Here is a 57,671-nt window from a genome sequence, read left to right as displayed (position 1 = left end):
TTTTGCTTTAATCATCTCATCGGTTAACTCACTACTATAACGAAAATTAAATTGCACTGACAAATCACCAGGAACTACATTTTCAGCGCCGGTTCCACCATTAATATTGGCTATTTGCATTGTCGTTTGTGGAAAATATTCATTACCATTATCCCAAACCGTCGTTACCAGTTCATTCAAAGCGGGCGCAAATTTATGCACCGGATTATCAGCAAGATGAGGATAAGCAACATGTCCCTGAATACCATGTACCACTAAATTGGCTGTCAAAGAGCCACGACGCCCATTCTTAATCTGATCGCCAAGCACACTATCACTTGAAGGCTCACCAACAATACAGTAATCGATCTGTTCTTGACGTTTAATCAGCAAATCAACCACTTTTACCGTGCCATCGGTTGCATCTGCTTCCTCATCGGAAGTCAGCAAAAACGCGATCCGACCAGTATGGTCAGGATATTTTTTAACAAACGTCTCAGCGGCACAAACCATAGCCGCTACGCCACTTTTCATATCGGCTGCGCCACGACCATACAAAACACCGTTTTCATCAATAGTTGGCTCAAAAGGCGGGTAACACCACTTACTCTCATCACCAGCTGGCACCACATCAGTATGACCGGCAAACATCAAGGTTTTACCACTGCCATGGTAGGCCCAAAGGTTTTTCGTCTTACCAATATTTACCTCTTCAATCACAAAGCCTAACGGCTTTAGACGATCGATAATCATCTGCTGGCAGTTTTTATCATCGGGGCTTATTGATCTTTCAGCAATCAATGCTTTGGTTAGTGCAATAACAGGTTCAGTCATGGTGATCTCGATCTTATGATTTAGGTTTAACAAATTGCGAATAGCTCTCGTTAGAAAATCCCAACAAAGCTCGCTTACCATCAACAAGTAGTGGACGCTTTAAAATAGAAGGATTAGCTAACATAATCTTGATAGCGGCATCTTGATTATCAACTTGATTACGTACTGTCTCGTCAAGCTTACGCCAAGTCGTACCACGAGTATTTAACAAACTCTGCCAATCAACAAGTTTTAATAAATCACTTAACAACTCAGCCGACAAGCCATCGGTTTTGTAATTATGAAATTGGTAACTAACTTGATGATCATTGAGCCAAGTAAACGCTTTTTTCATGGTATCACAATTCTTAATCCCATAAATAATATACATAACTATTTGCCCTAAAAAGAAAAGATAAATTGATTATAACAGCTAAAAAACAGCAAACAAAGGGAAAGCGGGTTTTATAAAATGGATGATTTTTTGATAAAAAAGTTGAGGAGCGGGGTTTTTGAGGTTCCAAATTTCGATTAAAAATTATCAAATTATCAAAATTACTCATCACTCAGGTAAATTTTTTTAGGATCTTAATTATAGTTTTTTAAAGGTTTGTAAGGAAGATGATTTTAATTAAAACAATAGATAGTCGATCCTTTCAAGACCTTTCTTGCGATCTTCTTTACGAAAATTAACGATCCAAAATAAAAAAAGTATTGCATCGTGTTTTTCCAGTAACTATACTCTTTTAGCGTTTTAGCTGGATGGCTAAAATTCAAACAAAACAGTAAATAAATCAAAAATATACTTGACAGGATTGTCGCAGATGTTCTATAATTCTCAACAGGCAACAGGCAACAGGCAACTTGGCCAACCTCTAATTTAAATTCGTCAAAGTTAAGCTCCCAGCGTTTATTTTTCACCAAAGTTTATTTTTTCACGCAATTATGCGAAATTTTGCAAATTTTCGCGCGATCTTTTTTTCGATCCTACTTTAGATCCTTCTTGCGATCCTCTTTTCGATCTAATTTATTCCGGCAGATTTTTTTAGGTATGGCTGTTTTACTTTCTTTTACCAGCCATGCATTAACCTCTAAAACCTCAAATGTGATTCACGGTAATGCGCCGTATTTGACTTTCGATGGTGGTCGCACGCGAGCGGTTGATACTGATAGTCTGCTTAGTATTACTTTATCAAATGGTGTGCAATACACGCCTTCAACTAATACTTCATCTCCTGAAAATCCAATCGTGTTGCCTGTTGCTGGTCAAAGTTTTTCTGATATAGGCATGTTCTTTCCTACTGATACTAAATCCCCCGATTTAGTCGATTTAAGTGCTCTTATCGGTCCTCCTTATAATTATTTGGGGGATGATGATGGAGATACTGAAGCTACTGCTACAGGTTATTTAATTTTATATATCAGAGATTCAGGGCGCCGTTATAGTAGAAGATATTCACGTAGTACTGTGCCAGAGATTTGTAGAGCACCTTATGAGATTGAATTATACAACACTAATAATACATTATCGACACGTTATGGGGTTCCTCGTAGTAGTACTTTCAATGCAAAGCGTGTGTTTTATTATGTTACTCCTAACCCTAATAATACTAAGCCAAAGGTTTGTTTTGCTGAACCAGAAAATATGAAGGGTTTTTTATATTATCCTCCTTATACTTCGACGTGGGACGCTAACTATGGTTTTCTTGCTCATTCAACTGAATCATATGATAAGAACTTTCCGACTACAGGTGCTAACAACATGTCCTTTAATTTACGCCTTGCTGGTAATAAACAAGCATTGTCTTGGTCTCCTGTCTCGCGAGGTGGTATCACGGCGACTATGAGCAATTCTACAGCGACAGGCGTACGGGTTACCTTAACTGGCCCTGTTGCAACTGAATCCCAATGGAATTCCAGCAATCCTGGTCCTATTACTAAGCCTACTTTGCCTCAGACATTCGAGTTAGTTGGTCGAGATAGTAGTGGTAAAGCTATCGTTAAATATGGTTTTACGTTAAAACAATGGTTTGTCAACCGAGGTAAAGACTATTACTCCTATCCTAGTATGGAGTCCTGGTGTAATAGTATTGGTTATCGTATGCCTACGGTTAAAGATTTAACTAATGCAAAACATGATGAAATTACGGGTGCTCAACCTTCATCATCTGGTAATCATTATCAGCATAGTATTGTTGGTGCCAGCTTTATTGCGGAGTGGGGTCAGCTACCCGAATATGAACAAGCCAACTTTATTGACGCCAGATATTACTGGACCAGTGATGTAAAAGATTTGAACAGTTGGTTCGTCGTTCATCCTTATAGTGGCGGTATAGATTGGGGTGTGCTTTCTTTTGAAAATTCGAGTTTTGTTGAAATTGTTGTTGAATTGGGAGGGCTTTGCACTTTACCTTAGTATCATCCATCGTGCGATAAAAAGCGATTTTGTGGTTTAGCCCCCCCGTACATCATCATCCCTCAACCGGGGGGGATTTTTTGAGCAGTAGTAATTTCAGCGTTTAAAATTCCACTTTGCAATGTTGCCATATGAATAATTTGGCTCTAAATGATGATGTGTTTTAATTATTTTTATATCAGAAAAGTTGAGGAGCGGGGTTTTTGGGGTTCTAAATTTCATTTAAAAGCTTTTAAATGATCACAATCACTATTTTAAACACTAAAATAAAATTTTTAAGGATCAATAACCTTAATTTTTAAAGGTTTGTAAAGTCAATATTTGCCAATTAAACAATAATTTATCTAGTAATTTCTTAGATCTTCTTCTGCTATTATTTACAAAAGTTAACGATCTAGAGTGAAATAATTATTGCGTCATATTCTTCCAATCACTATACTTCTAGATCACTTTAGCTGAATAGCTAAAGTTTAATCAATAAACAAAAAATAGTAAATAAATCATAAAATTACTTGACAGGATAGTCGAATATGTTCTATAATTTTCAACAGGCAACAGGCAACAGGCAACTTGGCCAACCTATAATTTAAATTCGCCAAATTTAAACTCTCAGCCTCTTTTTTTACACTCCGGTTTATTAATTGACAAAAATTTAAGATCACGCAGTCGATCGTCGTTCCGATCGTCATTTGGATCATTTTGTCGATCTAAATTATTTCGAGAGATCTTTTTACCGCTAGGCCTTTTACTAATACCTTTTTATTCCAGCCATGCATTAACTTCACAGACAACAAGAAATCATATTCAGGGTAGTGCGCCTTATTTTGTTTATAAAAATGTCGGCGCTAGTATGCTTGCAGTTGATACTGATGGTTTGCTCAGTATTGCTTTTAACAATGGTGTGCAATACACGCCTTCAACTAATACTTCATCTCCTGAAAATCCAATCGTCTTGCCTATTGCTAACCAACCTGTTAGTGGCATTCACATGTTTATTCCAGTTGACAAAGATTCAGTGGAATTCAATATGCTTGGTTGGAAGGATGATGATGGCGATACAAACGTTATAGCTACAGGTACTTTAAGTTTATCTGTCACCGATAAATACAGCCGAGCTGTACCACGTGATCGAACATTAGGGCCTTGTGGTGCCCCTTATAGTCTTAAATTAACCAGTACGAATGGTTCTCTATCCACACGTTATGGGGTTCCACGTAGTCGTAGTTTCAATGCAAGTAGTGTGACTTATTATGTTACTCCTAACCCTAAGACTGAACCAGAGGTTTGTTTTGCCAAACCCGTTTCGGTTGCAGATCTACCTAATAACGATGGTCCATCTTCTATTTGGAACCGTTATAAGGGTTTTTTCACTCAGGATACTAGGCCTGATTATTATGGTAAAAACTTTCCGACTACGGGTGCTAATAACATGTACTTTGATTTAGAAATTGCTGGTAATAGTCAGCTATTGGCTTGGTCTTCTGTCACTCGGGGAGGTATTACTGCTACTGTGGGCAATTTTACACCGACAAGCGTACGGGTTACCTTAACCGGTCCAGTTGCGAAGGCATCCCAATGGAATTCTAACAATCCTGGTCTTATTGCTAAGCCTACTTTGCCGCAGACTTTCGAGTTAATAGGTCATTATGTCCATAATGGTAAGAAAGCTGTCAAGTATGGATTTGAGATAAAACAATGGTTTGTCTACCGAGGTAAAGGTTTTTATACCTATTCTAATATGGAGTCTTGGTGTAATAAAATTGGTTATCGTATGCCTACGGTTAAAGATTTAACTAATGCAAAACGTCATGAAGTGACTGGTGCTACACCTTCCTCATCAGGTGATCATTATCAGCGTAGAATTGGTGCTAGCTTTATTGCGGAGTGGGGTAATCTAAGCAAATATGAAAAAGCCGACTTTGGTGTTACCAGGTTCTGGACCAATGTTATAGCTCCTGGCAGCGATAATCGGTTTGTTGTTTACCCTGAGGATGGTCATATACATTGGTTTTATACTGGCTATGAAAGCATTTTGGAAGGGATTTGTACTTTACCTTAGCATCATTACTTGGGTGAAAAAATAATTATATTCACTAAAGAATCGAAAATTCAACGTAATCGAGCGATAACAAGCAATTTTATAGTGTCTAACTCTTAAACCATCCGCCCCAACTAGGGCGGATTTTTTTAGGCATAGGGATTCTTTTGCCTTGCTATATCGCAGCTTTAGAATTTCATACTGGCGCTAATGATAGCATGGAATTTAGCTGCTGGTATTGATTCGTAAGCTGTGGTGTAGTTTCTGTTTAAGATATTGTTGAGGTCTAACCCAATATGGTACTGGCGATTAGCGCCAAATGAGGTTGTGGTTGATAAGTTTAATGTTGACCATCCGCTGTAGTGATAAACAGATGAATCACCGCGTTTTGTTGCGTTGGTGGCAAATCGCATAAATAGGTCTGAATCAATATCAAATTTATCAAAATAAGCTGTATGTTTTATCCCTGCACTCCCTGTAAAGCGTGGGTTGCCGGTGTCACGAGTGCTGTAGGTATCTGTCTCGATTTTACGGCTTAGGTAATTCCCTTTTAGATAAGGATTCACCGGAAGGTCTAGGTATTCAACACTTAATTCTAAGCCATGGGTTTTGGCTTTGTTGGCATTGCCATAATAAGTAATAGAACGTCCGGATGCGCCACTACAAATCGATGAGCCATTACAGTTCATTTGAGTGATATAGTCTTTTGCATCCGAGAAGTAGATCGCCCCATCAACTAATAATTTGTTATTGTTATAACGTAAACCAATTTCGTAGTTGTTGGATTTTTCAGCTTTTAGATGCGAGTTTCCATAAATCGTTTGCGAAGCAGCCGAGGTGACGGCATAAAGATGTGCAAGGGTTGGGTAAACATAACCTTGTGCAAACGAGGCTCTTAGTTGGGTGTTTTTAAAACCTGAGTAGGTTAATCCTGACGATACAACAAAGTTGTTATCATGAGTTTTCTTTTTTCGATCGATACTGTGGCTGGTTGTTGCCGATCCCATAACCGGGATTTTATTTATGGTGGTATTGCCGTTTTTTAGTTTTGATTCGACCCAATATTTACGAGCACCAAGATTCCAAGAGATATCATCGGTTATTGCCCAATCATTTTGCCCAAATAGTGCGATACTCGATTGTTGCCATTTGTTAGTTAGGTATTTATGTTGGGTATAACTAGCTGGTGGTGCAGGCATTTTTGATATCACGACATTATGTGAGTCTTGGTCAACATTATCTTGTTGATACTGTACACCAGCAATTAATGTCATATCTTTATGTGGTTGCATGTCTGATTGGAATGTCATGCCATAGGTTTTTTGTTCGTCATTGGTGGCCGTGTTGGTCGTTACTTTCATTATCGGTCTAGGTGATACTACGACATGGTTTCTAAATTGACGATTTAGTTTTTGGGCGTAAGCATCATAATGCAGTTTTTTTAAGAAACCTGCATCAACGTCATAATCATAAAAGAATCCCACTTTTTCACGTTTTAGTAGTGGAATGTTTACCCAAAACTCTTTTATTTCTGGTGAGTTATCATCGGTGTAGGTTTTGGTATTCAGTTTATAACGATCTAATGATATACCAAATTTGTGTTTATCCAGATTGAGTCCTAACCATGAGCTTATGTTGTTATTATCAAAGTCGGTATCATGCAGTTTGCCTTGATACGCTTTGCGATCATTGTTTTCAGAGTAGGTTCCACTAATTCGGTAATCAAATATTTCATCAATCGTGCCGTTTACCGTGCCCATTTCGGTAAAGCCATTGGTTGATTGGTTATAGATTAATTTGGCATCTCCAGTTAGTGGTTTTCCATCTTTACTTCCTTTACGGGTTATAAAGTTAACGACGCCACCAATCGCTTGCGAGCCATATAATACTGAGTGAGGCCCTTTAATCACTTCGATGCGTTCAACTGATTCCATGTCGATTAATACACCAGCACTTGAACCGTGTCCGGAACGATGATAAGTCACTTCTTGACCATCAATTAACATTAATATACGCGAAGGCGCTTCACCACGAATCATGATTTGTTTGCGTCCTGCTAGTGCGTTATCGGTAATTTCAACGCCTGGAATATCACGCAGTGCTTCAACCACAGAATCGCCATTGAGTTTTTCAATCTCGTCACGGTTGACTGCATTAACAGATACTGAGCTATCCCATACTGTTTTTTCATTCCGATCAGCGGTAACGATAATGGTATCTTGTGGATTTCCTTTTTTTTCTTCTGCATAAGTATCTGCGCAAAAACAGATAGTTAATATTGCTATATAAGGTAATTTTTGGGTCATAAAACTTCTCTTTGTCTCTTTTGTATAACGTTGTATTGATATAAAACGCAAATGATAATCATTATTATTATTGATGTAAATAATTAAATTAATTCGAATTGTATTAATTGCGAGGATAAGTGTGGATTTTTTAACTTTGTCACATTTTTAACAACAAAATCACGCAAATTGCCGATTTTTTATTTGTGATTATCGATAACAAATTTTACAATAACCATTCAATATATAAGTTAGGTTATGCAAAATGTCTATTGCTGTTGTCGAAGTTAATCGTAAATCAATTTTACACAATGTTGAATTTTTTAAACAAAAATCTCCAAACTGTACTTTAATGGCAGTGGTTAAAGCGAATGCTTATGGTCATGGCATGGAAGGGGTTGCTCAGTTGTTGGATGGTAAAGTTGATTGTTTTGGTGTTGCACGAGTTTCAGAGGCAATAGCTTTGCGTCAAGTTGGTATTCGTGGTCCTATCGTGCTTTTGGAAGGTTTTTTTCCGCATGATGATATTAACGATTTGCTTGATTTTAATTTGCAACCAGTTATCCATTCAAGTTGGCAAATCGATGTTTTAAATACGATCCCTTTTGCAAATGAGATCACAGTTTGGTTTAAGATTGACACCGGTATGCACCGTTTAGGTTTTCATATTGATGAAGCAATAAACGAGTTTAATCGTTTAGCTAGCTGTAAAGCTGTTCGCCAGCCGATCAATATTATTAGCCATTTTAGTAGTGCAGATGAGTTAGATTCTTCACAAACCAATACCCAAATAGCACGTTTTAATGAATTTGCTCGTTCGGTTAATGGCTGTCAACAATCGATTGCAGCATCAGGTGGTTTGCTTGCTTGGCCTGATTCTCATCTTGATATGATTCGAGTTGGTATTGCGTTATATGGGGTTTCGCCATTTGCTGAGGCGGTCGTTGATTTACAACCCGCTATGACGCTCAAATCTGAATTAATCGCAGTACGTAAGCACGAAAAAGGACAATCAGTTGGTTATGGTCAAACTTGGACAAGTGAAAGTGACACTGTACTAGGGGTTGTGGCGATGGGATATGGTGATGGTTATCCGCGCGATATTCCAGAAAATACACCCGTGAGTATTAATGGTCGCTTAGTACCGATTGTTGGTCGTGTTTCTATGGATATGATTGTGGTCAATTTAGGACTACACTGCCAAGATAAACCCGGCGACGAAGTCATTTTTTGGGGCAAGGAATTGCCGGTTGAACAAATCGCTAAGCACACGGGAATGAGTGCTTATGAGTTATTAACGCGCTTAACTTCACGCGCAAAAATTCGTTATAAAGACTAGGTTATGATTAAAAAATTTATTTTGCATACGTTACTGACGGTAGTTTTACTCGTCGGTGGTTCATTAGCTATTGGTTATTATTATTTACAACAATTTTCTAAGCAACATATGAATGTCACGGCTGATAATCAGATGTTTGTGTTGAAAAAAGGCACCTCTTTGCATCAATTAGTTGAGCAAGTTAAGGAGAGTGATTTAATGCAACAAGCGTATTTGTTACCTTATTTGTATAAACTCAATCCCTCTTTAAGTTCGATTAAAGCTGGAACTTATCAATTGCATCCTCATATGACGGTTGAGGAGTTTTTAAAGTTGTTGGTATCGGGTAAAGAGAGCAGTTTTTTTGTGCAATTTGTTGAAGGTAAGCGCGCTAAAGATTGGTTGAATGTGCTGAGTAATACCCCTTATATTAAGCAAACATTAACCGGTAAGTCTCACGATGAAATTGCGAAGATATTGGGTATTGATGATGGAAAATTGGAAGGTTGGTTATCACCAGATACATATCAATATACCGCAGATAGTTTAGATATTAATATTCTTAAGCGTGCCCATTTGACTATGAAAAACAATCTACAAAAAGTGTGGGATAATCGCGATAAAGATCTGCCTTATAAAACACCTTATGAGTTGCTGATTATTGCCTCGATTATTGAGAAAGAAACAGGCATAAGCTCTGAACGTGCTAATGTTGCTTCGGTTTTTGTTAATCGTTTAAAAGCAAATATGAAGTTGCAAACCGATCCCACCATTATTTATGGGTTAGGGGATAATTATACGGGTACGATTAGGCGTGTTGATTTGACTGATACCAATAATCCTTATAATACTTATGTGATTGAGGGGCTACCACCAACTCCAATTGCTATGCCAAGTTTAGCATCACTTGAAGCAGCAGCACATCCAGCTAAAACGAATTATCTATTCTTTGTTGCTAATGGTACTGGTGGTCATACATTTAGTAGTAATTATAGTAATCATCAACAAGCGGTTAATGAATACCGCAGAATGAACAATTAATTTTTCAATTTTACAGCCACGGTTGTGGCTGTCTCTCTTTTCGATTATTCATCTGTTGACCGAGTGGTGGTTAATTCATCAAGTTGTTTAATTAGCGCTAATAAATCATCTACCTCTATTTCTTGCTGTTTGAATGCCTCTTCAAAATATGGGTGAAGAGCAAATTTAGGTATTTCGCTTTTAGCATCGATTAACGCCTGTATGCGCGGAATAAAGATCCATTGTAACCATTCATGCGGTTGCATGGTGTCGAGTGCAAATGGCTGCTCACTTAAAAAAGCTTCTGCCTCAGGGGGTGAGGGTTGCCATAAGTTAAGGTTTTGCAGTTCATCTTTAATTAGGTTCAGTTGTATTGAAATTGTTTTCATATTAATCAGTGTTTGATAATAATTCCAATCAAAATAAGGACCAGGATCGGTTTTGCGATCTGGGGCGATGTCACTATGTCCAGTTATATTTTCGATTGGGTAGGTTTGTTGTAATAGTATGGTAACGTTGGCAAGTTGCTGGTATTGTGCCTCGGTAAAGTTGTCGGTATCACATCCTTCCATTTCTATGCCAATTGAGAAGTCGTTGCAGTTTTCTTTACCTTCAAATACTGATTTACCTGCATGCCAAGCACGTTTATTAAATGGCACAAATTGAATAATTTCACCATCGCGTCTTATAAATAGGTGACTTGATACTTGTAGTTTATAGATATCGGCAAAATAAGGGTGCTGATTCGGATCGAGCTTACCGGTAAAAAGTTGTTCAACATAAGGCCCGCCATATTGGTTGGGTGGCAGGCTGATATTATGAATAACTAATAATGTGATGGGGTCAGTGCGATCATTATAATACGGCGATTTGACCTGTTTGATATTGCTTATCCAACCATCAACTATTTTTAACACTTTTAAGGTCATTATGGCTCCAATAGTGTGTATTGCGATCTTGTTCACAACTTTGATTAATACAATGTTGATTGTGGTAATCAATTTGTATTTTAACTTCCAAATCTTTTATCTGGTTATTATTTCATTTTTTCAGTTTGCTATAAAGTTACTCTATCTATCAATTGATTAATCATTAGAGGAATTTATGTACAAGCAGTCTGGATTTACCTTATTTGAGTTAATGATCGCCATTGTGGTAGTCGCCATTTTAACAGCTATCGGTTTGCCAGCCTATCAAAGTTATGTCAAAAAGGCCGCTTTAACCGATATGCTTCAATCAATGACAGCCTATAAAACAGCGATTGAAATTTGTGCTATTGAGCAGGGCGCATTAAATAAATGTAATGCTGGAGCAAATGGTGTGCCCACGACAAGATCGACTAACTATGTTACTTCGATCAATGTTACTAATGGCGTGATTACTATTGTCGGTAAGAGCGCGTTATCTAGCTTAACCACAACTTTAACACCTAAGTTGAACGCATCGTTAGGCAATTTAGATTGGTCACGTACCTGTGTCACAAATCCTGTTGATAACAGTTTAAAAACGGCTTGTGAAGATATTTTTAAATTTCAATAAATTATGATGCAAGAAGATCAATTGGTTGAAAGTCTCGATAAGCTATTATTATCAGCACTGGATAAGCGAGCATCTGATATTCATTTCGAGCCTTATCAAAATTACTATCGAATACGCATGAGGATTGATGGCGTTTTGCAAAATAGGCTAATGCCACCACTTAGCCTTGCTAAGCAGATCACCGCCCGATTAAAAATTATGGCTAATTTAAATATTGCTGAACACCGCTTACCGCAAGATGGTCAATTGGTAATTAATAACTATGCAATGCGAATTGCCACCTTGCCGGTGATCAACGGTGAAAAGATTGTATTGCGGGTTATGGATAATCATGAATCTGAGCTAACCATTAATGATTTAGGATTAACCGAACAAGATCTTCTCACACTTAAACAGATTTTAGATTATCCGCAAGGGTTGATTTTGGTTACTGGCCCAACCGGCAGTGGTAAAACTATGACTTTATATAGTGCGTTAAAGCATCTAAATAAAGCTGAATGTAATATTTGTAGTGTTGAAGATCCGATCGAAATTCCTTTAGAAGGTATTAATCAAACCGCGATTAATCATAAAGCCGGCCTAACTTTTTCGGTGATATTACGCGCTTTATTGCGCCAAGATCCAGACGTGATGATGATTGGCGAAATTCGTGACCATGAAACTGCCGAAATTGCCATTCAAGCAGCTCAAACAGGCCATTTAGTATTATCCACTTTGCATACTAATTCGAGTGTTGAAGCAATAGTTCGGTTAAATCAAATGGGCATCAAAAATTATCTTTTATCGTCCAGTTTGAAATTGGTTATCGCTCAACGGTTGGTGAGAAAGCTTTGCCAACATTGCAAAGTCGTTGCTAGTGAACTAACCCTAATTGATAATCAACCTTCACCACACTTTATCGCCATGGGGTGTGACAAGTGTGTAGGTGGTTATTTAGGACGAGTAGGTGTATATGAACTGTTAATGGTGACCCCAGAAGTGCAACAACAGATTATAACTAATCAACCAATCTCACCCCATAATAGAGTCACATTATTGCAAGCTGGCTTTAAGTTAGTACAACAAGGTATCACTACTTTGGCTGAATTAAATCGGGTTTTAGGTGAAGTAGTCATAGGGTGATAGTGTATGAAGCGGATCTATTTTTGGTATGACATTAATTTTCATCAAAATAAGATTATTGCCACATCAAAGCAAGATGTGAAAAGACAGCTTTTATTGCAAGGTCAAATCGCGATTAAAATTCGTGCCGGAAATATTATTACTAAAAAAAGTTTTAATCCTAGCGATCTGCTAATTATCACAAAACAGTTAGCCACTATGTTGAAGGCTGGATTATCGATTATTGATAGTCTGAGATTAATTCTTGATGATCAGCCTAAACCTCAATGGCAGTATTTGTTATCAGACATTAGTCAGCAAATCGCCAAAGGTGAATCGCTGTCCACTGTTTTAAAACAATATCATTCGGTATTTCCTGCGCTTTATTGTGAAATTATTGCTATTGGTGAATTAACCGGACAACTCGATCACAGTTTTGAACAACTAACCGCACATCTTGAAAAATCATTGCAATTACAAAAACAGATTAGAAAGGCAATGCGTTATCCGCTTTTTTTATTGTCAGTATCAGTAGTGGTTATTATCGTGATGATGTTTATTGTATTACCAAAATTCGCCGACATTTATCAAAGTTTTGATGCTCAATTACCTTATTTTACCCAGCTAGTGATTGATATTGCTAATAAGGTTCAGCAAAATGGTGTACTCATATTATTAGTGCCGTCGCTGGGTTACTTTTTATTCCAGCGTTTTTTTAAAGTCCGCTATCAACTAACTATTGATCGGCAAAAATTAGCATTGCCGTTATTGGGGCAAGTGATTCAATCACAATGCTTAATGCAGATTTTCCACACATTAGCAATCACTCAGCAAGCAGGTATTCCATTAATAACAGGACTTAGTGCTTCGGCAAATACTACAGGAAATAGTTATTATCGTGACATTATCAATAAAATAATTAACGGTATTGAACAAGGTAATGCCTTTAGTCAAATGCTATCGTCCTATTTTCCTAAACTTTGTGTACAGCTAGTTCATGCTGGCGAAGAGTCAGGATCATTAGATGTTATGCTTAATAACTTGTCCCTCTATTATCAACAACAAAATCAAACCTTAACCGATAATTTAGTCAAAGCATTTGAGCCGATTTTGATGTTATTTTTAGCATTGATAATTGGAGGATTAGTGATTTCGATGTATTTACCCGTATTTCAAATGGGAGATGTGATTCATTAATGGCTGTCTTGGTTTTTTGTGTTGGGCTTGCGGTCGGTAGTTTTTTGCAAGTTGCTTATTGGCGATATTCGCCTTCACAATCTTTGTTTGATTATTTAGTCGCTATCACGTTTCCTCGTTCTTCGTGCCCACATTGTCAACACTCACTTTCTGCTTGGCAGTTAATTCCAGTTCTATCATGGTTAATATTAAAAAGGCGATGTTATTTTTGTCAGCAAAAGATCGCTTTTTGCTATCCAATTTTTGAGTTGGCTGTAGCGGGATTATTTTTACTAATATATTTGAACAAAGATCTCAATTTTCAAAGTATGTTATTAATGCTACTTGCGAGCTATTTTTTGCTTTTAGCACTGATTGATTTTCGCTATTTTTTACTGCCTGATTTTTTTACACAACCGTTGATGTGGGCTGGGTTGATGATGGCTTATTTTGATCTAAATTCGTTAACCATCAGCGACGCCTTAACGGGGGTTTTTTGTGGTTATTTAATGCTTAAATTACCTGCTGTCTGTTATTTTTGCCTAACAAAACGAGCCGGTTTAGGTGGTGGGGATATTAAACTCGCCGCGGCTTTGGGTGCTTGGCTACCTTATCAATTAATTCCATTATTGTTAATTATGGCATCATTGTCAGGCATACTTTTTTTTATTTTTGCAAAATATAAGCAAACAATGCATGAAATGATCGCCTTTGGTCCTTTTCTGTTGTTATCTGGTTATTTAATCATTTTCAGTTTGTGATCTTGATTGTTTTTTTAATTACATCTCTTTGGGTATTCACATAAATTCTTGCACTCCTTGGCTTATAACTAAAAAAGATAACGATAAAAGAATTAGTTATTTTTACTTTATTCAAATTAAGATTATAGTGCGATTAAAGTCTTTTCAGATTTATAGCTAAATGTAAGGAATAATCAATGACTAGTACTACCGCGAAAAGCATTGCTGCATTAAAAGATGAGATGATTGAATGGCGTCATCATATTCATTCTCACCCTGAAACTGCATTCGAAGAGAAGCAAACAACCCAGTTTATTATCGAAAAGCTAAAATCGTTTGGAATTACCGAACTGTATACCGATTTTGCGCCAACTGGTGTAGTAGGGGTTATTCATGGTAAGAATAAAGGTCGTACTATTGCTTTACGTGCAGATATTGATGCGTTGGATATCGTTGAAGAAAACAAAATTGGCTACTGTTCAAAAATCCCCGGTAAAATGCATGCTTGTGGGCATGATGGTCATACTGCAACATTGTTAGGCGCAGCAAAATATTTAAGTGCGAATCGTAATTTTTCTGGTACGGTGGTGGTGGTCTTCCAACCTGCTGAAGAAAACGAAGGCGGTGGTCGAGTGATGGTGGAAAATGGTCTATTTGAAAAATTTCCTATCGAAGCTGTTTATGGTATGCATAATCAACCTAATTTAGCGTTAAACCATTTTTTAATTAATCATGGTCCAGTCATGGCATCTTATGATGTTTTTGAAATTAAAATAACTGGTGTTGGTTCACATGCTGCTGCACCACATTTAGGTAGAGATACCATTTTAACCGCTACCAATATTGTCAATAGTTTGCAAACAATTGTCAGCCGTAATTTAAATCCAACTGATTCGTTGGTTATTAGTGTGACACAGATTCATAGTGGCGATACTTGGAATGTGCTTCCACAACATGCGGTGATTCGTGGAACAGTTAGGGCATTGAGTGCTGAAGATCAAGATTTGGCAGAAGAAAGAATCAAACATATTTCAACTGGAACCGCTTTAACGTTTTGTACAAAAGCCGAAGTTGATTATCAACGCCGTTATCCAGCAACTATCAATCATGCTAAACAGGCGGATATAGCAATTAAAGTTGCCCAAAAACTTGTGGGTAACGATAAGATTGTGATTGATTCACCACCAACAATGGGGTCAGAAGATTTTGCTTTTATGTTGCAAAAAGTGCCGGGCGTTTATATCAAAATTGGTGCGGGAGAGGGCGCGAATCTTCATAATCCGTCGTATAATTTTAATGATGAGATCTTAACAACTGGTGCACAATATTTTGTTGAAATTGTTCATCAAGAGTTAGGTAATTAATACATTAAAAAGCAGGAATAATTATAAAACTATTCCTGCTTGATCGATATTAAATTATAACTTTAATTCACTATCAGGTTGGCCTTTGACTCTGAATTTTGTTTCACTATCAAAACCATTTGCTAACACTATTTGAGCATAAACTTCATCATTTTGCCCAACTTTTAATGCCGCTAAGATCTGACCACCTTCACGCCAGTTTCCTTCAAGTTCATATTCAAGTTTATCACCGATTTCCGGTAATGCTTTACTATGACCTTTTAATAGATAAAGCCCTCGATTATTTGCACCTCGGAATTGCGCTCTAGCTACCATTTCTTGCCCACAATAACAACCTTTATCAAAGCTTATTGCTTTAAAATGTTGTAAATTACAAGCTTGAGGAAGCAGACTTTCAATATTAGGAGCATCGATAATAGCGTGACCAGCTTCTAATTCAAGTTGTAACCAGTGATCAGATGGCTGTAAATCAGTAGGTAATGGTTCAGACGATACTTTTATCACTCGCAATTTAGGCGATGTGAGTTTAATATAAGTCACACCACCAATAGTAATACAATTGTGATCGCCCAATGCTGAAATCACAGAAGGATCTATTGCATCATCTTCCAATCCGACTAGATTTAAATCCAGAACGGGCTCTATAGTTACTTTAGAAAAAACTGCCGTTTTTTTCAATTCACTAATTTGTCTTTCGGCAACACTTTTACGTAAGATATAGAATATATCTTCACCTCGTTGGAATAATATAAAATTACTCCACATACGTCCTTTTGCGTCACAATGTGCTGCGAATGATGCTGAGTTTTCGTTAATACGACTAAGGTCAGCTGTTACTTGTCCCTGTAAAAATGTACGGTTATCCATACCTGATACTTTGACTAATTGCCAATCAGATAGGGAGGTTTGTTTGTAATAAGAATTGGCCATTAAAAACACCTTTTAATTATAATGAGCCCTAATATAGATATATAAAAGAGCGTAAACAAAAGCGAAAACGCCTTTAATAATTCAAAATTAATCAATTAGTCGATCGATTAATTTCTCACTATTATTGCATTAAAATAGATAAAATAAACTTTTACAAGTTATTTCTTTCAAAAATGAGTACTAGTACCCAAAATTGAGAATAAGTTAACTTATATTGTTGACTTTATTGATTTTCTGTATTAGTTCATGCAAAATGGGGAAAAAATGACAAATTAGTTATAAATGGAGGCAACAACCATGGCAAAACTGTCAGGCGCAGAAATGGTCATTCAATCCTTGATTGACCAGGGAGTTAAGCAAATTTTTGGTTATCCAGGAGGCAGTGTTCTAGATATTTATGATGCCATTCATACCCTAGGTGGAATTGAGCATATTTTAGTCCGTCATGAACAAGCTGCTGTCCATATGGCTGATGGTTATGCCAGATCAACTGGTGATGTCGGTGTCGTTTTGGTTACCTCTGGTCCTGGCGCAACGAATACTATTACCGGTATTGCTACTGCTTATATGGATTCTGTGCCTTTAGTTATCTTATCAGGTCAAGTCGCCAGTAATTTAATTGGTAATGATGCTTTCCAAGAGTGTGATATGGTTGGGATCTCTCGCCCGATTGTTAAACATAGCTTTTTAATAAAAGATAGCAAAGATATTCCAGAAACGATAAAAAAAGCATTTTATATTGCCTCAACAGGGAGGCCCGGTCCAGTTGTGATTGATTTGCCAAAAGATATTGTTAATCCGGCAAATAAATATAACTATAGCTATCCACAATCAGTCTCAATGCGCTCTTACAATCCAACCATTCAAGGGCATAAAGGACAAATCAAAAAAGCATTAACTACATTATTATCAGCTAAAAAACCTGTTCTATATATTGGTGGCGGTGTAATTAGTGCCAATGCTAGCGACGCGGTTAAATCTTTAGCTGATAAATTAAATCTTCCTGTTGCCTCAACATTAATGGGAATTAGTGCTTTTCCAGGAACTGATAAAAAATATTTAGGTATGATTGGTATGCATGGTGTCTATGAAGCGAATATGGCCATGCATAACGCCGATGTGATTTTTGCTGTCGGTGCTCGCTTTGATGATAGAACGACTAATAATGTTGAAAAATATTGTCCTAAAGCAAAAATTATTCATATTGATATTGATCCAACGTCAATATCTAAAACAGTATCCGCTGCAATTCCGGTAGTTGGCGATGCTAAAAAAGTACTTGAAACAATGTTAACTCAACTCAATGAAATTAATGTTGATCGTGATTTAGATGCGCTAATCGATTGGTGGAAGCAAATTGACCATTGGCGTGCGCGCAAATGTTTAGCATACAGCCACAAAGGTAAAAGCATTAAACCACAAGAAGCCATTGAAGTTTTATATAAATTAACCAAAGGTGACGCATATATTGCTACCGATGTAGGTCAACATCAAATGTTTACGGCGCTTTATTACCCATTTGACAAACCGCGTCACTTTATTACTTCTGGTGGACTGGGTACTATGGGATTTGGTTTGCCAGCGGCATTAGGTGTTAAACTTGCGTTTCCTAAAAAGCATGTAGTTTGTGTGACTGGTGATGGAAGTATTCAGATGAATATTCAAGAGCTTTCAACCGCATTGCAATATGGTTTGCCAGTGATTGTATTAAATCTTAACAATCGCTTTTTAGGGATGGTTAAACAGTGGCAAGATATGATTTATGCAGGTCGTCACTCTTCATCTTATATGGAGTCACTCCCCGATTTTGCAAAAATTGCCGAAGCTTATGGTCATGTAGGTATGAGGATTGATAAACGTGAAGATCTGGAACCGAAACTGAAAGAAGCGCTTTCGATAAAAAATCGTTTAGTCTTTATTGATGTCATGACGGATGCTACGGAACATGTTTATCCAATGCAAATTCGTGGTGGAGCAATGAATGAAATGTGGCTAAGTAAAACGGAGAGAACCTAATGCGTTATATACTATCAATTTTAACAGAAAACGAACCGGGTGCTTTGTCACGAATCATTGGTTTATTTTCACAACGTGGATTCAACATTGAATCGATTACTACTGCACAAACCGAAGATCCAACCATGAGTCGTATGACGATTCAAACAACGGGGGATGAGCATGTAATTGAGCAGATCCAAAAACAACTGCATAAGCTGGTCAATGTTTATCGGGTGAATGATTTAACCGAAGGTCCTCACGTTGAGCGTGAAATCATGCTGGTTAAAGTGGCGGCGAAAGGTTCTGATGCGCGTGATGAAGTAAAACGCTGTGCTGATATTTTTCGAGGCTCGATAGTCGATGTAACTGCTACTCATTATATTGTACAGTTATCAGGAACGAGCGAAAAGTTAGACTCGTTTTTAGCCTCAATTCGTGAAACGTGTAATATTGTTGAAATTGTGCGTTCTGGAATTATCGGTCTATCCCGGAGTGAAAAAACAGTCAATCATTAATTTTATAATTAAAAGTTAAATTTTTACTTTATTATAAAATAAGACTTATAAGGAATAAGTTTTAATGCCATTTATTGTTTTTTTGACGATAATTCAATTAATTATTTCATTTATTTATTCTATTATTTCTTATCCAATAAAAAAATTTAGAATAAATAAATATAAAAATAAGCTAATAGCCGGTAGTTTTACTGACCTCAAACCTTTTAGAATGTTAACTAAACAGGAAAGAGATGGTTTAGAAACCTATTTATCGATGAACCAATCTTCTGGGAAAAAAAAGTCATCATTAGTTTCTCGAGAAGTGATGTTAATATCCGGTAGTTGTGTCAAACAAACTAAATTTTCGCATACCGAAAACATTTGTTCCTATAAAATCCAAAATATTGATGTTGTATTTCCTTTCAATATGGATCGTTACCTTACTGATTATAACGAAGTTGAAATTGCGCTTACGCAAAATTTCGCTATTGCTGTTAAGGTCAATGATCACCAAATAGGTTCAGCATTATATGCGGCCTATTTGGTTGATGAAAAAAATGATAAACAGAGTTCGGTATATTGGCAGAGCGGCATTTCAAAATACTCCAAAGACGAAAACTTCGATGAAAATGCTATTCATACATTAAGGCCAAACGCTAAACTCAGTAAAAAATTGGGTTACGAAATTTTATCAGTTCGAAAAGAAACATCTCAAGAATCAGCTTCCCGTAACAAATTAAATAAAGGAATCCTCACGGTATTTTTTTGTTCTTTTGTCGTAAGCTATTTTAATCGTTTTTGGGACACAAAAGAATTAAACGATCTGTTTTGGTTTGCAGTGAATTTGCTGGTTGCTATTTACTTTTATTTTCGTAAACCAAAAAATAAAGCTAAAGTACAATTTATTAATCAAATAAAAGGAAAAATAGATAAAAAAATTGTTAAATCTAATGAGATTATAATTGGCCATGGTTTGAAATTAAAGTATCCCAAAAATTGGCAATCATTTATCCCTGAAAATAGCGCTTTTGATGTTGATTTAGATGTTGATGTTGAGAGTAAAAAAATTGTCCGTTATGGCTACGATATGTCGGTTAATAAAGAGGTTGAACAATTTGGGCCACCAAAATTTTGGGGACGTAATCTATGGCTTTTTTTAGCTGGCATGTTCTACCTTTATGCTATCAATAATCAAGCAAAGGTGAGTGACAATTTCTTATTTGCTTATCATCAATACAATCACGATTCTAAAATTTGGTTTTTTGATGATCCATCAAAATTAGTTACTAGCGACATCAAGTCGGGTGATGTAGTGAAATTAAATTTTTTAGATGTGTCATGTGAAGTACCTGTTAAAAATAAAGCCGATAGATGTATTGAAGCATTAATTCAAAGTGCCGATACCTCTTTTCATTTAGCCAGTTCCTCAAGCTATTTTCTTCTACATGGTTTAAAAGAAAATACAACTTCTCAATCGGGTGAGAGTGAAGATCTACAATCTATCGTTCATGCTGATCATGTCACGGTGTCGGGATTCGTTTCGAATGTTGATTATGACGCTAATCATACCATTTCAACATTAACCATAAATACGCAAGAGTTATACCAAAAAGATATAAGTGAAAATCTATTACCAATTTGTGTAAACCTGCTGTTATTTTTGCTTTTCGCTTCAGCCACCGTTTTTAACGGTATTATGTTGTTATTGAAACCCATTGTGAATCGAATTCGTAACTTTAAAATTAAAAATATCTATACTTATCGTCTACTTTAAGTTGATTTTTACCATTATTGAGATTTTTTAATAAAAAAATTGGCAGATTAAAGACGAGAAAATTTAAATCTAACGGCACATTAAGCACTTTTTTTATCAATAGTCAATTATTTCCAAATTAATTTCTAAAAATGTGGCATAGAACATTGGCTTCGGACTTATGTCCTAGTTAACTGAAAAATTTCCTTATTATAATTAATTCAAATCACTAATTATTCAGGAAATATTATGACCGCACATATTAATGCTAATCCCAACGACTTTGCACAAACCGTTATCATGCCAGGTGATCCTTTACGGGCGAAATTTATTGCAGAAAATTACTTAACCGACGCCAAAGAGGTTTGTAATGTACGTAATATGCTTGGATATACTGGTTTATATCAAGGAAAAGCCGTGTCAGTAATGGGGCACGGAATGGGAATTCCATCAATAACCCTTTATGCACATGAACTAATTAATGACTTTAATGTTAAACGGATTATTCGAGTAGGTTCTTTAGGTGCCACACAGCAAAGCGTTAAAATGCGTGATGTGATTTTAGCTGTAGCAGCAGGAACCGATTCGATGACAAATCAAAAAAGAGCAAATGGTTATAACATTGCTACATCAGCGACATTTTCCTTATTACATCGAGCTTATGAAATGGCTAATAACATGAATTTACCGGTTAAAGTAGGGAATGTATTTAGCGGTGATCTTTATTATGATCCTGACGAAACATTAATAAGTACACTCGAAAAATCAGGGGTGTTAGGTATCGATATGGAAGTGGCTGGTCTATATGGAATTGCTCAACAATTCAATGTCGAATCGTTAGCGATTTTAACCGTTTCAGACCACTGCTTAACTGGTGAAGAAACAACTGCGGAAGAGAGGCAAATGACATTTAATAATATGATCAAACTTGCTTTAAACGTGGCTGTTAACTCTTAATTTATTGCGTTTCTCGGATGGAAATATGAAAAATAAATTATCGCTCACACTTATTAGTTTTTTAGCTAATTTTATTATGGCTGGCTTTGCCAGTCAGTTTGGTATGCTAATAGAACCCATAGCACAGAGTTTTAATGCAGATGTAAACAGTGTCGCATTCATTTTTTCTTTATTAAATGGTGGGGCGTTAATAGGCACTATTTTGGCATTCTTTTTAATCGATATTATTGGGATTAAACGCATCACCTTGCTTAGTTATTCGATTATAATTGCCAGTTCGCTTATTTTATATATCACAAACTCGCTTTTGATACTTCAAGTTTGTATGACTTTAATTGGTTTGTGCGGTGGTATAGGGCTCTGCATTGCGGGGACAATTGTGGTATCAACTTGGCAAGATAAGATCCAAAGTACAATGTTAGTCGTACAAGATGCGACATTTAACATTGCTGGTGTCATCTTCCCACTGATTACTACCTACGCTTTAACTCATGACTTATCTTGGGCAAGTAGCTATTTAATGGTTGGGCTGGTAACAGTCTTAATGTTATTTATCATTATATTGACTAATTTCGATTTAATTAGTCATCCAACAGTCAAACAGTCTCAGCCATCAGAGTGGAATTTTGGGATATTATCTGCTGGTATTGGATTATTTTTGGCAATGTTAGCATTATATACCTTCTTAACGTGGGCCCCGTTATTTGTTAGCCAAAAATTTTCTATATCGTTTGAATTGGCTGGCAATATTATTACCCAATATTGGGCAGCAGCTTTAATTGGGGCATTAGTTTCAACGGTGATCGTGACGCGAGTTAAAATTGAACACTTTTTTATCTCAATTATTTTATTAGCTTTTATTATGACATTGATGATCGTCAACACCGAATACAGTGATAACGATAGCCTTGATCGCATTGGCTACTTAACTTATGGATATGGATTCGTCTGCTCTGCTTTATATAATGCCTTTGTCGCTTATGGTGTAACCTTTGTAAAAAATGCATCAAGCAAAAATGTTTCATTTATTTTAATCAGTGGCAGTGCAGGGGCGATGTTTAGCCCAGCTATTAGCTCAATACTGCATAACTATTTAGACATTCAAGTTATTATGAATACCATACCAATATATTATGCCGTTATTATCGTTATGTTGGCTATATCAATGTTCTTAAAGAAAAGAGCTCTAAAAAAGTAATCAATGAAATTAACTTAGGATATCGCTTTTATTACAATGGTTGACTATAATGATGCCTCTTCAGAATGAGATAACGCGATAGATAATTAACTATCAATATGTTATCGATTCTGATGGGGTATATATTTTGTGGTTAAAAACTTCGGTGATATGCAATTAAAATCTTTAAATAAAGGTCGATTTAGCCGTTATTGGCAGGAAAACAATAAATTACTCGAATCAATTATAGAACAATGCATTGTAGAAAAGAAAATTGTCGATGAAAAAACCACGCTTTTTCATCAAGGATGTAAAGTCGATAATTTAGTTGTTGTTTATAATGGTACGATTTCGATACGCTATCAGGCTAATAATGGTCGTCGATTCCATCTTGGTACAGTAGATTGTGATGAGCATATATTTGGTGAAATGGAGTTTTTTACCGACTATTTATGTCAATTTGATATTATTGCCGAAGAAGCCCTAACTGTCGCTATCGTCAGCATTGATAAATTATATCAATCATTACTCAAATATCCTAAATTAGCACTGTTTTTTGCAAGTGCTATTGCTTTTGATTATCAAGAAACATTAGATATCTTCTTAAAAAGAACTTTATATTCAATTTGTTATAACATTGCTTATGATATATATCAGCATCATCTAAATATTCATCCCGTTAATAATTTTCAAAAAAACTACTTAGAAGCAGAGCGTTTTGGCACTACCGATCGTGTCTATCGTCGGGCAGTTAATGAATTAATTCATTTAGATATTATTCATAAAGTTGCTGGTAAATTGGAAATTAAGGATATAAATAATTTAAAAGATTTTATCGAATTCAAAGGAAAATTCGCTAAATAGAGTAGGAATAGATTAAAAATAAAGTCGCTTTTAAAAACGCTGTTTGTCAATAAAAGAATTATTGGATTAAGGAATTACTATGGATTGGTTTACGCTTGTAAAAATTGGCATTTTAATTTTTGGAATGGTTAGCTTTATTCTTTTTAAAGGCGAGCGCAGTATAAATAAGGATAATTTAGAGGACCACTTAAGCCTACGTGAACCAATAAGAGATCTAACGGATGAAGAGCTAGACCTATTACAACCTTTTTTAACCAGTAAAATGGCGGTTTATCCCTATAAATTTCAATCCTCATTAGTTGATAACAAAGTATCACAACTTCAAGGGATTTGTTGTCGTCATAGTCTTAACAAAAATACTGATGAAATTGACTATTATTATGAAATAGACGATATAGAGCTGTTCTTTCCATATAATATGGATAAGTATATTGATCAATTTAATCTCATAGAAGTTGTATTTACCAAACGGTATGGGATTGTCGTTAACATTAATAATCACGATATCAAAACCGCACAGGAAAACTATGATCCAAACGAGGAATATGAATTCAACGATTTTGGGCATTTAAAAGAGCATGCTGACAAATTTTATGAAAAACGCAACGATAATATAGATGCTTTTGATATTGAGTCACTCACTATTTATGATGGTGAGCGCGATTACACGCAAATTGATCAAAAAAATGATTTGAAAAACCTCGATGAGGTAAATTCAGACGATTTAATTAATAAAAAACTCTACCAACGAGAATAAACACCATTGGAAGCCACAATTCGAAGCAAATTTAGAAATTATTTACCATTTGCTATTAGCAATGTTTTTATTGATATTGTCATGTCATTAACCACGATGATTAACGGTGTTAAAAGAGTTAATAAAAAAAGTTAATCAACGTCGAATTAAAGAAATTAAAAAATATTATGAAAATAGATTAGGTACTATCATTAATCTTGAATAAACCGTTTTAATATAAAGTTTAAATAAAAAGATCTTAAAATTATGTTAACTATTTTAGCCACTTTAGCCACTATTTTTTTCGTATTCGTGATGGTTTGTTCAATCATCTTGATACGACAAGTAAAGAAAGATTTAAATAAAAAAAGGCCCACTAAAAAAGAAACCTTTATCCGTGAAAATGCAACTCGACAACTGACTGAAGAAGAAGCTACTTTTCTTCAGCCTTATCTTGATGATAAAGAAAAAATTACGCCGCCTTATCAATGGGAAAGCTCACTAATTAATTCTGATGTTACGACAATAAAAGGGTATATTGAAAAAGAATTTACTGATGCAATCAGTTATGAATATTATTACAAGATAGGTAATATTCAGTTATTTTTTCCTTATAATATGGATATCGGTATTATGGGCTTTGAAGCTCGATATCAAGGGGAATTTATCACCAAGACTAAAATTCTCAATACGGTTGAAATTGTCTTTACTAATAGTTATGCAATCGTTGTTAAAATAAACAGTTATGATTTATTGCAAGCTAGTTTAAAACTACCATCTCGTAAACAGGAACAACTCAATGATTTTTGGCAGACGGGAAAAATTAAACCTATTCGTATGAATAATATAGAAAGATCTAATGAGACCTTAACACAACTAGTAACAGAGACATCTGAAAAAAAACCGCCTTTTGAAATTCTTAGCAAACGAGAAAAAAATCAATTTGAAACCGCGCTTCAAGACCGAAGCAATTCTGGCAAATTAATGACAGTTTTTTTTGTTTTAGGCGTAATATTTTTATTAGCTTTAGAACATTTTCAGTCGATTGCCTTGGTTATTTTTTCAATCATCTGTTTTATTTTTTCCCTAATAGCATCGCGTATAAAACGAGAATTGCCGACCGAATATGTTAATCATATCAAAGCTGAAATAAGGCTTAACAAGCCTAGCTATTGCCGATTGTTTATCGATTCGAACATTGATATTTACTATCCTGCATACTGGAAAATGTTTCTCCCAAATAACACCGATATACCGATTGATATGCAGGTCGAACTTAAAACTAAACAATTGCTTAGTTGCGGTGAATATTTATCGATTAGCGAAGAAGTAAAAAATTATGGCGCACCTAAACTTGTTCATCATAATATTATATTAGCCATTACGGGATTAATATTGGCTATCTTAATTTTCTTTTTTACTCATGCGGGTGAAAAATTTGATTTTACGTATCAGCAATTAACCGCACCAGACACTACGTGGAATATTGATGATAAAGTAAGTTTGAAGCAATCCGCCATCCACTCTTTGGATCGAGTTAATTTGGATCTATCTCGTATTTTATGTGATATTCAAAATACGCAAGATATCAAATCTCAACACCTTCAATGTGATAAAATAAAGGGTATTTCATCAGGTAATAGTAGCAAAATTACGGATCAAGTTAGCAAAGAAAACTATCATAATGGAGAAATTTCGAAACTAACACTTTCAACTGATTATGGAAATGATATCGATAAAAATCAGTTATTTTCATCGCCAATTTTGATCAACAATTTTGTCTTTCTGTTTGTTATCTTCATCGCCTTAATTAATACTATTATTTATATATGGAAAAAAGCCACCAACCAATTTAGGCTCGAAAAAATTATTAGTCATTATCAAGATAAAATTCTTGAATATAACGATTAACTGTTCGGGGTTAATAGCAGCAATTAAATAATAGACACCAAGTTAGTAAACAAACTAAGTAATTAAACTCAATTATTCAATTGTGAGAGAAACCATATTCTGTTATACTAATTTCCCGTCTGATTCATCATATATTGCATGGGTTTTATCATTTAAACTAATGTGATATTGTTCAATTAAATTAATAATGGTCTGGTATTAATGGTCACGAATTATATTTTTGTTACAGGCGGTGTCGTTTCTTCTTTAGGTAAAGGCATTGCCGCAGCCTCATTAGCTGCAATTTTAGAAGCCCGCAATTTAAAAGTCACCATGCTAAAACTCGATCCCTACATCAACGTCGATCCGGGAACAATGAGCCCAATTCAACATGGTGAAGTTTTTGTGACTGAAGACGGTGCCGAAACCGATCTCGATTTGGGTCATTATGAGCGTTTTATTCGCACCAAAATGAGCCGAAAAAACAATTTTACAACTGGACGTATTTATTCTGACGTTTTACGAAAAGAGCGTCGTGGAGACTATTTAGGCGCGACAGTCCAAGTTATCCCTCATATTACCAATGCGATTAAAGATCGTGTTATTGATGGTGCCAAAGGTTACGATGTCGCTATCGTTGAAGTGGGTGGCACAGTGGGGGATATCGAATCACTACCATTCTTAGAAGCAATTCGCCAATTAGCGGTTGATGTTGGTCGTGAACATACCTTATTTATGCACTTAACATTAGTGCCTTATCTTGCATCATCAGGTGAAGTTAAAACCAAACCGACCCAACACTCAGTTAAAGAGTTATTATCAATTGGTATTCAACCTGACATACTAATTTGCCGTTCAGATCGCGCAATTCCGGCTAACGAAAGAGCTAAAATTGCACTATTTTGTAATGTGCCTGAACGAGCGGTGATTTCACTTAAAGATGTTGATTCGATTTATAAAATTCCAGCATTATTGAAATCACAAAATTTAGATACCTACGTGTGCAATCGTTTCCATCTTGAATGTAAGGAAGCCGATCTTTCTGAATGGGAACAAGTCATCTATGAAGAAGCGAATCCAGTAGGTGAAGTCACAATTGGCATGGTAGGTAAATACATCGAATTACCTGATGCATATAAATCAGTAAATGAAGCGTTAAAACACGGTGGATTAAAAAACCGTTTAACTGTTCATATTCGTTATATTGATTCAGAAGACCTCGAATCACGCGGTACCGATTTACTTGCAGGCTTAGATGCGATTTTAATACCGGGTGGATTTGGTTATCGTGGCGTTGAAGGTAAAATTATTGCTGCGCGCTATGCACGTGAAAACAAAATACCTTATTTAGGAATTTGCCTCGGAATGCAAGTTGCTATGATAGAGTATGCACGTAATGTAGCGGGTATTAAAGATGCCAACTCTACAGAGTTTGTAAAAGATTGTGCAAGCCCTGTTATTGGATTAATCACTGAATGGAGTGATGAGTCTGGTAATGTGGTTCAACGTAATGAAAATAGCGACTTAGGTGGCACCATGCGTTTAGGTTCGCAAATCTGTCATTTAGAGCCAAATTCATTAGTCGCTCAAATGTATAAAAAAGAGTCGATAACCGAACGTCACCGTCACCGTTACGAAGTCAATAACAACTTATTACCAGAAGTTGTCAAGGCTGGCTTAAAAGTGACAGGGTTATCAACTGATAAAAAATTAGTGGAAATTATTGAAATTCCAGACCATCCTTGGTTTGTTGCATGTCAGTTCCATCCAGAATTTACATCAACTCCACGTGATGGACATCCATTATTTAGTAGTTTTGTTAAAGCTGCCAAAGATTATCAAGATCAGCAGCAAAAATAATTTATGTTTACATTAGGTATATATCTGTCATATAGAGGAAAATAACATGGCAAAAATCGTTAAAGTACATGGTCGTGAAGTCATCGACTCTCGTGGTAACCCAACTGTTGAAGCTGAAGTTCATTTAGAAGGTGGTTTCGTTGGTCTTGCAATCGTTCCATCTGGTGCATCAACAGGTTCACGTGAAGCGTTAGAACTTCGCGATGGTGACAAATCTCGCTTTTTAGGTAAAGGCGTACTTAAAGCTGTTGAAAACGTAAATGGACCAATCGCTAAAGCAGTTATTGGTAAAGATGCGTTAGATCAAGCTGCAATCGACCAAATCATGCTTGATTTAGACGGTACTGATTTCAAATCTAACTTAGGTGCTAACTCAATCCTAGCAGTATCTTTAGCAACAGCTAAAGCAGCAGCTGCAGCGAAAGGTGTACCACTTTATCAACACATCGCTGACCTAAATGGTACTCCAGGTCAATACTCTATGCCATTACCAATGATGAACATCATCAACGGTGGTGAACACGCTGATAACAACATCGACCTTCAAGAATTCATGATTCAACCAGTTGGTGCTAAAACAGTTCGTGAAGCAATCCGTATGGGTTCTGAAGTATTCCACAACTTAGCAAAAGTACTTCACGCTAAAGGCATGAATACTGCTGTTGGTGACGAAGGTGGTTTTGCACCTAACTTAGGTTCAAACGCTGAAGCATTAGCATGTATCAAAGAAGCTGTAGAAAAAGCAGGTTATGTACTAGGTAAAGACATTACTTTAGCGATGGACTGTGCTGCATCTGAATTCTACAACAAAGAAACTGGTAAATACGTATTAAAAGGTGAAGGAAACAAAGAATTCACTGCTGAAGAATTTACTCACTATTTAGAAGGTTTAACTAATGAGTATCCAATCGTATCAATCGAAGATGGTTTAGATGAAAGCGATTGGGAAGGTTGGGCATACCAAACTAAAGCATTAGGTCACAAAATCCAATTAGTTGGTGACGATCTATTTGTAACTAACACCAAAATCTTCAAACAAGGTATTGAAAAAGGTATCGCTAACTCAATCCTAGTTAAAGTTAACCAAATCGGTACATTAACTGAATCTATCGCAGCAGTTAAAATGGCGAAAGATGCTGGTTATACAGCAGTAATTTCACACCGTAGTGGTGAAACTGAAGATTCAACAATTGCTGATTTAGCTGTTGGTTTAGCTGCTGGTCAAATCAAAACTGGTTCTATGAGCCGTTCTGACCGTGTTGCTAAATACAACCAATTAATCCGTATTGAAGAAGCGCTTGGTTCAAAAGCACCATTCAACGGTTTAAAAGAAGTTAAAGGTCAATAATTCGTTTTTTTAAACGATCATAAAAACGGTGACACAGTTCACCGTTTTTTTATTCATCACACCGCTAGGGTTGCGTTGACTAAGGTTGTGTTGTACTCTTATCAGCTTACTTAAAACATTTAAATTTACGTTAATATTAAATTGATATTTAATAATTTAGCCACATATAATTTTCTTACAAACTTACGAACACATTTTTCTGCTTATGAACAATATTACGAATATGTCCCAGCCTAAAAGTAAATGGCAACTTTTTAACTGGCTTTGTACAGGTAAACTACCGCTTAATGAACTATGGCTTAAACCGACTTATCGTTATAAATTTTTTTTCAGGACCCTATTTTTAAGCCCAATAACGCTTAAATTACTAGATAAATTAAGACAATACCCATTACTTGGATACTATCTATCATGCCAAACCAATTTACCCTGTAAATTACAACGACCTTATTTAGCATCTTGTTTAAGTCAACAAGAGCGCTATGAAGCCTTAGCTTATCATTATGACTTTTTAGCAAATCATCCTGATAGCATGACTAAAGCTTTTTACAATCCAGATTCATCATTTGAACTAGCAAGTGTTGTGGCTAAGAACGAAGCTAACATAAAAATCGCCATCCAAGCACGTAACAAGTTTGCTCGTGAAGGTGAGCTAAGCTTATATTTTTATGACAATGATGGCATTGATTTAGCCACGTTAACCTTCACCATTAACCAATACCAACAAAAACCAACACTGTTTATAGCAGGATTACAAGGAACGGGGCATCAAGACGCTCGCACCAGAGTTCAGCAAGCAACAAAACAGTGTTATGGACTATTTCCTAAACGTGTTGTGGTGGAAGCCGCATTAATTATTGCTCGTTATTTCCAGCTTGAACAAATTATTGCTGTGGGCAATAAAACCCATGTTTACAACAACTGGCGCTACAACAGCCGACAAGAAAGAATCTTATCTGATTATGATGATTTTTGGTTAACTATTGACGGTAAACAAGACGAAAGATCGTTATTTATTTTACCCACCCAAATCAACCGAAAAGCCATTGAAGATATTGCCAGTAAAAAACGTTCTGAGTATCGCAATCGTTATGCATTATTAGATGAACTGCAAAATAAAATTGAAACTCAATTAGCAGCATTAACATAATAGTATGGATTAACGACAAAAAAAATCGCTTGTTTAAATTAGCAAGCGATATAAAAAATTCGACTTTTAAAAATGAAAATAAAGGAATAAAACATGTATTTTGGTATTCTTATTGCTTTAGTGCCGTTATGTCTAGGTTATTTGATTAAATTCAAAGAGCAAAAATGGATCACCAAAATAAACCTAATCTTAAGTTGGATGGTCTATTTTATTTTATTTATCATGGGAACCGAGTTGGCTCACTTAGATAATCTAGCTTCTAACATAAAAGTTATCCTATTTTACACCGCGATCATTTTTGTTTGCACCTTTGGTGGCAATTTCATCTTTTTAGCGCTAATTGACCTATTTTTACCGTGGCGCACCACCCATAGTAAACAAAATTATGAATCACGATTCAAAATGATCTTAGAATCACTGCGAGTGTGCATAGCGCTAATCGCCGGCTTTATTGCCGGACTCTTTCCACTCTTTATTTGGCAATATAGTGAAGACATCACCAAAGTGGTACTCGTCTTTTTATTGCTACTTATTGGTATACAATTACGAAGTAACAACATCTCACTAAAACAGATCCTACTCAACAAAGTCGGCATAGTTACCACTATTATTGTGGTACTAAGTACCTTCTTAGGCGGGATTATTGCAGCACTCATATTGTCACAACCCGTACGAGTAGGGCTGGCAATGTCATCAGGCTTTGGCTGGTATTCACTATCAGGAATACTCATGACCGAAGCTCATGGCCCAATTATAGGCAGTGCCACTTTCCTAAATGACATCCTACGCGAATTATGCGCCATTATCCTAATCCCAACCCTAATCAAACGATACAAATTCACAGCGTTAGGTTTATGTGGGGCTACATCGATGGACTTTACGCTACCTATGCTACAAAAAGGCGCCGGAATCAGCATCGTACCACCCGCCATCGTCCAAGGCTTTCTATTAACCTTAATCATGCCGATTTTTATGACCTTGTTTAATTATGGTTAAGAATTGATATTAGAGTAAAAAAGTTGAGGAGCGGGGTTTTTGGGATTTAAAATCCTCCTTAAATAAATAAAACTTTTATAGTCAAAAATGATGTTTTTTAGAAAGTTGTAAACTTGATATTTATCAAATAATAAATACTTTATTTAATGATTATCTTTAGATATTTTCTGATATTCTTTACAAAGATTAACTATCCTAAACGCAAAAAATATTGCGTCATATTTTTCGGGTCACTATACTTTGAAATTGGGTTAGCTGAGTAGCTAAAACATTAGCAGCAAACATGAAAAAAATAAATAAATCAAGAACTTAATTGACAAGGCAGTCTAAAATGCATTATAATTTTCAATTGGCAACTTGGCCAACCTATAATTTAAATACGCTTAATTTAAACTCTCAAACTCCTTTTTTTCACTTCAGTTTATTAATCGACGAAAATTTAAGATCGCGTAGTCGATCGTTGAGTCTACCGTTACTTCGATCGTCATTTGAATCATCATTCCGATCATCTCTAGGATCTAAATTATTCCGACTGATCGTTTTACCGCTAAGCTTTTTGTTAATACCTTTCTATTCCAGCTATGCATTAACCTCTAAAACCTTAAATCAGATTCACGGTAATGCACCGTATTTAACGTTTGATGGTGGTTATACACGAGTTACAAGCACTGACGGTCTGCTTGGTATTACGTTATCTGACGGTACACAATATACGCCTTCAACCAATCCTTCATCTTCTTCAAGACCTATCGCCTTGCCGGTTGTGGGGCAGAGTTTTGCTGATATAGGTATGTTGGTTCCTACTGATACTAATTCAGTCACTTTAAGTTCTCTTATCGGTCCACCTTATAATTATTGGGGGGATGATGATGGTGATTCTGGCGTTACAGCTACAGGTTCTTTGAGTTTATCTATCGTCGATAAAAACGGGCAATCAGTATCACGTAATGCAGTACCAAAAATTTGTAATGCACCTTATCAAGTAAAATTAACCAATACAGATGGTATATTAAGCACACGTTATGGTCTTCCAAGTCATAGTAACTTTAGTGCAAGTAATGTGACCTATTATATCAATCCTAAACCATCGCCAACGGTTTGTTTTGCAAGGCCTAACCTATTGTATGGTAAGAACAAGGAGAATAATTGGCCGCTAGATTTTAGCGGTCCTGCCTCGATTTGGGACCCTGCAAATGGTTTTCTTCCTCAATCATCTTACGGTTTAAATTTTCCGACTACTGGTGCTCATGGTTTATACTTTGATTTAGTCATTTCGAGTAGTAATCAGGCATTGTCTTGGGCTCCTGTTTCTAAGGGGGGGATAACCGCTACTATGAGCAATTCCACAAGTACAGGTGTTCGAGTCACATTAACAGGTCCTGTCGCCACTGAGTCCCAACACGATTCTGGCTTTCCAGGTCCAATACCTAAGCCACCTTTACCTCTGACCTTTGAATTAGTCGGTCGCGATAGTCAAGGTAATGCAATTGTTAAATATGGTTTTACGCTAAAGCAGTGGTTCGTTAACCGTGGTACTAGCTATGAGGACTTTTATCCTGATCTTGTCTTTTGGTGTAACAATTTAGGTTATCGCGTATCACGTGTAAGTGATTTAACTAATTCAAATCATCGTATGGGCGCAATCCCTTCGTCATCTGGCAATCATTATCAGCGTCGCATTGGTTCAGGTTTTTTCACGGAGTGGGGCAAAATGGACGATTACTCAGGAGCTGACTTCATAAGCGCTTACTATTGGACTAGTGATCAGGATGGTAATCGCAATTTTATTGTGTACGCACTCAACGGTTATGTGAATTCGTACCAAAATGACGCAAATAACGGCGGACTTTGTACTTATCCTTAGTTCTTATTTCTTCGTCCTTATCCTTAGGTCGGGGGGGAAGTGATAAAAAATAGTATTAAGTCATTAAAAGTAAGCTACGAGTCAACGTCGTTTAGCCATAAAAAAGTGATTTTGTGGCTAAGCGATGTTTGAATTACCCGCCTCGGCGGGTTTATTTTTGAGATTTTTTATTACAAAAAAAGTTGAGGAGTGGTGTTTTTGAGGTTTTAAATTTCACTTAAAAACTTTTAAATGATCAAAATTACGATTTTAAATATTAAAATAAAATTTTCGAGGATCAATCGCTCTAATTTTAAAGATTTGTAATTACAATATTTTTAATTAAAACAGTAATTAACCAATTATAAATTAGATCTTTTTATATCTTGCTTACAAAAGTTAACGTAATTGAGCGAAAAAAAGTGTTGCATCGTGTTTTTCCAATCACTATACTTTTTACACGGTTTTAGCTAATAGGCTAAAATTTGATAGAAAAGTATAAAATCGTAAATAAATCAAAAAATTACTTGACAGGACAGTCTAAAATGCATTATAATTTTCAACAGCCAACAGCCAACCTGCCAAACCTACCTTTTAAATTCGTCTAAGTCCAACTTTCATCTTAAATTTTTCGCTAACGCTTATTTTTCCACGCAATCAACTGAAATTCTGCGAATTTTCGCGCGATCGCTTCCGCGATCCTCTTTCAGATCCTATTTTCGATCCTTTTCCCAATTATCCCGGAAGATTGTTTATTTCGTGGTTCTTTTTCTTCCTTTTTCGGGGCACGCATTAACTTCACAGACAACTAGGAATGCAATACAGGGTAGTGCACCGTATTTGACTTTCGATGGTGGTCGTACACGTGTTGTTAATACTGACGGTCTGCTTAGGATTACGTTATCTGACGGAACTAAGTACACGCCTTCAACCAATCCTTCATCTTCTTCAAGACCTATCGTCTTGCCGGTTGCAGGTCAGAGTTTTGCCGATATCCGTATGTTGGTTCCTACTGATACTAATTCAGTCGCTTTGAGTTCTCTTATCGGTTCGCCTTATAATTATTGGGGGGATGATGATGGTGATGCTAACGTTACAGCTACAGGTTCTTTAAGTTTATCTATCGTTGATAAATACAATCAAGCAGTATCACGTAGTACCGTTCCAACAATTTGTAAGGCACCTTATAAGGTTACGTTATCCAGTACTAGCGGTACATTATCTACTCGTTACGGTTTTCCTAATCGTAGTAATTTCAGTGCCAGTAGTGTGACTTATTACGTCAATCCTAAGGCTGCGCCGGTAGTTTGTTTTGCTCGGCCTAATTTAATGTTTGGTAACCAAGGTGATAATCCTTCTCGCCCATCTCATAATTATGCTGGTCCGTCTTGGATGTGGTCCCCTTATCATGGTTTTATCCCTCAGTCAACTGACCCCTCACGTTACGGGCAAAACTTTCCTACTACTGGCGCTAATGGACTGTACTTTGACTTAGAAATTGGTGGTGGAGGTTCGTTGTCTTGGTCTCCGGTATCTCATGGTGGTATCACTGCTACAATGACTAATTCTACTGCTGCAAGCGTACGTGTAACTTTAACGGGTCCTTTCGCTACTCGATCTCAGATTAATTCAGACAATCCTGGTCGTCTTTCCACACTTATTTTGCCTCAGACATTTGAGTTGGTCGGTCGAGATAGTAGTGGTCGTCCTATCGTTAAATATGGTTTTACTTTGAAGCAGTGGTTCGTCAACCGTGGTTCTAAGCGTGACAGTCATTATTATCAGTTATCTTGGTGTAATAGTATTGGTTATCGTCTTCCTAAGGTAAAGGATTTAACCAATTCAGTTCGTACAAATCCTGCTATCTCTGGCGCAACTCCTTCTTCACATGGTAATAATTACATGCGTCATGTAGGTGCTGGATTTTTTGCGGAGTGGGGTCGTATGCAGAATTATTCAGGCGTTGGCTTCACCGACTTTTATTAATGGACTAGTGACCCGAACCCGAATATTGCTCGTAGCCAGATTGTCGTGCGCATACTCGATGGTGATGTGGGTTGGGACTACACCTACAACGACCTTTACGGGCTTTGTGCCTATCCTTAGTATTTATTTCTTCGTCCTTAATCCTTAGGGCAGCGAGGGAGAAGATAATATCAAGTTATTAAAAGTAAGCTACGAGTCAACATTGCTGATCGATAAAAGCAATTTTGTGGCTTAGCGACGTTTGAATTACCCGCCTAGGCGGGTTTATTTTTGAGGTATTTTATCTCAGAAAAAAAGTTGAGGAGCGGGGTTTTTGATTTTTTGGCTAAAAAATATTTATCTTTAAATAGCTGTTCCTTTTTTGGGGACAAAAAAATCTTTTATATCAACTTGTTCATGTTCTAGCAACCACACCTTTTTATCAATTCCACCTGCATAACCTGTTAAGTTGCCATTTGTGCCTACTACGCGGTGGCAAGGGATAATGATGGAAAGGGGGTTGTGGCCGACGGCACCGCCGACTGCTTGGCTGGACATGTTGGCGCTGATTTGTTTAGCAATATCACCATAGGTAATCACCTTACCATAAGGGATTTTTACCAATATATCCCACACTTTATGTCTAAATTCGCTACCTTGTGGTGCTAAAGCCAGTTTTGTGATAGTTGGTTTTTTGCCGGCAAAGTAGTCATCCAACCATTTTTTGGTTTGATTAAATATGGCTAAATTTGGCGCCTCTTCTTTTTGGGCGCTTAGCATTTGGCCAAAATATTTTTGTCCTTCAATCCAAACACCCACTAATTTATTGTGCTGACTTGCTAGGGTGATTTGCCCCAGTGGTGATGAATAATGACTGGTGTGATACATATAAAATCCTTTTTGACCGATTATATTATTATAGCAAGTTCTTATATTGAAAATAGAGATATTACTTTTTTTATTTATGATGGTAAACGGGTTGTTAATAACTATAATATTTGCACTTATTTAAAAATAAAATAATTTTGGAATGAATGATGAATACTAAACCAGCCAATTCAATGTCGAACGTAGCGTTTGCTAGTTTTATCGGCACTGCAATTGAATTTTATGATTTTTATATTTACGCCACCGCTGCTGCGCTAGTGATTGGGCCGGTATTTTTTCCTGATAGTTCGCCATCGGCTCAAGCGTTGCAATCATTTGCAACGTTCGGTATAGCTTTTGTTGCAAGGCCTATTGGGGCGATTTTGTTTGGTCATTTTGGTGATCGCATTGGTCGAAAGTCCACCCTAGTTGTATCGCTTATTTTGATGGGCGTTGCTACGGCGTTAATTGGTTTGTTACCTGGGTATAGTGTGATTGGCTTTTGGGCGCCATTTTTGTTGTGTATTTTACGTTTGGCACAAGGCTTAGGTCTTGGTGGTGAGTGGGGTGGTGCAGCATTATTGGCAACGGAAAACGCGCCAAAAAATAAACGCGCTCTGTTTGGGATGTTTCCTCAGTTAGGCCCTTCGATTGGGTTTTTATTATCTAATGGGGTATTTTTATGTGTTACGCTTTCGCTGAGTAATGAGCAGTTTTTAGATTGGGGTTGGCGTATTCCTTTTGTTCTTAGTGCGGTTCTTGTGGTTATTGGTTTGTATGTCCGATTAAAATTAGTTGAAAGCCCCATTTTCACTCAAGCTTTAGCCAATAAAAAACAAGTTAAAATGCCAGTAATGAATATGTTTGTTCACCATTGGAAAGCGTTGACGTTAGGCTCCTTTTCGATGGTAGGTTGTTATACGCTTTTTTATATAACCACAGCCTTTTTATTGCAATATGGCACTAAATACTTGGGCATTGAAAAAGGTCATTTTTTAGGATTTTTGTGTGTAGCGATTGTATTTATGGCGATCGCTACCCCGATTTCTGCCCGACTTAGCGATAAATACGGGCGTAAGCCGGTGTTAATTGTTGGCTTAATGCTTGTTGCGCTATCTGGTCTGTTGATGACTCAATTTATGGCTAGTGGTAGTGAATTATTGGTGATGACCTATTTATGCTTATCACTATTTTTGATGGGGATTATTTTTGCGCCTATGGGGGCATTTTTACCCGAGATTTTTCCGACTAATATTCGTTATACCGGGTCGTCAGCAGCGTATAGTATTGGTGGGATTTTAGGGGCATCAATTGCGCCAATTATTGCTAATTATTTAGTAGCACATGGTAGTTTGACGTGGGTAGGCTATTATGTGGCGGTGGCGTCAATCATTAGTATCATCGCAACATGGTTGATTAAAGAGACGTTAAATAGTGATTTTTCTGAGTAAAAAGTTAAAAAGGCTCACTTTGGTGAGCCTTTTTTATAGGTTATTTTACTGCTTTGCCTTTTTCGACATAGCTCATGTCACCTAATGATTCAACAATGAATTTGCCATCATCAGTGTAACGAATTTTAGTGACGCTCGCGTTACCTAGTCCACTTGTGATTGGTTTATCTAACATTTCTTCAACCATAGCCATAATTGCCATGCCGTGAGAAACAACAAGAACATTACCGCCACCTTGTTCTTGGGCTGATTTTGCAATTGCTCTTAATGATGCTTGCATACGTGTTTTAACGGCATTGTAGTCTTCTGCTTCGCCTGATTTTTCAACGGCTTTAATCGCATCCATCATTTTTTTAAGGGTGACTTTACCTTTAGCTAAATCAGCCATTAATGCTTTGTCAGACTCATAACCTAGGTGCTGTGCTGCGGGATTCCACATGTTGGGATCAAGATCACCTTCAAAATCACCAAAACACGTTTCTCGTAATCCTTCCATTTCGTTAATGCTTAATTTTGTATCACCTTTAGATTCAAGAACAATGCGCGCAGTTTGTCTTGCTCGGCCTGAATCGCTTGAATAGACCGAAATAAAGTCGATACCTTTTAAGCCACGACCAAGTTGCTGTGCCACTTCAATTCCCGGTTTTGTTAGTGGCGTGTCTGACCATCCTTGAGCACGATGGACGTTGTTGAACATGGTTTTACCATGACGGGTAAAATAGATATTCACTTCGGCAGCAAATGATTGTGCAATTGATGCGGTAAGGATAGCGGTTAATCCAATAAGTTTAATGAGTTTTTTCATAGTTTCGTCCTTTTCTATAATAAGTTGAATCGATAATCAATAACGGTTTCGGCTGACAGTGTTGGTGAACGTTGAGCTTTGCCGTCTCTTAATTTTGGCGTAATGTCTTTACTGCTTAAGGTTTTATAAGACCAACCATAACCAAATTTTGACAAAATAGATAGATTTTTAAATGTGCCACTTGTTGGTTTAAAGATGTTAAACACGTTGATTTCGCCATTTTTTAAGGTTTCATGTTTGTAATTAAATTCACCGTAGTTGAGATATAAACCTGTGGTATTGTCTTTAAAGAAGTCGTAAGTCAATATGCTTGAAAATACCAGTTCACCATCACGCATATAGTCGGCTGCAGCTGCTGCCATACCGTTAAAACGTCCACGATTGTTTTTACCAATATGACGGCCATAGTAACCGATAGCACCTTTGCGGTTAGCGTCAGTATGGGCGATACCGAATTTAGCACTCCAGTCGGATTCTTTCCATTCAATGTCAGTGGCGTAATGCCATGCTGAATCATCAAAATCACGGACATTAGCTTTCATTTTGTCATGGTTTTTAAGTGCGGTACTACCGTAAATTTGTGAACCAAGAATAAGTTTATCCATCGGTTTATAAGAGAACTCGATAGCATGACGTTTGATATAGTCTTTAGCAACGCCATAGGAGTAATCAAGTTTTACTATTTTGTCATTATACGCAATACCGGCCGTTTTGATATTATCAATGACGTGTTTTCTATCTAAGCTATAAAAATGCACTTTTTTCGATGATTCACGCGGGAAGGCGCTGTCGATGTAAGCAAGTTGTAGCGCTAAGTTTGAGTATTTTAATACGCCACTGTATCCCAAATAACTATAACGAGTTAAATGTTGTGATGAACTCATTACCCCCGTATCTTTTAAGCTATGCCATCCGACTTTACCATTAAAGTTGATATTTTTATCACCGAGTTTGACTTTGGCATAACGTTGAGTAAATTTGTTAAAACCATGCGCATTGTGTTTGTTTGGTTTTTTGCCTGAGTTATAGAGTAGGTTACGAGTTGCAAAGTAGTCACTAGCACCAAGTTTTATAACGTTATCATAGGTGAAATCAAAACCTAGGGTATCGAATAAATAACCCGATTTATAATTGAGCGTAAATGCTTGACCCCATGCACTATGGACTTCTTTAGGTTGGGATGCGTTTTCTTTTAAATACTTCCAATGGTTACGTGTTGAAAATTCAAATTTAGTATCTTTGAAAAAGGCATTATTCAAAAAGCCATTTTCACTATTGATTGAATTTGAATCAGCGGCAATAGCTGAAAAACACATGATGTTAAGTAATGCTAAGGAGACGTACTTTATTTTCATTATTATTTCCTATTTTTATAAATTTTTTTTCCAAAAAAAAACCTAAACACAACCCAAGCTATCAAGCTTGAGTCATATTTAGGTTTTGCCTGCAAAAGCAGTAACAATCCTATTCGACTAAATTTTACTAATTGTTTCTAATTTTGACGATTTTCACCGATATTTAATGATGATTTACCCTCATTAACATAGTCCATACTGCCAATTTCAACTACCTTATATTTACCATTTTGGTAAACAATTTTGACGACAGTTGCATTCGCTAATGGTCTGTTTTTAATAGGATTATCAGTTAAGTCATAAATCATTGCTTGAATCGACATGCCTGATGAGATCACCAATATATTTTTTTGATGCTTAGCCAGTGCGTTCTCTACAATAGTGTGGAGTGCGTTTTGAGTGCGCTCTTTAACTTGGGTAAAGTTTTCCGCTTCATGCTTAGGATCACTTTTGGCAATCGCTTCGGTTAACGTTGTTACTGGGATCTGCCCTTGTACATAACTTTTATAAAAGGCATCAACCGACTTGTAACCCAGTGATTTCATAGCTGCGGATACCATTTTCGCATTAGTACCGCCTTCAAATCCGCCGTAAAAAACTTCGCGTAGGCCTTTTAACTCTTGTATTTTGTAATGTTTTACCCCTTTTTGAGCTAACAACACTTGCATGGTTTCGCGTTGACGACCTGAATCGCTGGTGTAATAAGCATCAAATCTGATGTATTTCTTTTTAAAGCCTTCACCTAAATAACGCGCCGTTTCTATTCCTTTGTCGGTTAAGGGTGAATCGGCCCAGCCTTGTACTAGATCATAGGTATTGAATAACGTTTTACCATGCCTTGCAAAATAGATGGTAACCACATCATCACGATTAGCATTAAACCTACTGCTTGGTTGATTACTACATCCAGTCGAGAGTGCGGTCAACAACAGTAAACTGGTGGTGATTTTAATTATTTTATTTATCATCTTTATCCTCGTAATCTGCTCAGTACATTTGCAGGTAATGCCGAGCAGACATTACCAGCATGATCATTATTTTAAAGTTGCACCTTTGGATAAAATCACAGACTGATACCAATAAAAGCTTTTCTTTTTATAGCGTTTTAATGAGCCTGAGCAATCTTGGTTTAGATCAACATAGATAAAACCATAACGTTTGGTGACTTCTGCTTTTGATGCACTAATGAGGTCAATTGGTCCCCAACTGGTGTATCCCATTACTTCAACGCCGTCGTTAATAGCTTCGCGAATTTGCACTAAGTGATCATTCATATAGTTTATACGATAATCATCATTAACCGTGCCATCTGCTTCAAGTTTGTCTTTGGCGCCTAAACCATTTTCAACAATAAACAGTGGTTTTTGAAAACGCTCATAAAGTAGGTTTAATAAGTAACGAATACCAACCGGATCAATCTGCCAGCCCCATTCAGATGCTTTAAGGTGAGGATTTGGGACCATATCAAGAATATTACCTTTTTGACGGAGTGAATCGTCCGCTGTGCCACAACAACTCATATAGTAACTAAATGAGATAAAGTCGATGGTTTCTTTTAAATCTTCACGATCTCGATCGGTAATGGTTAGCTCAATATTGTTCTCTTTAAAGTAACGATTCATATACGTTGGGTAGTAACCACGAGCCTGAACATCCCCAAAGAATAACCAACCATGATTTTCTACATGTGTCGCCCATACATCTTCTGGTTTTGGCGTAAGCGGGTAGGCGATAGCGCCAAGTAACATATTACCGATTTTGGCATCAGGAATGATTTGATGACACAATTTTACCACACGGCCACTGGCAACTAATTGATGATGAATCGCTTGATAGATTTCGGCTTTAGTACTGTTACGATCTAAACCAACGCCAGTAAAAGGTTCGTGGAGTGACATATTGATTTCATTGAAAGTTAACCAATATTTCACTTTATTTTTATAGCGTTCAAATACTGTTTTGGCATAACGAGTAAAAAATTCGATGACTTTACGATTTCCCCATCCACCATATTGTGTGACAAGGTAGTAGGGCATTTCATAATGCGATAAGGTGACAAGTGGCGTAATGTTGTGTTTTAACATTTCGTCAAATAGTTTGTCATAAAACGCCAGGCCTTTTTCATTTGGTTGCTCTTCATCACCATTTGGAAAGATTCGGGTCCAAGCGATAGATGTTCTTAAACAGGTGAATCCCATCTCAGCAAACAGGGCAACATCTTCTGGATAGCGATGATAAAAGTCGATTGCCCGATCTTTAATACTGGTAATATCGACTTTATTGCGATCGACAATATCACCAAATAGACCATTAGGCGTGCAGTCAGATGTTGATAGCCCTTTGCCATCTTCACGATATGCACCTTCAACTTGATTGGCAGCAATAGCGCCACCCCATAAAAAATCACTAGGAAATGTATTTGCCATGTTTTACTCCTTTTTTGCACTTAACGCTAATAGCGCGTCACCTTGTTGAACGTCATCTTGTTTGAATATGCACTGCACATCGATATAGTCATCACTATTGGTAATAATAATTGGTGTGGTGACTTCAAAGCCGGCTTGTTTAATCGCTTCGATATCAAAGCTAACAAGTCTATCACCTTTTTTCACCTTTTGGCCGGCTTCAACATGCGCTTCAAAATGTTCCCCATCTAATTTAACCGTATCGATACCGATGTGAATAAGGATTTCTGCCCCTGATTGAGTTTGAAATCCGATAGCGTGTTTAGTTCTAAATAGCGAAACAACTTCACCATCTTCAGGCGCGACAGTTTCGCCAATGGTTGGAATAATTGCGGCACCTTTACCCATCAATCCGCTGGCAAAAGTTGGATCATTGACTTGATTTAAATCAATAAGTTTGCCGGTCATCGGACTTGAGATAGTATCGATCTGCGTTTGACTGTTTATTGGCGATTGTTCTGCATTATCCGCTTTTTTATCTTTAGGAATACCAAATAGATAAGTTACCACCAATGCAATCATAAATGAGACTATCGAACCGATTATGGCAGCAAAGAATTTATCATCCAAACCATCACTTGGAATCATTTGTAAAAATGCAAAGATACTGGTGAAGCTAAATGAGAAGATAACCGATTTGAAATAACCAATAATCGCACCGCCAGCCATGGCTGAGAGACAACCGATCACAAATGGGCGTTTTAATGGTAAGTTAACGCCATAAATTGCTGGTTCTGTTACCCCAAATACACCGGATAATGCGGACGAACTTGCCAACGCTTTAACTTGCGGATCTTTACTGCGCATCATCACCGCCAATACCGCACCGACTTGGGCAAATACCGCTGGGAATAAGATTGGCAACATAAAGTCTTGTTGATATACGTTAATATTATTTATCGCAAAAGGTACCAAGCCCCAATGGATACCAAACACAACCATTATTTGCCAAAGTCCTGCTAAAAGCATACTGGCAATAACAGAATTAAGTTCATAAACATAAATAATGCCACTAGCAACAATGTTACATAAAAATGCAACGACTGGACCAATAAGCGCAAACGTTAATGGCACAGTAATGATAATACCGAGTAGGGGCGAAATGAATTTTTTAAATGAGTCATGCATGATTTTGTTGAAGTTACGTTCAAGCAATGAATAAAACCATGCCGCTAAAATTACCGGGAAGACTGAAGATTTATAAGGAATTAATTTAATAGGGATATTGAAAAATTCGGTTTGTAATTCAATTGCTTTTCCTAGCATCTCGGTAATATCCGGATAGACTAACGCGCCACCGATCGCCATTCCAACATAAGGATTACCACCAAATTTTTTAACCGCTGAAAAACCTAAAATGATCGGTAAATAATAAAATGGCGCATCAGCAATAGCGTTTAAAAAAGTAAATGTTGGCGTTTTTTCCTGAACAATGTCACATACTTGTAATAGAGACACAATCCCTTTTAAAATACCGCCAGCAACCAGTACCACTAAAACTGGAATAAAAATACTTGATACTAAATCAATCAGTCGTGACACAATCCCTTTTTTAGGTCCCGCTTCTTGAGGAGCAGGGGTATTATTAAGGCTAGTGATATCCATAATTGCATTAAATACGTCAGCAACATTATTGCCGATAACGACTTGGAATTGTCCACCACTTTGAACGACAGTAATGACGCCAGTTTGTTTTTTAATTATTTCGGCATCTGCTTTTGATTCATCTTTCAATACAAAGCGAAGTCTCGTAGCACAGTGTACTAGACTGACGATGTTTTCCTGACCACCTACGTTCTCAATAATTGATTCAGCAAGTTGTTTATTTTTCATAGCTTATCCTTATTTAAGCGCAAAAAAAAACCTAAACCCCAATAAACACGGGATTTAGGTTTTGCTTGCATCGATAAAATTAACCAATGCAATAACAATCCAAAAAAAGATTCCTTATTAAATTAACATAAAATAAATTAGCTTGTTGACAATTCATTCGTTAATTTGTGATGTATATCACATAATTATTTTTTTAATTCCGACCTCAATCGTTCAATATGAATAGTGAGATATAAACTTTCATCATCAGATAGCGGATGTTGATATTGTTGGATTAAATGAAGATCTATCTGTTTAGTGCAAAGATAGGCTTGTTCATATTTTTCACGGATAATCTCATACAACGAGGTATCTTGCTGTGCGGATTTACCTTTACTCAAAATTCGGTGTGCAAAAAACTTTAAATGGGTAACAAATCGTTGATAAGAAAGGCTGTTTTCGTCATATTCGAACCGAAAATGATATTTTACGATATTTAAAATTTCACGCATGATTTTGGTCATATTAACAATATTGGGCATGGTATCGTTAAGCTCAGCATTGACAATATGAAACGTAATAAATCCTGCTTCATCTTCATGAAGCTCAACACCCAACCGTTTTTTAATGACATCTAAAGCGTACACACCGATTTCATACTCTTTAGGGTAGAATTTTTTTATCTCCCACATAAAGTTATTAGGAATATTAAAACCTTGTTTATGCCGTTCAATGGCAAAATAGATATGGTCAGTTAATGAAATATAGATACTATCTTGTAATTTACTGCCTAAAAATTGTCTGGCATGATTGATAATAATATCGGTTGTGGTATGAACTTCGATTGGAATTTCAGAAAGCAGTTCAGCAAATTTGGGTAATATTTCTTGATTATTTAAAGAAAACTGTTTTTCGATAAGTTTCGGGTCGATCTCATCACCTTCCCGTTTTTTAAATCCAACTCCTCGACCCGTAACAATCAATTCATTCCCTTTGGAATCTAAAGTCACTACAACATTATTATTTAATATTTTATGAACTTTCATCTGATTCTGTCTAAATTTTAAGATTGATTTATTATCTATCGCAAAACGAAAATGGAAAGGAGGAATATAAAAAAGTGTGACTGACTTCATAAATTTGAGAAAAATAAATTGATTATTCTCAAAAAATAAACCCGATAGGCGAGCCATATCGGGTTTGGGTGAATAAATTAATTAATTATTGTGCAAGTAGTTTATTCATTGTTTGAATAAATTTGCTTGGATCATTTAACGATCCTTTTTCTGCTAGTAACGCTTGATCTAATAGCAATTCAATCCAATCACTAAATGCGGTTTCGTCTTGCGTATCAGCAACACGTTTAACTAATTGATGATCAGGATTGATCTCAAAAGTATATTTTATCTCTGGTGCTTTTTGTCCTGCTGCTGCAAAGAGTTTTGCCATTTGAGTAGACATCTCGTCGGCAGCGGTAGTGACAATTGCTGGCGTATCAGTTAAACGATGTGTTAATTTAACTTCTTTAACTTTATCGCCTAATACTTTTTTAACACGTTCGATAAATGGCTCAAGTTCTTTTTCGACTTGTTTTTGCTCATCACTATTTTGATCAGCTAACTTCTCGATTGACTCGTCAGATTTACTGATTGATTGGAACTGTTTACCATCAAATTCAGTTAAATTGCTCATCATCCACTCGTCAATACGATCAGATAATAATAAGACTTCAATGCCTTTTTTGCGGAATAGCTCAAGGTGAGGACTATTTTTCGCTGCGCCATAACTATCAGCAGTGATGTAATAGATCTTCTCTTGGCCTTCTTGCATACGGCTGATGTAATCGTCTAATGATACAGTTTGCGCCTCGCTATCACTTTGTGTTGTTGTAAAGCGTAATAATTTCATAATCGCTTCACGGTTAGCATAGTCTTCACCAGTACCTTCTTTTAAGACTAAACCAAATTCACTCCAAAATTGTTGATATTGTTCTTTATCATCTTTGGCAAGTTTATCTAGCATTTGTAAAACACGTTTAGTACAAGCATTACGAAGATTTTGTGTCACTTTATTATCTTGTAATATCTCGCGTGATACATTTAATGGCAAATCATTTGAATCAATTAAGCCTTTAACAAAACGTAAATAATTAGGCATAAATTGCTCAGCATCATCCATAATAAACACACGTTGTACATAGAGTTTTAAACCGTGTTTATTGTCACGATTCCACATATCCCAAGGCGCTTTAGATGGAATATAGAGCAAACTTGTATACTCTTGTTTACCTTCAACACGGTTGTGGCTCCAGCTTAATGGATCGGCAAAATCATGTGAAATATGTTTATAAAACTCTTTATACTCTTCATCACTCACTTCAGATTTGCTTCGTGTCCAAAGTGCTTGAGCTTTGTTGACTTTTTCCCACTTAACTTCATTTTCTTCAGTAGTTTGAACTTCAACCGGTAATGAGATGTGATCTGAATATTTGCTAATAATTGAACGTAGACGCCAATCATCTAAAAACTCTTTTTCATCTTCTTTTAAATGTAAAATAATTTCAGTACCGCGACTCTCTTTTTCTGTATCAGAAATCGTGTATTCACCTTCACCAGCTGATTCCCACATTACTGCTTCATCGGCTTTAGCTGTTGCAGCGCGGGTTTTTACTGTCACTTTATCGGCAACAATAAAGGCAGAATAAAATCCAACACCAAATTGACCAATTAATTGGCTGTCTTTCGCTTGATCACTACCAATGGATTCTAAAAAGGCTTTGGTGCCTGATTTGGCAATCGTACCTAAATTTTCAATGACTTCATCACGAGTCATCCCAATACCATTATCTGCAATGGTTAATGTGCCAGCTTCTTTATTTGTTGAAATGCGAACACCAAGCTCTGCATCACCCGCATATAAATCTGCATTTTCAAGTGCTTTAAAACGGAGCTTGTCGGCAGCGTCAGATGCATTTGAAATAAGTTCTCTTAAAAAAATCTCTTTGTTTGAATACAAAGAGTGAATCATTAAATGCAGAATTTGTTTAACTTCGGATTGAAATCCACGCGTTTCTGTTCCTTGCTTACTCATTGACTAATACCTCAACTATTTTTAGCAATTAAAAGTGATCGATACATTTTAATTGATTAACTTTGACATAATTTTTTGATTAATTGTTGTATTGCTATATGGGAATTAAAAAAAGAATTTCAAGAGGAGAGGTTATGATAAACCATTGATTGGTGATTTTTTAATTGATTAAAAAAAAGCCCTGATAATGTATCAGGGCTATTGATGATAATTTAATTATCGAGTTTCTGGTAAAAAGCCACAAACTAAAATAAGAACAACGGCAACCGGAATAATTACGCGAGTTAAAATCGTCCAAACGCCAAACCAGAAGCTATTTAAGTTAAGCTCTTTACGAATGACTTTTTGGTTCATCATCCAAGCACCAAAGATAACAGTACCTAATCCTGTCACAGGTAACATAATCTTACTTGTGAGGTAATCAAGCAGATCGAAAATATTTTTATCAAATAGTTTCAGGTCTGCCCATTCATTGAATGATAAAATACAAGCGATACCCAATGCCCAAATTAATACACTACTAACCACTGTTGCGGTTTTACGACCCATGTGCGTTTTTTCTTCTAATAACTCTACCGTAGGCTCAAGTAATGATATTGATGAGGTTAACGCAGCAAAAGTTAGGAAGATAAAGAATAAACAACCTAAAATTGAACCTGCTGCCATATTACCAAAAGCAATAGGTAACGTTACAAAGATCAGACCAGGACCAGAACCTGCTTCTAAACCATTAGCAAATACTAATGGGAAGATCGCCATACCTGACAACATCGCAACGATAACATCTAAGATAACAACGGTGCGAGCAGTAGAGATTAAGTTCACATCTTTACCAAGATATGAACCGTAAGCCATCATAATCCCCATACCTAATGATAAGCTGAAGAATGCATGACCTAAAGCCGCTAAAATGGCAGTACCATTTAATGCTGACCAGTTTGGTGTGAATAAAAAGTCAAACGCTTGACCAAATGATGATCCACTAACGATGGCTGCATAAGCAACTAAAACCAATAATAAAATACCAAGGCCAGGCATCATTACCTTACAAGCACGCTCTAAACCAGCGCCAACGCCCATCGCAACAATAATGGTATTGGCTGCCATGAACACCGTATGCCAAATCAACAAGCTAGAGGTATTACCAAGAAAACCTTTGAAGATTTGCGCCGTTACGGCACCATTCGCACCATTAAATGTACCATTGATAGCTAAAAAGATATAATCGGTAGCCCAACCGCCAATTACACTATAAAACGAGAGAATTAAAAATGAGCCAAGTACGCCGATAATACCAACCCAGCGCCACAATTTTGAGCGACCTTCTGAAACAGCAACATCTTCCATGGTATGGATTGGATTTTTTTGCCCGCGACGGCCAATTAACCACTCTAAAACTAGAATAGGCAGACCAATAACAAACATAAATAGTAAATAGGTAAGCACGAATGCTGAACCACCCATTTCTCCAGCCATGTATGGAAATTTCCAAATGTTACCTAAACCCACAGCAGAACCCGCAGCTGCAAGCATGAATCCCATGCGAGAGCTCCACTGTGAATGACTTTTCTTCATAGTACCTGTACTCATGAATATATTTTCCCTTGAGTTTTTGATTAAATATTTAATTTCTAGCATCAGCCGAGGCTGGACTATTTTTTTATTAGATAAATAAAGCGCTAAATCATGCCATGAATTAAGCCCATAGACAAGAAAACATTACCATTTATAGTTATAGCCAATGAAAAAATTAAACCTATATCGCTAAGTAAAACGGAATTTTTGAGTGGTTGAGTATAGAAATTATGAGTAATAAAAAAAGTTGAGGAACGGGGTTTTTAAAACGGTTTGATATTGCTAATCATCAACTCATCGCATATATTACATCAAATTCCCCTTTTTGATAAGAATACCCATGACACAAAACATCGATTTAAACGAGATAGATAAGTTTGCAAAGTTAGCTGCACAATGGTGGGATCCAAATGGCCAATGCAAACCATTGCATATCATTAATCCATTGCGAGTTGATTACATTAAATCAAACGATTTGAATCAAAAAAATGTATTAGATGTTGGTTGTGGTGGGGGAATATTGTCTGAAAGTTTAGCCAAGTTAGGTGCAAATGTAACCGCTATCGATTTGGCTGATGAATCATTAGCGGTAGCAAAATTACATGCCGAGCAAAATGGTCTTTCTATCAACTACCAAAAACAAACCGTTGAAGAGCACGCCACACAGTATCCATCACACTATGATGTGATAACTTGTATGGAGATGTTAGAGCATGTGCCTGACCCATTTTCTATTATCAATGCCTGTGCAAAACTGCTCAAACCGAACGGAAAGCTCTACTTATCGACCATCAATCGTAACCATAAAGCAAAACTTATGTTGATTTATGGCGCTGAATATATAGCGCGCTTAGTGCCAAAAGGGACTCATGATTTTAATCGTTTTATCCGTCCTTCTGAATTAATGACTTGGGTTGAACAAGCGCAGTTAACGGTTAAAGATATTATTGGAATGGAATATCACTTACTCAGCAATCAATTCCGATTAGGCCGTAATGTTGATGTTAACTATATCTTGATGGCACAAAAAGACGAGCTCAATTAAAAGTGGGTGATTGATTATCGCCTAAAAATAAATATCAAATTCTACTAGTCTTTTATATCGAATGTGAGTAGAATACATCGGCAATATTTTATCAACAATCCAACTCAATGGTGAATATTGTCATGTCTCGTATAGTTAAAGAAGCCCTCACGTTCGATGATGTTTTATTAGTTCCAGCCCATTCAACTGTTTTACCTAATACTGCTGATATTACAACTCAACTGACGCAAACCATCAAATTAAACATTCCAATGCTATCTGCTGCCATGGATACGGTAACCGAAGCCGAACTGGCTATTGCCCTTGCTCAAGAAGGTGGCATTGGTTTTATCCATAAAAATATGCCAATTGAAGTTCAAGCTGAGCATGTAAAGCGTGTTAAAAAACATGAAAGCGGAATTGTTCAAGATCCAGTAACAGTACTACCAACAGCAACTATTCAACAAGTAATCGATCTTGCTAAAGAATATGGTTTTGCAGGGTTTCCGGTTGTGACAGAATCACAAGAATTAGTCGGTATTATCACTGCTCGAGATGTTCGATTTGCAACTGACTTATCACTATCTGTAACTGCGGTAATGACACCTAAAGAGCGCTTAGTCACCGTTAAAGAGGGCGAATCTCGAGAAAGTGTACTGCAAAAAATGCATGAACATCGTGTTGAAAAAGTTTTAGTGGTTGATGATAGATTCCACTTAAAAGGCATGATAACCGTTAAAGATTACAATAAAGCAGAACAAAAACCTAATGCATGTAAAGACGAAAAAGGTCGCTTACGCGTTGGCGCAGCAGTGGGTGCGGGTGCGGGTAACGAAGAGCGTATTGCTGCTTTGGTTGAAGCCGGCGTTGATGTTTTACTTATCGACTCATCACATGGCCATTCAGAAGGGGTACTTGAACGCATTCGCCAAGCAAGACAAGCCTATCCAAATTTACAAATTATAGGTGGCAACGTTGCTACGGGTGAAGGCGCAAAAGCGCTAATTGATGCAGGCGTGAGTGCGGTAAAAGTGGGTATTGGACCGGGTTCTATTTGTACCACGCGTATCGTTACTGGGGTAGGGGTACCGCAAATTAGTGCCATTATGGACGCTGTTGAAGTGGCTAAACAACACAATATTCCAGTTATTGCTGATGGTGGAATTCGTTTTTCAGGTGATATTGCTAAAGCTATTGCCGCTGGCGCATCTTGCGTTATGGTTGGTTCAATGTTTGCCGGAACTGAAGAAGCACCAGGCGAAATCGAACTATTCCAAGGTCGTGCTTATAAATCTTATCGCGGTATGGGTTCACTCGGTGCGATGGCAAAAGGATCATCAGATCGCTATTTCCAATCAGATAATGCTGCCGATAAGCTAGTACCAGAAGGTATTGAAGGGCGAATTGCTTACAAAGGATTATTAAAAGAGATCATCCACCAACAAATGGGTGGCTTACGCTCATGTATGGGGCTAACGGGTTGTGGAACTATCGATGAATTACGCACCAAATCGAAGTTCTACCGCATTACTGGCGCAGGTATGAAAGAGAGTCATGTTCATGACGTCCTAATCACTAAAGAGCCACCTAATTATCGAGCGGGTTAATCAATAAATATCAATAAAAAAGGATTCAGTGTAATCCTTTTTTTATGAGTAAAATTTGCTTTCTAAAAAAGTTGAGGAGCGGGGTTTTTGGGGGTTAAAATCACGCTTTACAGCGCTGCATACATCACTTAACACATTTATTTTATAGGTGCTTCATAAAAATTTGAACAGCGGTTTTTGGGGAGGCAGTCCTAAAATTCAAAAATATCAAATTTTAATTAAAAAATTATGAATTTTTAAAGGTTTGTTAAGGAAATCTTTTTAATTAAAACAATAGTATATGGTCCTTTTCAGATCTTTTTGTAATCTCCTTTACGAATGTTAGCAATTAAGTCTGTTGAGGGCTATTGCATCGTATTTTTGCCGTAACTATAATCTCCAAGTGTTATAGATTTGCAGTTAGAATCTAAAGTGTTAATTATATAAAAAATCATAAAGTTACTTGACAGGATCGTCGTTATGCATTACAATTTGCACCATTGTTCGACTTTAAATTCATCAAAGTTAAGCTCTCAACTTTCATTTTTCCGAGAACTTCATTTTTTCATCTGTTCAAGCAAAATTCTACGAATTTTGGCACGATCTTTTCATCGATCCAAATTATTTCGGCTGATCTTTGTCGTACTATTACTTCCTTCTTTTAGCCATGCATTAACCGTTAATACCTCGAATTCTATTCACGGAAATGAGCCATATTTAACTTACGATGGCGGTCGTACTCGTGCGGTTAATAATGACGGTTTGCTCGGGATTACACTATCTGACGGCACGAAATATACGCCTTCAACCAATCCTTCACCTACAACCCCAATCGTCTTGCCAGTTACAGGTCAAAGCTTTGCTGATATAAGTATGTTCGTCCCAACTAATACTAATTCAGTCGATTTAAATTCTCTTATTGGTCCTCCTAATAATTATTGGGGAGATGATGATGGAGATGGTGATGTTTCTGCGACGGGTAGTTTAAGTTTATCTATCGTGGATAACAGTAATCAAGCTGTATCACGTAATACCGTGCTCGATATTTGTAAAGCACCTTATCAAGTAAAATTAACTAGTACTAATGGCGAATTAACTACGCGTTACGGTCTTCCTCCTAATAGTACTTTCAATGAAAGTAGTGTCACTTATACTGTTAATCCTAAGGCTGTTCCGGTGGTTTGTTTTGCTAGACCAAACTTAAAAAATGGTAAGTATGGCGATTTTGGTATTTCTCACGACTTCGCTGGTCCGTCTTGGATGTGGGATCCTGCTAATGGCTTTATTCCTCAATCAACTGACTCATCACGTTATAGTTCAAACTTTCCTACTACTGCTGCCAACAAAATGTACTTTGATTTAATCATTGGTGGTGTTAATCAGGCTTTGTCTTGGTCTCCTGTTAAGCTTGAAGGTATCACTGCGACTATGAGCAATTCTACAGCTACAAGTGTACGCGTTACCTTCACTGGTCCTATCCCAACCGAGACAGGCATGAGTCCTACTCCTAAACCTATTGGCCAACCTAATTTACCTCAGACTTTTGAGTTAGTTGGCCGTGATAGCAATGGTAACCCTGTCGTTAAATATGGATTTGTATTAAAGCAATGGTTCGTCAACAGTGGACCCGCGGCAAATTCTTATTCTCGTGCAACACTTTGGTGTAATGGTCTGGGTTATCAAGTGGCTGAGATAAAGGATTTAACCAATGCATCTTGTCGTGGTAAGGAGTCAGGTAATTGGTGTAGAGGGTTAGTCGGTGCTACTCCTTCCTCACCTAATAATTTTTATCAACGTTATATTGGTGGAGGTTTTGTTTCTGAATGGGGGATGATGAGCGGTTACCCCGACGTCAAATTTTACGGCGATACGTACTGGACAAGAACCCCAAACAATGATGGTAAGACTTATGTCTTGGATATGAGGCATGGTTCAGCGCTTAGGGACAGTTACAGCTCGAATGCGGTTTGTGTTAATCGTTAGAACTTATTATTAAGGTAGATCAATAGCAAAAGTAAATCAATTCGCTGATGAATCGTTAATTTGATGGCTTTGGAATGATATTTTTTATACATTTTTATCTAAATGACTAAAATAGTATAAGTATAAAAAAGTTGGTAATGTATTGATTTATAGAGTTTATTTGTGGTGTATGTTATAGTTTTAAAGAGTTAAACTTTCGATGTTTATTTTTTACAAAAGTATAATTTTAAATATTCTCCATAGTGGATCGCGAATTTTGGTGCGATCCTTATTTCCAACCTTTCATTTATTATTTAGGCAAATTTTTTTAACTATTTTGCTTTCTATTTCTTTTTACAGTTATGCATTAACAGTTAAAACTTCAAATATTATCCATGGTAATGCTCCGTATTTAACGTTTGATGGTGGTCATACACGAGCTATAAATACTGATAGTTTACTAGGAATAACTTTATCTGATGGAACTCAATATACGCCATCAACCAAACCTTCATCCATTACACCGATTGAGTTGCCAGCTGTAGATCAAAGTTTTGCTGATATTGGAATGTTTGTTCCAACTGATAGTGATTCAGTCGAACTCAGTACGCTTATTGGTTCTCCTTATAATTATGGAGAGGATGATGATGGTGATGGTGATTTCTCTGTTACTGGTAGTTTGAGTTTATCTATTTGGGATAAAAACTATAAGTATGTATCGCGTAATGCAATGGTAGATATTTGTAAGGCGCCTTATTACCTTCGTTTATCTACGACAGGTGGTAAATTAGCTACACAATATGGTATTCCAAACAGTATTAAATTTGGTGCCGGTGATGTCATTTATATGATAAATCCTAAGAACGCAGTGCCGAAACTTTGTTATGCTAGGCCTAATTTATCACCCGGTGATATGGATGAGAACTATTCTCATGACTTCCGTGGTCCAGCTACGATGTGGAGTCCTTCTGATGGCTTTCTTCCTCAATCATCTTATGATTTAAATTTTCCTACAGCTGGTGCTCATGGATTGTACTTTGATTTAGATATTGGTGGTGGTGGTGAAGATTTATCATGGGAACAAGTCTCTCAAGGTGGCATCACTGCGACTATGACAAAGTCACCGGTTACATCAGGTGTTCGTGTTAAATTAACAGGTCCTTTTGCAACCGAGTCCCAATGGAATTTAGACAATCCAGAGCGTATTGCAACACCTGTTTTACCACAAACATTCGAGTTAGTTGGTCGTGATAGTAATGGTAACGCTGTTGTTAAGTATGGGTTTGTGTTAAAGCAATGGTTTGTCAATCGTGGTACTAATAGTTACACTTATCCTTCGACACTATCTTGGTGTAACAGTTTAGGTTATCGTGTGCCTAAAGTAAAAGATTTAACTAATGCATCTTGTCAGGGAAGCAATTCGCGCACAGAGTGTGATGGTTCAGTTGGTGCGACTCCTTTTTCACCTGATAACTTCCACCAACGTCACATTGGTGCTGGCTTTTTTTCCGAATGGAGCGACTTGTCTCGCTACTCTGGAGCCAATTTTGACTACGGCGAGGTTTGGACTAGTGACGCTAATGGTAGCAATCGATTTACCGTGAACTCAATATTAGGTTCTGTATATGGATCTGAGTATTCTGGCGACCCCAACAATGGGGGAATTTGTGTTTGGCCTTAGTTTTTATTTTTTGTTCTTAATCCATAGGCTTTAGGCATATAAACGATAGCGTTAAGAGCGTAGCTGACTTGAAGAGTCAACGTCGTTGAGAGATAAAAGCGATTTCGTGGCTTAACGACGTTTGAATTACCCGCCTCGGCGGGTTTATTTTTATTATCTCAAAAAAAGTTGAGGAGCGGAGTTTTCTAAGCCTCAAAAAATATTATTTTTATAACCCTTTTTTTAATCAAAAAATAAAATAATCAAAAAATCATAATCTTAAAAAGATATTAAAAAAAAGGGTTTTTAAAACGCCAAATGCCCTTTGCCTTTTTGCAAACAACGATTATAGTATGTCTTGTTTTAGGTTTATGCCGTGTAGGCAGTTAATAGAATATAATTTTCGAATCAATTAACATCAGTCAGTTTATTAAGTGCAGATAATATCCCGTTTCTTAAAAAGTTGAGGAGCGGGATTTTTGGGGTTTTAAATTTTACTTAAAAAATTATTCAAATATCAAAATCACTAAATTTCTAATTCAAAGCCCTAAAATAAAATTTTTGAGGATCAATCGCTCTGATTTTAAAGATTTGTAATTGAAATATCTTTAATTAAAACAGTAAGAAGCCAATTATAACCCAGATCTTATTTAGATCTAACTTACAAAAGTTAACGTAAATGAGTGAAAAAAAGTGTTGCATAGTGTTTTTCCAATCACTATACTTTTTACACGGTTTTAGCTACAAGACTAAAATTTGACAGAAAAGTATAAAATTTTAAATTAATCAAAAAATTACTTGACAGGGTAGTCTAAAATGCATTATAATTTTCAACAGGCAACAGGCAACAGGCAACCTGGCCAACCTATCTTTTAAATTCTTCTAAGTCCATAACCCAGTTTAAATTTTTCACTGAAACTTATTTTTCCACGCAATCAAGTGAAATTCTGCGAATTTTCGCGCGATCGCTTCCGCGCTCCTTTTCTCGATCTTTTTCCCAATTATCCCGGCTGATTGTTTTCTTCGTGGCTTTTTTTCTTCCTTTTTCCAGTCACGCATTAACTTCACAGACAACTAGGAATGCGATACAGGGTAGTGCACCTTATCTGACTTTCGATGGTGGTCGTACTCGTGTTGTTGATGCTAACGGTCTGCTTGGGATTACACTATCTGATGGTATGCAATATACGCCTTCTACCAATTTATCATCTACAACCCCAATTGTCTTGCCGGTTGAGGGTCAGAGTTTTGCTGATATAAGTATGTTCGTTCCTACTAATACTAATTCAGTCGATTTAAGTTCTCTTATCGGTCCTCCTTATAATTATTGGGGGGATGATGATGGTGATTTTGGTGTTAGTGCCACAGGTACGTTAAATTTATCTATCGTCGATAAATACAGTCAAGCTGTATTACGTAGTAACGTGCCAACAATTTGTAAGGCACCTTATCGTGTTACGTTGTCAAGTACTAACGGTACATTATTAACTCGTTACGGTTTTCCAAGTCGTAGTACTTTCGGTGCTAGTAGTGTGATTTATTACGTCAATCCTAAGGCATCTCCTGTGGTTTGTTTTGCTAGACCAATTACCTCTCACCGTTATTCTGATCAAAATGGTCCATCTTGGATATGGAACGGGAATAATGGTTTTCTCACTCAGTCAGTTGAACCATCAGGTTATGGTCGAAACTTTCCGACTACTGGTCTTAATGGATTGTACTTTGATTTACTCATTTCTGGTAGTAATAAGCCTTTGTATTGGTCTCCAGTTTCCCTGGGGGGGATCACTGTTACTATGACTAATTCTACAGCTACAAGCGTTCGTGTTACTTTAACAGGTCCTGCACCTACGCCGTCTCAACTGAATTCAGACAACCCTAGTCCTATTGATAGACCTAATTTACCTCAGACGTTCGAGTTAGTCGGTCGAGATAATAGTGGTAATCCTATTGTTAAATATGGTTTTACGTTAAAACAGTGGTTTGTTTTGCGTCCTGACACTCTTTTGAGTTCCCATGTAAACGGCTATTATAGATCATCTACTTGGTGTCGTGGGGTTACTTATGCAATGCCTCGTGTAGCAGATTTAACTAACTCATCTTGTCCGAGAAATTATCCTCCTTGTTACGGGGCAGTTGGTGCCACTCCTAGGTCATCTATAAATCGTTATAAGCGTTATATTGGTGCAGGATTTATTACGGAATGGGGACCTATGAGAAGTTACTCTGTTGGCTTCTCAAACTATTGGATCTGGACTAGAGACCA

General features: G+C 36.8%; 43 protein-coding genes and 1 pseudogene (2 of these 44 only partly in view). 29 read left to right on the top strand and 15 right to left on the bottom strand.

All coding sequences use genetic code 11. The features are described from left to right. Nucleotides 1-813, bottom strand: the 5' portion of a protein-coding gene (dapE, locus tag J3U00_RS03900) for a succinyl-diaminopimelate desuccinylase (RefSeq protein ID WP_220225888.1). The gene continues 315 nt to the left of window position 1, outside the view; 813 of the gene's 1,128 nt are visible here — the first part of the coding sequence; its start codon is at nt 811-813; the stop codon falls past the left edge of the window. 13 nt (nt 814-826) lie between these two features. After that, nucleotides 827-1,183, bottom strand: coding sequence for an ArsC family reductase (locus tag J3U00_RS03895; protein WP_267331631.1), 357 nt, complete (start codon nt 1,181-1,183; stop codon nt 827-829). A 660-nt stretch (nt 1,184-1,843) separates the two neighbouring features. On the opposite strand from J3U00_RS03895, the gene J3U00_RS03890 reads away from it, so the two are divergent. Both J3U00_RS03890 and J3U00_RS03885 read left to right on the top strand, forming a co-directional pair. Further along, on the top strand, nt 1,844-3,208 hold the full coding sequence (locus J3U00_RS03890) for a hypothetical protein (RefSeq protein WP_267331630.1): 1,365 nt from the start codon (nt 1,844-1,846) through the stop codon (nt 3,206-3,208). Between the two features lie 850 nt (nt 3,209-4,058). Then, on the top strand, nt 4,059-5,267 hold the full coding sequence (locus tag J3U00_RS03885) for a hypothetical protein (protein ID WP_267331629.1): 1,209 nt from the start codon (nt 4,059-4,061) through the stop codon (nt 5,265-5,267). A 167-nt stretch (nt 5,268-5,434) separates the two neighbouring features. On the opposite strand, the gene J3U00_RS03880 is transcribed toward J3U00_RS03885, so the two are convergent. Continuing rightward, nucleotides 5,435-7,552, bottom strand: coding sequence for a TonB-dependent receptor plug domain-containing protein (locus tag J3U00_RS03880; protein WP_267331628.1), 2,118 nt, complete (start codon nt 7,550-7,552; stop codon nt 5,435-5,437). 244 nt (nt 7,553-7,796) lie between these two features. On the opposite strand from J3U00_RS03880, the gene alr reads away from it, so the two are divergent. Then, nucleotides 7,797-8,870 (top strand): alanine racemase, encoded by a 1,074-nt coding sequence (gene alr, locus J3U00_RS03875; protein ID WP_267331627.1) that lies wholly within the window; start codon nt 7,797-7,799, stop codon nt 8,868-8,870. A gap of 6 nt (nt 8,871-8,876) precedes the next feature. Further along, nucleotides 8,877-9,890 (top strand): endolytic transglycosylase MltG, encoded by a 1,014-nt coding sequence (gene mltG / locus J3U00_RS03870; RefSeq protein WP_416379882.1) that lies wholly within the window; start codon nt 8,877-8,879, stop codon nt 9,888-9,890. 44 nt (nt 9,891-9,934) lie between these two features. On the opposite strand, the gene J3U00_RS11640 is transcribed toward mltG, so the two are convergent. Continuing rightward, the gene (locus tag J3U00_RS11640) at nt 9,935-10,258 is read right to left on the bottom strand and encodes a YqcC family protein (RefSeq protein ID WP_370632609.1); all 324 of its coding nucleotides are present in this window, start codon (nt 10,256-10,258) and stop codon (nt 9,935-9,937) included. A 3-nt stretch (nt 10,259-10,261) separates the two neighbouring features. Then, nucleotides 10,262-10,798: pseudogene (gene ampD, locus J3U00_RS11635) on the bottom strand (1,6-anhydro-N-acetylmuramyl-L-alanine amidase AmpD); the annotation flags it as partial. A 175-nt stretch (nt 10,799-10,973) separates the two neighbouring features. On the opposite strand from ampD, the gene ppdD reads away from it, so the two are divergent. The 5 genes from ppdD to J3U00_RS03840 all read left to right on the top strand — a co-directional run bounded on the left by ppdD (nt 10,974) and on the right by J3U00_RS03840 (nt 15,789). Then, nucleotides 10,974-11,408 (top strand): prepilin peptidase-dependent pilin, encoded by a 435-nt coding sequence (gene ppdD / locus J3U00_RS03860; RefSeq protein ID WP_267331624.1) that lies wholly within the window; start codon nt 10,974-10,976, stop codon nt 11,406-11,408. 3 nt (nt 11,409-11,411) lie between these two features. Then, entirely contained in the window at nt 11,412-12,530 is a 1,119-nt protein-coding gene (locus J3U00_RS03855; RefSeq protein ID WP_267331623.1) for an ATPase, T2SS/T4P/T4SS family, read from the top strand. Nucleotides 12,531-12,536: 6 nt separating this feature from the next. Continuing rightward, on the top strand, nt 12,537-13,706 hold the full coding sequence (gene hofC, locus J3U00_RS03850; protein ID WP_267331622.1) for a protein transport protein HofC: 1,170 nt from the start codon (nt 12,537-12,539) through the stop codon (nt 13,704-13,706). After that, entirely contained in the window at nt 13,706-14,446 is a 741-nt protein-coding gene (locus J3U00_RS03845; protein WP_267331621.1) for a prepilin peptidase, read from the top strand. Before hofC ends, J3U00_RS03845 begins: the two co-directional genes overlap by 1 nt. Before the next feature lie 176 nt (nt 14,447-14,622). Further along, nucleotides 14,623-15,789 (top strand): M20 aminoacylase family protein, encoded by a 1,167-nt coding sequence (locus tag J3U00_RS03840; protein ID WP_267331620.1) that lies wholly within the window; start codon nt 14,623-14,625, stop codon nt 15,787-15,789. A gap of 54 nt (nt 15,790-15,843) precedes the next feature. Here J3U00_RS03840 and ygfZ read toward each other — a convergent pair whose 3' ends face one another. After that, the gene (ygfZ, locus tag J3U00_RS03835; protein WP_267331619.1) at nt 15,844-16,719 is read right to left on the bottom strand and encodes a tRNA-modifying protein YgfZ; all 876 of its coding nucleotides are present in this window, start codon (nt 16,717-16,719) and stop codon (nt 15,844-15,846) included. A 297-nt stretch (nt 16,720-17,016) separates the two neighbouring features. On the opposite strand from ygfZ, the gene ilvI reads away from it, so the two are divergent. From ilvI to J3U00_RS03765, 14 genes are all read left to right on the top strand, one after another. After that, nucleotides 17,017-18,735, top strand: coding sequence for an acetolactate synthase 3 large subunit (gene ilvI, locus J3U00_RS03830; protein WP_220225906.1), 1,719 nt, complete (start codon nt 17,017-17,019; stop codon nt 18,733-18,735). Beyond that, complete coding sequence (ilvN, locus tag J3U00_RS03825; protein WP_065563307.1) at nt 18,735-19,232, top strand: acetolactate synthase small subunit; 498 nt, start codon at nt 18,735-18,737, stop codon at nt 19,230-19,232. Before ilvI ends, ilvN begins: the two co-directional genes overlap by 1 nt. 64 nt (nt 19,233-19,296) lie before the next feature. Continuing rightward, complete coding sequence (locus J3U00_RS03820; RefSeq protein WP_267331618.1) at nt 19,297-20,988, top strand: IgaA/UmoB family intracellular growth attenuator; 1,692 nt, start codon at nt 19,297-19,299, stop codon at nt 20,986-20,988. Nucleotides 20,989-21,216: 228 nt separating this feature from the next. After that, nucleotides 21,217-21,924, top strand: a complete 708-nt coding sequence (deoD, locus tag J3U00_RS03815) for a purine-nucleoside phosphorylase (RefSeq protein ID WP_065563305.1) — start codon at nt 21,217-21,219, stop codon at nt 21,922-21,924. A 25-nt stretch (nt 21,925-21,949) separates the two neighbouring features. After that, a complete protein-coding gene (gene tsgA, locus J3U00_RS03810) occupies nt 21,950-23,122 on the top strand; it encodes an MFS transporter TsgA (RefSeq protein ID WP_267331617.1) in 1,173 nt (390 codons plus the stop codon). Nucleotides 23,123-23,272: 150 nt separating this feature from the next. Continuing rightward, the gene (locus tag J3U00_RS03805) at nt 23,273-23,965 is read left to right on the top strand and encodes a Crp/Fnr family transcriptional regulator (protein ID WP_416379881.1); all 693 of its coding nucleotides are present in this window, start codon (nt 23,273-23,275) and stop codon (nt 23,963-23,965) included. A 79-nt stretch (nt 23,966-24,044) separates the two neighbouring features. Beyond that, a complete protein-coding gene (locus tag J3U00_RS03800) occupies nt 24,045-24,722 on the top strand; it encodes an IgaA/UmoB family intracellular growth attenuator (protein WP_267331615.1) in 678 nt (225 codons plus the stop codon). Nucleotides 24,723-24,968: 246 nt separating this feature from the next. Beyond that, entirely contained in the window at nt 24,969-26,612 is a 1,644-nt protein-coding gene (locus J3U00_RS03795) for an IgaA/UmoB family intracellular growth attenuator (protein WP_267331614.1), read from the top strand. Between the two features lie 201 nt (nt 26,613-26,813). Continuing rightward, nucleotides 26,814-28,451, top strand: a complete 1,638-nt coding sequence (pyrG, locus tag J3U00_RS03790) for a glutamine hydrolyzing CTP synthase (protein WP_065563301.1) — start codon at nt 26,814-26,816, stop codon at nt 28,449-28,451. Between the two features lie 46 nt (nt 28,452-28,497). After that, nucleotides 28,498-29,799: a phosphopyruvate hydratase gene (eno, locus tag J3U00_RS03785; RefSeq protein WP_065563300.1), complete on the top strand. Its 1,302-nt coding sequence runs from the start codon at nt 28,498-28,500 to the stop codon at nt 29,797-29,799. Between the two features lie 223 nt (nt 29,800-30,022). Further along, nucleotides 30,023-30,949: a VirK/YbjX family protein gene (locus J3U00_RS03780; RefSeq protein ID WP_218058455.1), complete on the top strand. Its 927-nt coding sequence runs from the start codon at nt 30,023-30,025 to the stop codon at nt 30,947-30,949. A gap of 93 nt (nt 30,950-31,042) precedes the next feature. Continuing rightward, nucleotides 31,043-31,945 (top strand): lysine exporter LysO family protein, encoded by a 903-nt coding sequence (locus J3U00_RS03775; protein ID WP_220225912.1) that lies wholly within the window; start codon nt 31,043-31,045, stop codon nt 31,943-31,945. Nucleotides 31,946-32,276: 331 nt separating this feature from the next. After that, entirely contained in the window at nt 32,277-33,809 is a 1,533-nt protein-coding gene (locus tag J3U00_RS03770) for a hypothetical protein (RefSeq protein WP_267331613.1), read from the top strand. A gap of 738 nt (nt 33,810-34,547) precedes the next feature. After that, a complete protein-coding gene (locus J3U00_RS03765) occupies nt 34,548-35,774 on the top strand; it encodes a hypothetical protein (protein ID WP_267331612.1) in 1,227 nt (408 codons plus the stop codon). 342 nt (nt 35,775-36,116) lie between these two features. On the opposite strand, the gene J3U00_RS03760 is transcribed toward J3U00_RS03765, so the two are convergent. Beyond that, entirely contained in the window at nt 36,117-36,641 is a 525-nt protein-coding gene (locus J3U00_RS03760) for a methylated-DNA--[protein]-cysteine S-methyltransferase (RefSeq protein WP_267331611.1), read from the bottom strand. Between the two features lie 149 nt (nt 36,642-36,790). Here J3U00_RS03760 and J3U00_RS03755 point away from each other — a divergent pair, with 149 nt between their 5' ends. Next, nucleotides 36,791-38,071 carry an MFS transporter gene (locus J3U00_RS03755; RefSeq protein ID WP_267331610.1) on the top strand — a complete coding sequence of 427 codons (1,281 nt, stop codon included), beginning with the start codon at nt 36,791-36,793 and terminating at the stop codon, nt 38,069-38,071. A 40-nt stretch (nt 38,072-38,111) separates the two neighbouring features. Here J3U00_RS03755 and J3U00_RS03750 read toward each other — a convergent pair whose 3' ends face one another. From J3U00_RS03750 to J3U00_RS03715, 8 genes are all read right to left on the bottom strand, one after another. After that, nucleotides 38,112-38,876 carry a histidine phosphatase family protein gene (locus tag J3U00_RS03750; protein ID WP_065562679.1) on the bottom strand — a complete coding sequence of 255 codons (765 nt, stop codon included), beginning with the start codon at nt 38,874-38,876 and terminating at the stop codon, nt 38,112-38,114. A 14-nt stretch (nt 38,877-38,890) separates the two neighbouring features. Continuing rightward, on the bottom strand, nt 38,891-40,231 hold the full coding sequence (locus J3U00_RS03745; RefSeq protein WP_267331609.1) for an OprD family outer membrane porin: 1,341 nt from the start codon (nt 40,229-40,231) through the stop codon (nt 38,891-38,893). A gap of 137 nt (nt 40,232-40,368) precedes the next feature. Further along, nucleotides 40,369-41,199, bottom strand: a complete 831-nt coding sequence (locus tag J3U00_RS03740) for a histidine phosphatase family protein (RefSeq protein WP_267331608.1) — start codon at nt 41,197-41,199, stop codon at nt 40,369-40,371. A gap of 66 nt (nt 41,200-41,265) precedes the next feature. Next, nucleotides 41,266-42,657 (bottom strand): glycoside hydrolase family 1 protein, encoded by a 1,392-nt coding sequence (locus J3U00_RS03735; RefSeq protein WP_267331607.1) that lies wholly within the window; start codon nt 42,655-42,657, stop codon nt 41,266-41,268. A 3-nt stretch (nt 42,658-42,660) separates the two neighbouring features. Continuing rightward, nucleotides 42,661-44,529 carry a beta-glucoside-specific PTS transporter subunit IIABC gene (locus tag J3U00_RS03730; RefSeq protein WP_267331606.1) on the bottom strand — a complete coding sequence of 623 codons (1,869 nt, stop codon included), beginning with the start codon at nt 44,527-44,529 and terminating at the stop codon, nt 42,661-42,663. A gap of 185 nt (nt 44,530-44,714) precedes the next feature. Beyond that, nucleotides 44,715-45,554 carry a BglG family transcription antiterminator LicT gene (licT, locus tag J3U00_RS03725; protein ID WP_267331605.1) on the bottom strand — a complete coding sequence of 280 codons (840 nt, stop codon included), beginning with the start codon at nt 45,552-45,554 and terminating at the stop codon, nt 44,715-44,717. Between the two features lie 175 nt (nt 45,555-45,729). Next, entirely contained in the window at nt 45,730-47,598 is a 1,869-nt protein-coding gene (htpG, locus tag J3U00_RS03720) for a molecular chaperone HtpG (RefSeq protein ID WP_065562674.1), read from the bottom strand. Between the two features lie 216 nt (nt 47,599-47,814). Then, nucleotides 47,815-49,188 carry a sodium-dependent transporter gene (locus tag J3U00_RS03715; protein WP_218058410.1) on the bottom strand — a complete coding sequence of 458 codons (1,374 nt, stop codon included), beginning with the start codon at nt 49,186-49,188 and terminating at the stop codon, nt 47,815-47,817. A 325-nt stretch (nt 49,189-49,513) separates the two neighbouring features. Between J3U00_RS03715 and ubiG the strand changes: the two genes are divergently transcribed. The 5 genes from ubiG to J3U00_RS03690 all read left to right on the top strand — a co-directional run. Then, nucleotides 49,514-50,218, top strand: a complete 705-nt coding sequence (ubiG, locus tag J3U00_RS03710; RefSeq protein ID WP_267331604.1) for a bifunctional 2-polyprenyl-6-hydroxyphenol methylase/3-demethylubiquinol 3-O-methyltransferase UbiG — start codon at nt 49,514-49,516, stop codon at nt 50,216-50,218. A 122-nt stretch (nt 50,219-50,340) separates the two neighbouring features. Next, entirely contained in the window at nt 50,341-51,804 is a 1,464-nt protein-coding gene (gene guaB, locus J3U00_RS03705) for an IMP dehydrogenase (RefSeq protein WP_065733929.1), read from the top strand. Nucleotides 51,805-52,263: 459 nt separating this feature from the next. Further along, on the top strand, nt 52,264-53,766 hold the full coding sequence (locus tag J3U00_RS03700) for a hypothetical protein (RefSeq protein WP_267331603.1): 1,503 nt from the start codon (nt 52,264-52,266) through the stop codon (nt 53,764-53,766). A gap of 259 nt (nt 53,767-54,025) precedes the next feature. Beyond that, nucleotides 54,026-55,426 carry a hypothetical protein gene (locus J3U00_RS03695; protein ID WP_220225922.1) on the top strand — a complete coding sequence of 467 codons (1,401 nt, stop codon included), beginning with the start codon at nt 54,026-54,028 and terminating at the stop codon, nt 55,424-55,426. Nucleotides 55,427-56,430: 1,004 nt separating this feature from the next. Beyond that, a protein-coding gene (locus tag J3U00_RS03690) for a hypothetical protein (protein WP_267331602.1) crosses the window boundary here: on the top strand, nt 56,431-57,671 show its 5' portion. The gene runs 109 nt beyond the window's last position; the window shows 1,241 of its 1,350 coding nt (coding positions 1-1,241); it begins with the start codon at nt 56,431-56,433; the stop codon falls past the right edge of the window.

The sequence above is a fragment of the Gilliamella sp. B3127 genome (assembly GCF_026536935.1).
GTDB classification, from domain to species: Bacteria; Pseudomonadota; Gammaproteobacteria; order Enterobacterales; family Orbaceae; genus Gilliamella; species Gilliamella apicola_E.
Note: the sequence above shows the minus strand (reverse complement) of the source record. Positions and strands in the feature narration are given on the sequence as shown.

Bases quoted from the DNA above. Each gene is read 5' to 3' on its own strand.
- J3U00_RS03780 (WP_218058455.1), top strand. From the start codon at position 30,023: ATGTCCCAGCCTAAAAGTAAATGGCAACTTTTTAACTGGCTTTGTACA.
- ubiG (WP_267331604.1), top strand. From the start codon at position 49,514: ATGACACAAAACATCGATTTAAACGAGATAGATAAGTTTGCAAAGTTA.
- J3U00_RS03805 (WP_416379881.1), top strand. From the start codon at position 23,273: ATGCAATTAAAATCTTTAAATAAAGGTCGATTTAGCCGTTATTGGCAG.
- ygfZ (WP_267331619.1), bottom strand. From the start codon at position 16,719: ATGGCCAATTCTTATTACAAACAAACCTCCCTATCTGATTGGCAATTA.
- J3U00_RS03880 (WP_267331628.1), bottom strand. From the start codon at position 7,552: ATGACCCAAAAATTACCTTATATAGCAATATTAACTATCTGTTTTTGC.
- J3U00_RS03795 (WP_267331614.1), top strand. From the start codon at position 24,969: ATGTTAACTATTTTAGCCACTTTAGCCACTATTTTTTTCGTATTCGTG.
- J3U00_RS03755 (WP_267331610.1), top strand. From the start codon at position 36,791: ATGAATACTAAACCAGCCAATTCAATGTCGAACGTAGCGTTTGCTAGT.
- hofC (WP_267331622.1), top strand. From the start codon at position 12,537: ATGAAGCGGATCTATTTTTGGTATGACATTAATTTTCATCAAAATAAG.
- J3U00_RS03775 (WP_220225912.1), top strand. From the start codon at position 31,043: ATGTATTTTGGTATTCTTATTGCTTTAGTGCCGTTATGTCTAGGTTAT.
- J3U00_RS03800 (WP_267331615.1), top strand. From the start codon at position 24,045: ATGGATTGGTTTACGCTTGTAAAAATTGGCATTTTAATTTTTGGAATG.
- eno (WP_065563300.1), top strand. From the start codon at position 28,498: ATGGCAAAAATCGTTAAAGTACATGGTCGTGAAGTCATCGACTCTCGT.
- ilvN (WP_065563307.1), top strand. From the start codon at position 18,735: ATGCGTTATATACTATCAATTTTAACAGAAAACGAACCGGGTGCTTTG.
- J3U00_RS03715 (WP_218058410.1), bottom strand. From the start codon at position 49,188: ATGAGTACAGGTACTATGAAGAAAAGTCATTCACAGTGGAGCTCTCGC.
- guaB (WP_065733929.1), top strand. From the start codon at position 50,341: ATGTCTCGTATAGTTAAAGAAGCCCTCACGTTCGATGATGTTTTATTA.
- J3U00_RS03745 (WP_267331609.1), bottom strand. From the start codon at position 40,231: ATGAAAATAAAGTACGTCTCCTTAGCATTACTTAACATCATGTGTTTT.
- J3U00_RS03760 (WP_267331611.1), bottom strand. From the start codon at position 36,641: ATGTATCACACCAGTCATTATTCATCACCACTGGGGCAAATCACCCTA.
- J3U00_RS03855 (WP_267331623.1), top strand. From the start codon at position 11,412: ATGATGCAAGAAGATCAATTGGTTGAAAGTCTCGATAAGCTATTATTA.
- J3U00_RS03840 (WP_267331620.1), top strand. From the start codon at position 14,623: ATGACTAGTACTACCGCGAAAAGCATTGCTGCATTAAAAGATGAGATG.
- J3U00_RS03885 (WP_267331629.1), top strand. From the start codon at position 4,059: ATGCTTGCAGTTGATACTGATGGTTTGCTCAGTATTGCTTTTAACAAT.
- htpG (WP_065562674.1), bottom strand. From the start codon at position 47,598: ATGAGTAAGCAAGGAACAGAAACGCGTGGATTTCAATCCGAAGTTAAA.
- J3U00_RS03700 (WP_267331603.1), top strand. From the start codon at position 52,264: ATGCATTACAATTTGCACCATTGTTCGACTTTAAATTCATCAAAGTTA.
- ilvI (WP_220225906.1), top strand. From the start codon at position 17,017: ATGGCAAAACTGTCAGGCGCAGAAATGGTCATTCAATCCTTGATTGAC.
- tsgA (WP_267331617.1), top strand. From the start codon at position 21,950: ATGAAAAATAAATTATCGCTCACACTTATTAGTTTTTTAGCTAATTTT.
- J3U00_RS03735 (WP_267331607.1), bottom strand. From the start codon at position 42,657: ATGGCAAATACATTTCCTAGTGATTTTTTATGGGGTGGCGCTATTGCT.
- alr (WP_267331627.1), top strand. From the start codon at position 7,797: ATGTCTATTGCTGTTGTCGAAGTTAATCGTAAATCAATTTTACACAAT.
- J3U00_RS03845 (WP_267331621.1), top strand. From the start codon at position 13,706: ATGGCTGTCTTGGTTTTTTGTGTTGGGCTTGCGGTCGGTAGTTTTTTG.
- deoD (WP_065563305.1), top strand. From the start codon at position 21,217: ATGACCGCACATATTAATGCTAATCCCAACGACTTTGCACAAACCGTT.
- J3U00_RS03895 (WP_267331631.1), bottom strand. From the start codon at position 1,183: ATGTATATTATTTATGGGATTAAGAATTGTGATACCATGAAAAAAGCG.
- J3U00_RS03890 (WP_267331630.1), top strand. From the start codon at position 1,844: ATGGCTGTTTTACTTTCTTTTACCAGCCATGCATTAACCTCTAAAACC.
- J3U00_RS03740 (WP_267331608.1), bottom strand. From the start codon at position 41,199: ATGATAAATAAAATAATTAAAATCACCACCAGTTTACTGTTGTTGACC.
- ppdD (WP_267331624.1), top strand. From the start codon at position 10,974: ATGTACAAGCAGTCTGGATTTACCTTATTTGAGTTAATGATCGCCATT.
- pyrG (WP_065563301.1), top strand. From the start codon at position 26,814: ATGGTCACGAATTATATTTTTGTTACAGGCGGTGTCGTTTCTTCTTTA.
- licT (WP_267331605.1), bottom strand. From the start codon at position 45,554: ATGAAAGTTCATAAAATATTAAATAATAATGTTGTAGTGACTTTAGAT.
- J3U00_RS03730 (WP_267331606.1), bottom strand. From the start codon at position 44,529: ATGAAAAATAAACAACTTGCTGAATCAATTATTGAGAACGTAGGTGGT.
- J3U00_RS03770 (WP_267331613.1), top strand. From the start codon at position 32,277: ATGCATTATAATTTTCAATTGGCAACTTGGCCAACCTATAATTTAAAT.
- J3U00_RS03820 (WP_267331618.1), top strand. From the start codon at position 19,297: ATGCCATTTATTGTTTTTTTGACGATAATTCAATTAATTATTTCATTT.
- J3U00_RS11640 (WP_370632609.1), bottom strand. From the start codon at position 10,258: ATGAAAACAATTTCAATACAACTGAACCTAATTAAAGATGAACTGCAA.
- J3U00_RS03750 (WP_065562679.1), bottom strand. From the start codon at position 38,876: ATGAAAAAACTCATTAAACTTATTGGATTAACCGCTATCCTTACCGCA.